Genomic DNA, 55,547 nt, shown 5'->3' with positions numbered 1-55,547 from the left:
AAGCTGCGTGTCTGATTGAATCGCCGGCTTAAGCCGGCGATTTTCTTTGTGCGTGGCTGCGAATGATTTGTCGCTGCGCTTATAAACTTGGGTTCCCGCCTTCGCGGGAATGACGTGTTGAAAGAGCTGGCGGAGACTTACTCCGTAGTCCGCTGCTTCAAAACCTCATTCCCGCGTAGGCGGGAATCCAGTTTCGTTTGCGCGCCCCCGCTCCACTCGGCACGCACCCCCGCTTGCCGTTACAATAGCAAGCATTTTTGTCATTCCCCCAACACCGGCAGCGACGACGGCCCCGACGCCGCGCATGCACGCCCCCGTATTCCAAGGAAGAACATGGTTGCACTCTCCAAAACGATCTTCAAGGCCTATGACATCCGCGGCGTCATCGGCAAGACGCTGGACGCCGGCATTGCGCGCCATATCGGCCGCGCATTCGGCGCCGCCGCCCTGGCGAAAGGAGAGCGCAAGGTCGTGATCGGCCGCGACGGCCGCCTGTCGGGCCCGGAGCTGACCGCCGCCCTGGCCGAAGGCCTGCGCGACGCGGGCGTGGACGTGGTGGACCTGGGCATGGTCGCCACCCCGATGGTCTACTTCGGCACCAACGTGCTCGACACCCGCTCGGGCATCATGGTCACCGGCAGCCATAATCCGCCGGACTACAATGGCTTCAAGATGGTCATGGCAGGCGAAGCGATCTACGGCGACGCCATCCTGGCCCTGCACGACAGCATCGCCGCCTATGATGGGAGCATCGCGGCGGAGCGCGGCGGCTACGCCACCCACGACATTCGCGCCGCCTACATTGAGCGCATCGTCGGCGACGTCAAGCTGGCGCGCCCGATCAAGATCGCGGTCGACTGCGGCAACGGCGTGGCCGGCGCCTTCGCGCCCGAACTGTTCCGCGCCATGGGCGCCGAGGTGGTCGAGCTGTTCTGCGAAGTGGACGGCCATTTCCCGAACCACCACCCGGATCCGGCGCACCCGGAAAACCTGCAGGACCTGATCCGCGCGCTGCAGGACACCGACGCCGAGATCGGCCTGGCCTTCGACGGCGACGGCGACCGCCTCGGCATCGTCACCAAGGATGGCCAGATCATCTTCCCGGACCGCCAGATGATGCTGTTCGCGGCCGAGGTCCTGTCGCGCAACCCGGGCGGCGAGATCCTGTACGACGTCAAGTGCACGCGCCACCTGGGCCCATGGATCGAGCAGCATGGCGGCCGCGCGCTGATGTGGAAGACCGGCCACTCGCTGGTCAAGGCCAAGCTGAAGGAAACCGGCGCCCCGCTGGGCGGCGAAATGAGCGGCCACATCTTCTTCAAGGACCGTTGGTACGGCTTCGACGACGGCCTGTACGCCGGCGCGCGCATGCTCGAGATCCTGACGCGCGAGCAGGACCCCTCGAAGCTGCTGAACGGCCTGCCGATGGCGAGCAGCACGCCGGAACTGCACCTGCACCTGCAGGAAGGCGAGAACTTCGTGCTGATCGACAGCCTGCGCCAGAACGCCACCTTCCCGGGTTCGGAACGCATCGTCGGCATCGACGGCCTGCGCGTCGAGTACCCGGACGGCTTCGGCCTGGCGCGCGGCTCCAACACCACCCCGGTCGTGGTGCTGCGCTTCGAAGCCGAGACGCCGGACGCCCTGGCCCGCATCCAGGCCGACTTCAAGCGCGTGATCCTGGCGGCCAAGCCGGACGCCGAGCTGCCGTTCTGAAGGAAGACGCTTGAAGATCCTGCTGGTGCGCGTGTCGTCCCTGGGCGACGTGCTGCACAACCTGCCGATGGTGGCCGACATCCTGCGCCGCCATCCCGGCGCCACCATCGACTGGGTGGTGGAGGAAGGCTACGTCAGCCTGGTGCGCCTCAACCCGCACGTGCGCAAGATCTTCCCCTGGGCGCTGCGCCGCTGGCGCAAGAGCCTGGGCAAGGCCGCGACGCGGGCCGAGATCAAGGCCTTCTTCCGCGACCTGCGCGAAGAGGAATACGACTACGTGTTCGACACCCAGGGCCTGCTCAAGACCGGCGTGATCATGGGCGCGGCGCGGGTACGCAAGGGCGGCAAGAAGGTGGGCCTGGCCAACGGCAGCGAAGGCTCGGGCTACGAAGGCGTCTCGCGCATCTTCCACACCGACAGCATCCCGCTCGACCCGCGCACCCATGCGGTGGCGCGCGGCCGCATGGTGGCCGGCGCGGCGCTCGGCTATGCGGTCGACAGCGCGCCGGACTTCGGCCTGCCGGCGCCGCAGGCGGAGCTGCGCCCGGCCTTTCTGCCGGCGGAAGACTACGCCGTGTTCTTCCACGGCACCGCGCGCGCCGCCAAGAAGTGGTCCGACGCCAACTGGATCGCCCTGGGCCACGCGCTGGCGCCGATGCCCGTGCTGCTGCCCTGGGGATCGGCCCAGGAGCACGAGGACGCCCAGGCGCTCGCCGCCCACATCCCGAACGCGCGCGTCCTGCCGAAGCTGTCGATGATGGACGCGGTGGCACTGGCCCAGCACGCGGCCCTGGCGGTCGGCGTCGATACCGGCCTGACCCACATCGCCGCCGCCTTCGTGCGGCCGACGGTGGAGATCTACTGCGATTCGCCGAAGTGGAAGACCGAAGGCAACTGGTCCGGGCGCATCGTGAACCTGGGCGACCTGGGCGCGCCGCCTTCCAGCGATGAAGTGATCGCGGCCGCGCGCCGCCTGCTGGAACGCCGTCCATGAGACGGCCGCTGTACTCGGCGCTGTGGTGGCTGGCGCTGCCGGCCGTGCTGGGACGCCTGTGGTGGCGCGGCCGCAAGGAGCCGGGCTACCGCGAACACTGGGGCGAACGCCTCGGCGTCGCCGGCCCCATCGGTCCCATCGCCAGCGAACGGATGACGATCATGGTGCACGCGGTGTCGGTCGGCGAGACCCGCGCCGCCGAACCCCTGGTCGAGGCCCTGCTGGCCGCATATCCGGATTGCCGCATCCTGCTGACCCACATGACCCCGACCGGACGCGCCACCGGCCGCACGCTGTTCGGCCACCACGGCGAGCGCGTGGTGCAATCCTACCTGCCCTACGACACCGGCTTCATGGTGGGACGCTTCCTGCGCCGCCACCGTCCGCGCGCCTGCATCCTGATGGAAACCGAGGTGTGGCCGAACCTGATCCATGGCTGCGCCGCGGCCGGGGTGCCGGTGGTGCTGGCGAACGCCCGCCTGTCGGAACGCTCGCTGCGCCGCGGCCGCAAGATGGGGCCCTTGATGCTGGAGGCCGCGCGCGCCATCACCCTGGTGGCGGCCCAGACCGAGCTCGACGCGCAGCGCATCCGCTCGCTCGGCGCCCCGAAGGTGGCGGTCACGGGCAGCATCAAGTTCGACGTGCTGCCGCCCGCCGCGGCGCTGGAGAAGGGCGCCTGGCTGCGCGAGCGGATCGGCCGGCGGCCGGTATTCCTGTGCGCCAGCACGCGCGAAGGCGAGGAAAGCCTGATCCTGGACGCCTGGACCCGCCATGCGGGCAAGCCGGAGGACGCGCTGCTGGTGATCGTGCCGCGCCATCCGCAGCGCTTCGACGAGGTGGCCAGGCTGGTGCAAGCCCAGGGCTTGACCCTGGTGCGCCGCAGCCAGCTGGAGCAGGCCGCCGGCGCGGCCGACGTCCTGCTGGGCGACTCGATGGGCGAGATGTTCGCCTATTACGCGGCCTGCGACTGCGCCTATATCGGCGGCAGCCTGCTGCCGCTGGGCGGGCAGAACCTGATCGAAGCCTGTGCGCTGGGCAAGCCGGTGCTGGTGGGCGAGCACACCTTCAATTTCGCCGACGCCACCGAGGACGCGGTGGCGGGCGGCGGCGCCCTGCGCGTCCCCGGCGCCGCGGCCCTGGTGGCGGAAGCGGCGCGCCTGCTGCGCGACGACCCGGCGCGGGCCGCGATGGGCCAGGCCGCCCTGGCCTTCGCCGGACGGCACCGGGGAGCGACCCTGCGCACTGTTGAACTCTTGCGACAGATTATCGGATAGGTTTTGTTACCATTCCGAACTGGGCTCGGTAAAACAAAAAGGGGATGCGCCATGTTGTCGTTTAATCACCCGAGACCGGTCAGCAGCGGCAAACCCGTCGCCGCGTTGTTGCACGATGAGGTTCAGCAACAACAGGCCGACGAGAAGGAAACGACCGTAACTGCTGGGCCGGACAAATTCTCGGTACCGCCTCTGGTGGCAGGGGCATTTCCTCTGGGCGAACTGCACTTCTTCGTGCGCTACACGCTGGGCGAGTACACCAGCTTCATGTGGCAGCACGGCGGCTACCTGATCCGCCGCCGCCGCATCCGCTGGCCGGCCAGCCTGTTCCTGCGCCTGAAAAGCACCCTGGGCGCAGCCGTCAATTTCCTCATGATGGGGCGCGGACGGCGCACCTACGAATTCACCATCGATGAACACGGCATCGTGCGCACCAGCGGGGGCGTGACCCTGATCGACTGGGACGACGTGAGCGCGGTGCGCACCTATTCGCGCGGCTTCATGATGGTGCTCAAGCGGGGAACCTTGCCGATTCCGTTCAGGTGCCTGTCGGAGGCGCAGGAGGCGGTGATGCGCCAGCTGGCGGCGGCGCGGCATGAGCTGAGTGTGCGGTGAACACTGGATTGCCCGGCTGATCACGCAAACTGGGGTTCCCGCCTTCGCGGGAATGACGTGCTAAGGGAGCGGGCCAGCGGAAATGTTCTTTGTCACTAGCTCGAAAACCGCGCGCAGGCGGGGACCCAAGTTGACGTTGAACTACCACCTCACTCCGCAAACAACACCGGCATCTCATGCGACTGCTTCCGCAGCGCCAGCCGCGCCCCGTCGTAATCCGGATAGATCTCCCCCACCGCCGCCCAGAACGCCGGGCTGTGGTTCATTTCGCGCAGGTGCGCCAGCTCGTGCGCCACGACGTAGTCGACCAGCGCCAGCGGATAATGAATCAGCCGCCAGTTCAGGCGGATCGCACCCTGCACCGTGCACGAACCCCAGCGCGAACCCGCCGAGGACAGGGTAAAGGCGCTGTAGTTCACGCCCAATAGCGGCGCATAGTGATCCAGCCGCTCCTTGAACAGGCGCTTGGCCTCGGCCTGGAACCACAGCTTGACCCTCTCCTTGAGCTGCCATTCCGACAGCCCCGGCACCACGCCGATCCACAGCTCCCGGTTCACGGCGTCGTATTGGCAATGGCTGCGCGCCGCTTCCTCCAGGCGCAGGGTGATCTCGCTTCCTAGAAAGGGCAGGCGCGCGCCGTCCTTCCATTCGACCGGCGGGCGCTGCTGGCGCTGTTCGCGCCGCTCGCCGCGTTCCAGCAGCTTGGCGAGGATCCAGCGCTGCTTGGCGCGGATCGCGTTGTCGATATCGGCCTGGGTCACCCGCCGCGGCGCGGTCACGCGCAGGCCGTCGTCGTCGATCATGAAGCCGATCGAACGGCGCGACGAGCGGCGCAAGGCATAGTCCACCGTATGGTGGCCCAGCACGATGCGCTTCAGGGGAGGATCAGAGGGGCCGAGGGGCGGCGAGGGAAGTGTGGCGCGGGGCGGCGCGGGCGGCGCCTTGAACAGCGGTTGACTGGGCGGCGCCGGCCTGTCGGAAGGCTTGAGCGCCGCGAAGAAGTCCTGTGCAAACAGTTCCAGCTGGTGCCCGTCGATCTTGGAAGAGGTCATGGTGTGCTGCGGTTTCGAATTCCTGATCTGGGCGCTGATGTCGCTTAGCCACCTTTGTAGACGTGGGGCGAAATGACGCGCATTTCTGATTCTATCCAATTTTCGACCTCTTGCATCAGGCTGTCTGGAGTGTGGTTTTCCGGCGATATCGGCTTGCCGATCGAGACCGTGATCAGGCCGGGGCGCTTGATGAAGGAGTTCTTGGGCCAGCATTCGCCGGAATTGTGCGCGATCGGTACGACCACGCTTTGGGTTTCCACAGCCAGGCGCGTGCCCCCGCTCTTGTACTTGCCCCTTTGTCCCACCGGGATGCGCGTCCCTTCCGGGAACATGATAATCCATTGGCCGTCCGCCAGGCGGCGGCGTCCATGCTTGACCACATGGGCGAAGGCGTTCTTGCCCTGCTTGCGGTCGATCGGGATCATGCGCAGCAGCGCCATGCCCCAGCCGAAGAAGGGGATGTACAGGATTTCCTTCTTGAAGACGAAGACCAGCGGACGGGTGAGGTTCGGCAGCAGGGCGATGGTCTCCCAGGCCGACTGGTGCTTCGAGAGGATGATCGCCGGGCTGTCCGGCAGGTTCTCGTAGCCCTTGAACTGGTAGCGGATGCCGCAGATGACGCGCGCGGCCCAGACGATGAAGACGTTCCAGCGCGAGGTGATCCAGAAACGCTTGTTGTAGGGCAGGGGCGCGGCCAGGAAGCAGACGCAGGCCCAGACGACGGTGGCCACCACCATCACGATCGTAAACAGCAGGGAACGCAGGAACAGGGTGAAGTGTCGCAAAGGGTCTCCGGACGGTTTCTTGTTATGGTTTTTAAGGATTCGACTTGAGCAGGGCGTCGACCATGGCGGCCAGGTCGGGGAAGACCTGGGTGCCCGGAGGCAGGCCGCCGGTGGCGTTGGTCTTCTCGCCCTTGCCGGTCAGGACCAGGTAGGGCAGGCAGCCCATGAGGAAGCCGGCCTGCAGGTCGCGCAGCGAGTCGCCGACCGTCGGCACGCCTTTCAGGCTCAGCTTGTAGCGCTTGGCGATCTCCTCGAACATGCCGGCCTTGGGCTTGCGGCAGTCGCAGTTGTCGATCGCCGCGTGCGGGCAGAAGAAGATGGCGTCGATGTCGGCGCCCACCAGCTGGGCGCTGGCATGCAGCTTCTGGTGGATCGCGTTCAGGGTCGTGATGTCGAACAGCTCGCGCGCGATGCCGGACTGGTTCGAGGCGATCACGACCCGGTAGCCCGCCTGGTTCAGGCGGGCGATCGCTTCCAGCGAACCGGGGATCGGCATCCACTCCGCCGGCGACTTGATGAAGTCGGGCGAATCGTGGTTGATGACCCCGTCCCGGTCGAGGATGATGAGTTTCATGGGACTGCCTTTACAAACTTACGCCGCGAGCTTCGAGATGTCGGCCACGCGGTTCATCATGCCGTGCAGCTGCGACAGCAGCGCCAGGCGGTTGTTGCGCAGGGCCGGGTCCTCGGCCATGACCATCACGTCGTTGAAGAAAGCGTCCACGTCGTCGCGCAGCTGGGCCAGGGTCTTCAGGGTGCCGGTGAAGTCGCCGCCCGCAAAGGCCGCGTCCACACTTGGGCGCACACGCCCGATCGCGGCCGCCAGGTTCTTCTCGGCCTGTTCCTGCAGCAAGGACTCCTGCACCTGCTTGAAATCGCCGTCGGTCTTCTTGAGGATGTTGGTGATGCGCTTGTTGGCGGCGGCCAGCGATTCGGCCTGCGGCAGGGCGGCGAAGGCCTGCACCGCTTCCAGACGCTGCACCACGTCGTCGACGCGGTCCGGGTTCTGGGCCAGCACGGCTTCCACTTCGTTCGGCGAGAAGCCGCGCTCGCGCAGCATGCTGCGCAGGCGGTCCAGCATGAACACCGTCACTTCGGCGCGCGGATCCCGCATTTCGCTTACCTTGGCTGCCTGGCCCTCGAACACCGCCACGGCATCGGCCAGCAGGGCCGAGATCGACAGCGGCAGGCGCTTCTCGACCAGCATGCGCATCACGCCCAGGGCATGGCGGCGCAGCGCGAACGGGTCCTTCTCGCCGGTCGGCTGCAGGCCGATGGCCCAGATGCCGACCAGGGTTTCCAGCTTGTCGGCCAGCGCGGCGGTGAGGCCGGTGTTGGTCGAGGGCAGGGCGTCGCCCGCGAAGCGCGGCTGGTAGTGCTCGGAGGCGGCCAGGGCCACTTCCTCGTGCTCGCCGTCGTGGCGCGCGTAATAGGTGCCCATGATGCCCTGCAGCTCGGGGAACTCGCCCACCATGTCGGTCAGCAGGTCGGCCTTGGCCAGGCGCGCGCCGCGTTCGGCCAGCGGCACGTCGTAGCCGAGGCGGCGGGCGATGCTGCTGGCCAGGATGGTGACGCGTTCGGTACGTTCGGCCTGGGTGCCCAGCTTGTTGTGGTAGACCACGCTGGCGAGCTGCGGCAGGCGCGACTCCAGGGTCTTCTTCTTGTCTTGCTCGAAGAAGAACTTGGCGTCCGACAGGCGCGGGCGCACCACGCGCTCGTTGCCGCCGACGATGGCGCTCGGGTCGCTTGTCTCCAGGTTCGAGACGATCAGGAAGCGCGAGCGCAGCTTGCCGTTGGCGTCGGTCAGCGCGAAGTATTTCTGGTTGGTCTGCATGGTCAGGATCAGGCATTCCTGCGGCACGGCCAGGAATTCCTCCTCGAAGCGGCACTCGTACACGACCGGCCATTCGACCAGCGCGGCGACTTCGTCGAGGAGCGACTCGGGCATCAGGACCTGGTCGGCGCCGGCTTTTTCCAGCAGCTGTTTGCGGATGCTTTCCTTGCGCGCTTCGGCACTGGACAGCACCTTGCCTTCGTTTTCCAGCACGCTCGCGTAGTGGTCGGCATGCGGGATGGCGATCTGGCCGCCGTGCGACAGGAAGCGGTGGCCCATGGTGTGGCGGCCGGCCTCGAGGCCGAGCAGCGACAAGGGCAGCACCTGTTCGCCGTGCAGGGCCAGCAGCAGGTGCACCGGGCGCACGAAGTGCACGGTGTCGCCGCTTGGGCGCTGGTAACTCATGACCTTCGGGATCGGCAGCTTGGCGACGGTATCGAGCAGCACGTCCTGGAGGGCGCCTGCCAGTGCGCTGCCGGCGGCGGTGTAGGTGTAGAAGAAGGATTCGGCCTTGCCATCCTGGGCGCGTTCGAGGTCGTTCACGCTCAGGTCGGGGAAGCCCAGCGCGGCCAGCTTCTTGCCAAGGGGAGCGCTCGGGTTGCCGTCCTTGTCCAGGGCCACGCTCACGGGCAGGACTTTTTCACGGATCTGCTTGTCGGGCGAGGTGCCGCGGACATGGGTGATCGTGACCGCCAGGCGGCGCGGGGTGGCGTGGGGCGTGACGACGCTGTCGGTGTCGAGGAAGTCGCGCGCCTTCAGGCCGTTGGCGATGCCGTTGGCGAAGGCGGCGCCCAGCTTGACGAGCGCTTTCGGCGGCAGTTCTTCGGTCTGGATTTCGACGAGGAGAGTTTGATTCATGGTCTGTTCTTGTCTGGTTCAGGCGGCGGCCCTGGCGGCGGGCAGCATGGGGAAGCCGAGCTTCTCGCGCGAGTCGTAGTAGGCCTGGGCGACCAGGCGCGACAGGGTGCGCACGCGGCCGATGTAGGCGGCGCGCTCGGTCACCGAGATGGCGCCGCGGGCGTCCAGCATGTTGAAGCTGTGCGAGGCCTTCATGATCTGCTCGTAGGCCGGCAGGGTCAGCGCCAATTCGACCAGGCGCTTGGCCTCGGCTTCGTGGTTGGCGAAGGCCTGGAACAGCAGCTCAGTGTTCGCGTGTTCGAAGTTATAGGTCGACTGCTCGACTTCGTTCTGGTGGAACACGTCGCCGTAGGACAGCGTTTTATTGACGCCGTTCTCTTCCCACTCGGTCCAGACCAGGTCGTAGACGTTTTCCACGCCCTGCAGGTACATGGCCAGGCGCTCGATGCCGTAGGTGATCTCGCCCAGCACCGGCTTGCAATCCAGGCCGCCGACTTGCTGAAAGTAGGTGAACTGGGTGACTTCCATGCCGTTCAGCCAGACTTCCCAGCCCAGGCCCCAGGCGCCGAGGGTCGGGCTTTCCCAGTCGTCCTCGACGAAGCGCACATCGTTCTTCTTCAGGTCCAGGCCCAGGGCTTCGAGCGAACCGAGGTAGAGGTCCAGGATGTTTTCAGGGGCGGGCTTGAGCACCACCTGGTACTGGTAGTAGTGCTGCAGGCGGTTCGGGTTTTCGCCGTAGCGGCCGTCCTTGGGGCGGCGCGAAGGCTGCACGTAGGCCGCGCGCCACGGCTCCGGGCCGATCGCGCGCAGGAAGGTGCCGGTGTGGAAGGTGCCCGCGCCGACTTCCATGTCGTAGGGCTGGAGCAGTGCGCAGCCCTGCTTGTCCCAGTAGGTTTGCAGGGTCAGGATGATTTGTTGGAATGTGAGCATCTCGGATGGGCGACGCGGGAAGGGTGCCGCGCACGGGGTAAGTTTGCCAAATGACCAATTGTACTGAATTTTTCCACGCCTCTCGGGGTGATTTAACTCGGCAATTCGAATTGGGTGGGGATCGTGGCGACGGCGCCGGGTAGGGTGGGCGGGTTAGGCCGCGTTCTTATTCCTGTACCGGCGTCCGGCGAACCAGGCCCCGGCCAGCGCGAACGCGCCCAGCCCCAGGAAACCCGCATTGCCGACGCGGACATAGGGCGTGAACCCGCTGGTCCCGCGTACGGTCGCCGACAGCATGCCGCCTTCATAGAAGGGCAGCAGGTGGGTGATCGTGCCCCGGTGGTCGATGATCGCCGTCGCTCCGTCGTTGGTCGAGCGCAGCATCGGGCGCCCGGACTCGAGGGTGCGCATGCGCGAGATCTGCAAATGCTGCGGGATCGCCACCGACTGGCCGTACCAGGACAGGTTGGACACGTTCAGCAGCAGGGTCGCCGGGCGTGGCGCGTTGCGCAGCTGGTAGGCGATCTCCTCGCCGAACACGTCCTCGTAGCAGATGTTGGGCAGCACCAGCTGGTCCTTCACCGCGAAGGGCGCCTGCAGCGCCTTGCCGCGGGTGGCGTCGTTCAGCGGCAGGTTCAGCATGTCGGTGAACCAGCGGAAGCCCGGCGGGATGAATTCGCCGAAGGGCACCAGGTGCGCCTTGTCGTAGCGGTAGGGCTGCGGCTGGGGCGAGAGCGCGATCACGCTGTTGGCGTACTGCTGCGGGCCGTCGAGCAGGGGCATGCCCAGGGCCAGGGTGCTGCCGGTGGCCGTCGCATACTGCTGCAGGCCGTCCAGGTAGCCGTCGGGCAGCTGCTGCGGGAAGACGGGCAGGGCCGTTTCCGGCGTGGCGATCAGGTCGGCCGGCGCCTGGGTGATCATGGCGCGGTAGCGTTCCAGGATGCTGTTCAGGAAGGCCAGGTCGAACTTGCGGTCTTGCGGGATGTTCCCCTGCAGCAGGCGCACCGTGATCGGCTGGCCGCTTTCCTCGGTCCAGGCGACGGTGCGCAGGCCGGCGCCCGCGGCCAGCACGGCGGCCAGCAGGCCGACGGCCGGCCAGCGCGCGCGCTGGGTGAGCATCACGATGCAGGCGGCGCACAGCGCCACCAGCACGCCGATACCGTACACGCCGACCAGGGGCGCATAGCCGGCCAGGGGGGCGGTGTCGTGGGCATAGCCCGACGCCGCCCAGGGGAAGCCGGTGAACACCCAGCCGCGCAGCCATTCGGACAGGCCCCAGGTCACGGGCAGCACCAGCAGCAGGAAGGCGCTCACCGGCAGCGACCAGCGCTTGCGCAGCCAGGCCGCCACGCCCGTGGCGAAGGCGCCGTACAGTCCCATGTAGAGGCCGAGCAGGATCACCCCCACCGTCGCCAGGGCGATCGGCAGGTGGGCGAAACGGGTCATGAACACGTACAGCCAGTGCATGCCCGCCACCGACCAGCCGAAGCCGAAGGCCCAGCCGAGCAGGGCGGCGCGGCGCGGCGAGCTGCCCATGCCCACCTGGTAGAACAGCCAGGCCAGGGCCAGGAACTGCACCGGCCACCAGCCGTAGGGCTCGAAGGAGAGCAGGGAACTCAGGCCGGCGAGGGTGGCGACGGCCAGGACGAGGGCGGAAGGGCGGTTGCCGCGCGTGGCAGACGGTGGAGTGGACCCCGGCGCAACCGCGGGCTTGGTACGGCGGCGCAGCATCAGTCGTGATCGTCTGCAGGGAGCGGAAGCTTTTCGACCAGCAGCACGTGGATCTGGCGGGCGTCGGCGCGCAGCACCTCGAAACGCAGGTTGTCCAGGTCGAACACCTCGCCCTTGTGGGGCATGCGCCCGAGGTGGCTGGCGACCAGGCCGCCGATGGTGTCGACGTCGTCCTCGGGCAGGTCGGCGCCGACTTCTTCGTTGAACTGTTCGATCTCGGTCAGCGCCTTGACGCGCCAGCGCGGGCCCAGCTGGCCCTCCTTGATCGACAGGATGTTGTCTTCTTCCTCGTCGAAGTCGTACTCGTCCTCGATGTCGCCGACGATCTGCTCGAGCACGTCCTCGATGGTGATCAGGCCGGCCACGCCGGAGTATTCGTCGACCACGATGGCCATGTGGTTGTGGTTGGCGCGGAAATCGCGCAGCAGCACGTTCAGGCGCTTCGATTCGGGGATGAAGATGGCCGGGCGCAGCATGTCGCGCACGTCGAATGATTCTTCAGCGTAATAACGCAGCAGGTCCTTGGCCAGCAGGATGCCGACCACCTTGTCGCGCTCGCCTTCGATGGCGGGGAAGCGCGAGTGGGCCGTTTCCAGCACGGTGGGCAGCCATTCCTCGATCGGTTTGGTGATGTCGACCACGTCCATCTGGGAACGGGGCACCATGATGTCGCGCACGGACAGGTCGGACACCTGGAACACGCCCTCGATCATGGACAGCGCATCGGCGTCGATCAGGTTGCGTTCGTGGGCTTCGTGCAGGACTTCCAGCAGTTCTGCGCGATTTTCTGGCTCGGGGGAGATGAGTGCGGTCAGCCGTTCGAACAGCGACCGGTGGGGTTTGGCGTCCGATCGGACGTCACTGGGATACTCGGGCATAGTTGGCGTGAAGCCGTTGTTACGATGGGCATAGGATACACCAAAAGACCGGATGCCTGATTTTGATGCAGGCGGGATAGGTACAAGATGCGGTACCAATAAGCCGGTCCGGCGCACCATGCACGAGTGCGCCGCGCGGCCTGGGCTTGGCCTATAGTCGTCCCATCCCCCGGAAGGAGCCAGCCATGCCAGTGCTCAATATCAACGGCGCCACGACCACCCTGAATGTTCCCGACGACATGCCCCTGCTGTGGGCGCTGCGCGACGTGGCCGGCCTGACCGGCACCAAGTTCGGCTGCGGGGTCGCCCTGTGCGGGGCCTGCACCGTGCACGTCGACGGCCAGGCGGTGCGCTCCTGCGTTACCCCGGTCGCCGGCGTGGCGGGCAAGAAGATCGTCACCATCGAGGCGATCGGCAAGGATCCGGTCGGCGCCAAGGTCCAGGCCGCCTGGCAGGAAGTGGACGTGGTCCAGTGCGGCTACTGCCAGTCCGGCCAGATCATGGCCGCGACCGCGCTGTTGAAAACCACGCCGAAGCCGGGCGACGCCGATATCGACAATGCGATGTCGGGCAACATCTGCCGCTGCGGCACCTATAACCGGATCCGCAAGGCGATCAAAATCGCCGCGGCGGGCTGAGGGGGCGCCATGGAAGGACTCAAGCAGGCGATGACGGCGCTCGCGCAGCCGCCCGGCATGCCGGATTCCGAAGCAAGGCGGCGCTTCATGCGCCTCGGCGCCGCCTCGGGCGGGGGACTGCTGTTCGGTTTTTCGCTGTTCGGCTGCAAACGCCAGGACGAGAACCGGCAGGAGAAGCCGTCCGAGAGTGCGGTGGGCCAGGCCACCGACCGTGCCTCGGCCCAGCCGGCCGGGCTGGCCCAGGACGCCTTCATCCGCATCGGGCGCGACGGCATCGTCACCCTGATCGTGCACAAGGTCGAGATGGGACAGGGCACCTTCACCGCCATGCCCATGCTGCTGGCCGAGGAGCTGGGCGCCGACCTGTCCAAGGTGAAACTGGAACAGGCGCCCGCCAACAACAAGCTGTACGCCGACCCGCTGCTGGGCGGCCAGGTGACGGGCGGCTCGACCTCGGTGCGCGCCGCCTGGCACCCGCTGCGCGAGGCCGGCGCCATGGTGCGCAGCGTGCTGGTCGCGGCCGCGGCCAAGCAGTGGAACGTGGACGCGGGCGAATGCGCGGTGGTGGCCGGCACGGTCACCCACGACGCCTCGGGACGCAGCGCCCACTTCGGCCAGCTGGTGGACGCGGCGGCCAAGATGGAGCTGCCGAAGAACCCGGCGCTCAAGGATGCTTCCCAGTTCACCCTGATCGGCAAGCCGCACAAGCGCCTGGATTCGCCCTCGAAGTGCGACGGCACGGCCCTGTTCGGGATCGATGCGCGCCTGCCCGGCATGCTGGTCGCGGCGGTCGCCGCCTCGCCCGTGGTGGGCGGCAAGCTGGCCATGGTCGACGAGGACAAGGCGCTGGCCGTGCCCGGAGTGCGCGAGATCCTGAGGATCGACAACGCGGTGGCGGTGGTCGGCGACCACATGTGGGCCGCGCGCAAGGGCCTGGAAGCGGCGGCGCCGACCTGGAACGACGGTCCGAACGGCAATGTGAGCACGGCCTCCATCGTGGCCGACATGATGAAGGTTTCGGACAAGGAAGGCGTGGTGGCGCGCGACGAAGGCGGGGCGCTGCGCAAGCTCGACGGGCAAGGCGGAGGGGGGCGGCGGATCGACGCCATCTACGAGGCGCCCTTCCTGGCCCACGCGACCATGGAGCCCATGAACTGCACGGTCGACCTGAAGAACGACGGCTGCGATATCTGGTGCGGCACCCAGGTGCCGGTCCTGGCCCAGGCCGCCGCCGCCAGGCTCACCGGCCTGGGCGAAGGGCAGGTGCGGGTGCATAACTTCTACCTCGGCGGCGGCTTCGGGCGCCGGCTCGAGGTCGACTACGTGGCCCAGGCCGTGGCCCTGGCCAAAACCGCCAGGAGCGGCAAGCCGCTCAAGTTCGTGTGGACCCGCGAGGAAGACATCCAGCACGACATGTTCCGCCCCTATTACGTGGACCGGCTGTCGGCGCGCCTGGACGACAAGGGCCGGCCGCAAGCCTGGTTCCACCGGGTGACGGGTTCGTCGATCATGGCGCGCTTCGCGCCGCCGGCGGTCAAGGACGGCATCGACCCGGACGCGGTCGAAGGCGCGCGCGACCTGCCGTATGCGATTCCCGGCCTGCGGGTGGAATACGTGCGCCATGAGCCGCCGGTTCCCACCGCCTTCTGGCGCGGCGTGGGGCCAACCCACAACATCTTCGTGGTCGAGAGCTTCATCGACGAACTGGCGCACGCGGCGAAACAGGATCCTGTCGCCTATCGCCGCTCGCTGCTGGAAAAGTCGCCGCGCACCCTGGGGGTGCTGAACCTGGCGGCGCAGAAGGCCGGGTGGGGACGGCCCCTGAAGCCCATCGCGGGGCGGCGCGTGGGACGCGGTATCTCCTGCCAGTTCGCCTTCGGCACCTACATGGCCCAGGTCTGCGAGGTATCGGTGGGTCCGGACGGCGACGTGAAGGTGCACCGCGTGGTGTGCGCGGTGGACTGCGGGCAGGCGGTGAACCCGGACACCATCGCTGCGCAGATGGAGGGCGGCGTCGTATTCGGCCTGAGCGCGGCGCTGTGGGGCGAGATCACCCTGGACAAGGGCAGGGTGCAGCAGTCGAACTTCGGCGACTACCGGGTGATGCGGATGAACGAGTCGCCCTCGGTGGAGGTGCACATCGTGAGCAGCCGCGACGACCCGGGCGGGATCGGCGAACCGGGAACGGCGGCGATCGCGCCGGCGTTGACGAACGCGGTGTTCGCGGCGACCGGGCAGCGGATCAGGAAGTTGCCGATCGGCGGGCAGTTGAAGAAGGCGTAGGGTTGGCGGCTCCGCCGCCGACGCGTTCAATGGGCGTTTACAATGCCCGCAACGCCCACACTACAGCAGCAGCCGGTGCTTAGTCGGAATACGGATCCGGATACCCCAGCGCTTCCATGATGTCGCGCTCGAGCTGCTCCATCTCTTCGGCTTCCTCGTCGTGCTCGTGGTCGAAGCCCTGCGCGTGCAGCACCCCGTGCACCACCAGGTGCGCCACGTGTTCCTCGACGGTCTTCTTCTGCTCGTCCGCCTCGCGCCGCAGCACATCGGTGCACAGCACGATGTCGGCCTGCACCGGCTCCTCGTCGCCCAGCTCCTCGCCCTCGTTGTAGGCGAAGGTCAGCACGTTGGTGGCGTAGTCCTTGCCGCGGTATTCGCGGTTCAGGGCCTGGCCTTCCTCGGCATCGACGAAGCGGATGGTCAGCTCGGCCGGTCCGAGCAGCGAGAGCTCGACCCAGCGCCGCAGGTCGGCTTCGCCGATCTCGCTCTCCAGGCGCGGGTCGGCGAACTGGACTTCGAGCTCAAGATGATGTTTTTTTTCTTGCATGTTTCACCGGGGCGGGTTTGGGAAGGGCGGCCAGTTCCTGGACCGAGGCGCTTGTTTCGTACGCATCGATAATACGCGCAACCAGCGGATGGCGCACCACGTCGGCGCTCGAAAAATGGGTGAAGGCGATTCCGCGTACGTCCTTCAGCACGTGCATGGCGTCGACCAGGCCCGAACGCTGGGTCTTGTGCAGGTCGACCTGGGTCACGTCGCCCGTCACCACGGCCTTGCTGCCGAAGCCGATACGGGTCAGGAACATCTTCATCTGTTCGACCGTCGTGTTCTGGGCCTCGTCCAGGATCACGAAGGCGTGGTTCAGGGTGCGGCCGCGCATGTAGGCCAGCGGGGCGATCTCGATCACCTGTTTCTCGAACAGCTTCTGGGTGCGGTCGAAGCCGAGCAGGTCGTACAGCGCGTCGTACAGCGGGCGCAGGTAGGGATCGACCTTCTGGGTCAGGTCGCCGGGCAGGAAGCCGAGGCGCTCGCCCGCTTCCACCGCGGGGCGGGTCAGGATGATGCGCTTGACCGCGTCGCGCTCGAGGGCGTCGACGGCGCAGGCCACCGCCAGGTAGGTCTTGCCGGTGCCGGCCGGGCCGACGCCGAAGCTGATGTCGTGCTCGAGCACCGCGCGCAGGTACTGGATCTGGTGCGGCGTGCGGCCGCGCAGGTCGCTGCGGCGGGTCTTGAGGGTGGGGCTGGTGGTCTCGGGTGCTTCCTCGGCCTCGCCGTCCGCCGCCTCGGCGTCGGCCGGCGCCGTGGTCCGGTCCGCCGGCGCGCCCTCGATCTTGGGCTTCAGGCCGGCGCGCTGTTCCACCAGCGCCAGCTGCACTTCCTCGATCGGCACGACCTTGTTGGCGACGGCGTAGAAGCGCTCGAGCAGTTCGACCGCGCGCTCGGCATTGCTGCCGCTGACGATGAATTTCTCGCCGCGCCGGAAGACGGTCACGTCCAGGGCGGCCGAGATCTGGCGCAGGTTCTCGTCAAGCGGGCCGCACAGGTGGGCAAGCCGCGTGTTGTCGAGCGGCTCGGGGATGAAGTACGAGGGCTGGGTGGCTTGTGTTTTCAACTGGCTTTGGCAATCGTTTGGAGGTTAGCGACGAGTTCGCCGCGCAGGTAATAGTCATGGCTCGCCGCGATGCGCACGTCGACCAGCTGGCCGACCAGGGACAATCCGGCCGCGCCCGGTTCGAAGTTGACCAGGCGGTTGCATTCGGTGCGTCCGGCCAGCTGCCCCGGGTCTTTCTTGGCCGGACCTTCGACCAGGACGCGCTGCACGCTGCCGACCAGGGCCGCGCTGTACTTGCGGGTGTTGGCGTCGATCAGGGCCTGCAGGCGCTGCAGGCGCGCCAGCTTGACCTCGTGCGGGGTATCGTCCTCGAGGTTGGCGGCCGGGGTGCCCGGGCGTTTGCTGAAGATGAAGCTGAAGCTGTTGTCGAAGCCGACGTCCTGTACCAGCTTCATCATGGCTTCGAAATCGGCGTCGCTTTCGCCGGGGAAGCCGACGATGAAGTCCGACGAGATCGCGATAGTCGGACGCACCGCGCGGATACGGCGGATGATCGATTTGTATTCGAGCGCCGTGTAGCCGCGCTTCATGGCGCCGAGGATGCGGTCCGAGCCATGCTGCACCGGCAAGTAAAGATAGTTCACCAGCTGCGGGATTTTCGCGTAGGCGTCGATCAGGCGCTGGGTGAATTCCTTCGGGTGGCTGGTGACGAAGCGCAGGCGCTCGATGCCGGGAAGCTCGGCGATGTACTCGAGCAGCAGGGCGAAATCGGCGACCTCGCCGTTCTCCATGACGCCGCGGTAGGCGTTCACGTTCTGGCCCAGCAACATGATTTCCTTGACGCCCTGGGCGGCCAGGCCGGCGGCCTCGGTCAGCACGTCCTCGAAGCGGCGCGAGACTTCCTCGCCGCGGGTATAGGGCACGACGCAGTAGCTGCAGTACTTGCTGCAGCCTTCCATGATCGAGACATAGGCGACCGGGCCGTCGACCTTGGCCGGCGGCAGGTGGTCGAACTTCTCGATCTCGGGGAAGGAGATGTCGACCTGGGCGGCGCCCGACTGGCGCCGGTTCTGGATCAGCTGGGGCAGGCGGTGCAGGGTCTGCGGGCCGAACACCACATCGACGTGGGGCGCGCGCTTGACGATGGCTTCGCCTTCCTGCGAGGCCACGCAGCCGCCCACGCCGATGACGAGGTCGGGTTTGTCGCGCTTGAGCTGCTTGAGGCGGCCCAGGTCCGAGAACACTTTTTCCTGCGCCTTTTCACGAATCGAGCAGGTATTGAACAGGATCACGTCGGCGTCCTCGACCGTGTCCGTGCGCACGAGGCCATCGGACGAGCCGAGCACATCTGCCATCTTGTCCGAGTCGTACTCGTTCATCTGGCAACCGAAGGTCTTGATAAATACTTTTTTCTGCATGGAATACTGTCGTGAAAGAAGAGCTGCCGCTTTGGCAAGGCCTGGTCCCATTGTAAGTTAAATCGCCCGGGAGCCCGGAAAGCGGCGCGTGCGCCTCCGCTTTTCATGCCGCTAAGAATGAATAATTTCTTAACTTTAAGTTATTGCAAAGCTGCTCAGATTGTTAAATGTGGGGTGCCGAACAATGTGCACGTGCAACGCCAAGTAAAATTTGTTTCTAGATATTTCTTTTTGTAAATCAATGGCTTCCGAGCGAGTTCTCATTTACAAAATATGTGAAGGAAATCTCTTGCGTGCGCCACACTTTGTCCCCATGTGCTGAAATGCCTATGTGACAAGCTTTCCGCACGATAGCTTGATTTCTGACAATGACTCACATGCGCCGGGTCGTCACCTGACCGACGTGCAACACTGATAATTTGTTTGAAAGACAAGTACGCATGTGGAAAGCGGACGCGGGAGCGCATGCATTCCGGATCGTTTCACGAGGGATTTTCCTTAAGGGGAACTCAGACTTGCGCTGGCTTCCTTGAAACATTTCCGGGAACTTATGTTGATAAAAGCTAGTCTTTAACAAAAGTTCGCAAGGGAACTATTTTAACCAAACTCGTGAGGTAAACATCATGGCACAACAGCATCATGCTCTGTCTTCGCAGGAAAGTTACAACCCGAACCACCTGCTCGACATCCTGCTCGGGAAAATGCAGCTGAAAAACGACGCCGCGCTGTCGCGCATGCTCGAGGTTGCACCTCCGGTCATCAGCAAGATCCGCCACCACCGTCTCCCGGTCGGCGCCTCGCTCCTGATCCGCATGCACGAAGTAACCGGCATGAGCATCCGCGACCTGCGCGACCTGATGGGCGATCGCCGCACCAAGTATCGCCTGTCGGATGCCCAAGGCCGTCCGAAGCCTGAAGAAAAAGCAGCGCAGGCAGCCGCCGCGGCAGCCGCACAGCAGCAGGGCCAGCAGCAAGGTCAAACCAACGAAGCCACGTCGTCAAGCGGCACCTCGTCGACCGGCAATTATGCGCACTGATGCCGGGGGCATGACAGCCGCGACTGTCATGCCTTCGGTGGCGCCAGGCTGCGGCGCTCCTGCCTGACAGGGCGCGCCGCACCGTTTTTCTTTCCCGTCCTGGGGCGTCACGCCATCAGGATCGCGGCCATTTCTTCGAACTGCAGTTCCGTTTCATGGAACACATGCAGCCAGGCTTCTTCCGATAATCCAAGCGCCGTCCAGGCCACGCTGGACACGGCCGGCGCCAGTTCGTCCGTTTCGCCCGCCAGGTCGAGGGCATGCGCCACCGCGTTGGCCACGTGCACGATGGTGGCCAGGAAACCGGCGCCCGCCTGTTCCGGCGCGTGGTGCCATTCGATGGCATGGCGCATGGTGTCCGAAAAATTCCAGTGCTCCGCCAGCGCCACCCCGGCGGCCACGTGGTCGATGCCGATCACGGCCTGTTCGGCCGCCAGCAGTTCGCCGTCGTCCTCGGCGCGGCGCTCCAGCACGGCCCGGTAGCGCTCCGGATAGCGCGTCACCAGCACCAGGCGCCCGATATCGTGCAGCAGCCCCGCGGTGAAGGCATAGTCCTGGTTGAAGCGCATGCGCCGCGCCAGCACCCGCGCGCAGGCGGCCGTGGCCACCGAATGGCGCCAGAACGCCTTGTCGCTGAAGCCGGGGCAGCGTCCTGCCGGGAAGCAGCCGGTCACGGCGGCCGCCGTGATCAGGTTGCGCGTGGTCTGGAAGCCCAGGAAGGTCATCGCCTGCTGGATGGTCGTGACCTTGACCTGCAGGCCGAAGGTCGAGGAATTCGCCAGGCGCAGGGTCTTGGCGGTCAGCGCCTGGTCCAGGGCCACTTTCTTCGCCAGCACGGAAATATCGATGTCTTCCTGCTCGATGGCGCCCAGCAGTTCCATCACCACCGCGGGCAGCGAGGGCAGGTCGTCCAGGCCGCGCGCCAGGTCGTCGATCGCCAGCATGCTCATGGGGCAAGCTCGCGTCCGAGGCGGTAATCCTCGACGTAGCGGCGCAGCAGGCCGGTGGCCCAGTCGCCGCTGTCGTCGCGGTCGTTGTTGCGGAAGACGTGGTCGAGGCGGGCCAGCACGGCTTGCGGATCGGGCGCCTCGGCGGCTTCCTGGGCGCGCCCCACCGGCACCGCTTCGATGCCGTGGCGCGCGAGCGAAGCGATGATGGCTTCGGTCAGGACCGCGCCCTTGGCCAGCAGCACCTGTCCGTTCAGGTCGATCAATTCGTGCGACAAGACCATTCCCGGGGTCGCCTCGCCCAAGGCGAGAAGTTGATAGGCGTCGCTCATTCTTTCCTCCAGTTAATGCTGGTCGATCTTACCACCGGCATCGTCTTTAACGTCCGGCCATCGCAAGGACTGTCGTGTTCTTGCAGCACTTAAGGAAGCACTGATTTATTCATGGCGGCGGCCTCGGCCACGAGAAAATGCGCCCAGCGGCGTTGCAAATCCTCGCGATACCACGAGGTATCGCTCCGGTTTGCGCCTTGCCGGGCACATTTTTCGTGACCGATCCTGCTCGCCAGAATAAATCAGTGCTTCCTTAGGTCGCTCGACCTACTCTTTTGGAAATGTTGTACTCTTTACCACCGGCCTGAGCGCTTCAGGCCGAACCAACAGCATAGGAGACATATGAAACTGTATTTCGCCCCGGGCGCCTGCTCGCTCGCGCCTCACCTCGTCCTGCTGCAGCTGGGCCTGCCGTTCGGCACGGAGCGCGTCAGCCTGCGCACCAAGCTGACCAAGGACGGCGTCGACTACCGCAGCGTGAATCCGAAGGGCCAACTGCCGGCCCTGGTGCTGGACGACGGCACCGTCCTGACCGAGAACGCCGCCGTGCTGCAGTACATCGCCGACCAGGCGCCGGAAAGCGGCCTGGCGCCTGCCGCCGGCAGTTTCGCGCGCTACCGGCTGATGGAGTGGCTGAGCTACCTGTCGACCGAGGTGCACAAGCGCTTCTCGCCGATGTTCTCGCCCGGCTGTACCGACGAGATCCGCGAAGCCGCATGGCAAACCCTGGCCGCGCCTTTGACCTACCTGGCGGGCAAGGTCGATGGCGAGCGCTATCTGATGGGGGAACAGTTCACCGTGGCCGACGCCTACCTGTTCGCGATTCTGAACTGGATCGGCTTTGCCAAGTTCACGATGAGCGATTGGCCGGCCCTGCAGGCCTACCACGCCCGCGTCGCGGCCCTGCCGGCGGTGCAGGAAGCGATGCGCCGCGAAGGGCTGGCATGATGGCGCGTGCCGCCTTGGTGCGCCGCTCCCTGGCGGCACGCGCTACCATGCGCGCATGAATCGCTATATTGCTTTGCTGCGCGGCATTAACGTCGGCCGCGCGAAGCGCATCGCCATGGCCGACCTGTGCCACATGTTCAGCGAGCTCGGCTATACCAGCGTGAAGAGCGTGCTCAACAGCGGTAACGTGGTCTTCGATGCCGGCGGCGTCAGCGCCACGGACGCCGCCGGCGCGATCGAGGAAGCGCTGGTGCTGCGCCTGGGTGTCGGCGCCAAGGTCTTCGTGCTCGACAGCCAGGAGCTGGCCGGCATCGTCGCCGACAATCCCCTGGGGCCGTTGGCCACCGATCCGGCGCGGCTGTATGCCTTCCTGCTGTCCGGTGAGGCCCAGCGGGCCATGGCGGAGGAATTGTGCGCGCGCGAATGGGGTGCGGAATCGCTGGCCCTGGGGCGGCGCGCGGCCTATGTATGGTGTCCGGAGGGAATGCTCGACAGCGCCGCCGCGACGGCGCTGGGCAAGGGGCTGGGTGACGGGACGACGTCCCGCAACTGGAATACGATCATGCGCCTGCACAAGCTGTGCGGCGACGGCGCCTGCCTTTCCTAGGCCAAGAACCTACCCAATAGACTGGAGTCGCTGCTGGCGCGCCTGGCAAGCGGGTTCTGCGTTGCTCGTCCTTGCATGGCTTGCCATGCGGCGTCCTCGCGCTTTGCGCGCGCTAGCCAGTCATCGCCAACGCGCATGTCGCCGTCAGCTTCTTCCGCCTACTGGGACAGGTTCCAAGCGCCCCTAGGACGCACGCGCGGGCGTCTTGGTTTTCGTGCGGATCAAGGGTCTTGTTTCGCTGCTGTTCTCCCGGTCACTTGAACTTTTCGCTGCTGTCCCGGCTTGCCCGGTAGCCGATCAGGACCAGCCCCAGCAGCATCATGGCGAATACCTCGGGTTCCGGCAGTTCCGACATGTGAGCCGGCGGCGTGACGATGTCGCTGCGGCTGGTGACGGACAGGTTGCGTACGGGCTGGGCGGTACGCATGGTATGGGCCGATTGGCCCGTACTACTGGAAACAAGATCGATGGCGGCAGCGTGCGCGGTACTGCCCAGGCTGAGCGCAATTGCTGCGGCTAGCACATATCTTTTCATAAGCATTCCTTTTCCTGACTGAATACTGTGGACCGCGTATCGCGTCCTGCGATGGCGGGCCCCGAATTCCAAGGTCAGGATATCAAATTCGCAGTAATGGCTGCGCTCAATTGAACTGATGAGTTGCAGAAAGAAGTCATCAGTTTCGTGCGAGATGACGGCGTGTTGCTGATTTTGATGCGTCTATATCGCGCAACAAAAATTGCATATGAGATTGATGAAAAGAATATAAGAGTTAACCGGTTTTACAATGATATTTATGCAATAAATCGTCAATTATTTGGCAAACTCATCATATGCGGTAACAGTTGGATAAGATTTTCCATTGTCGAAGTTGCCACAATCGCAGCCATAGGATTTTTTTTCGCCACACGGTATACACCTCGGTTTTTTTTGGGGGTATAGTCTCCATATCCCTATTGCCTTCGGGCATCAAAAGAATACCAAACGTATATGTTTGGAGCAGGCGCCGCCGCGCATTCTGGCGATCAGCATGTCGCGATCGCAACGGTGGCCAGCCTAGGCCATTGCCGCTTCCCACGGAGCGGACCGTATCAGCACCGACGCACCCACACTTGCAGAGTACCTAGATGCCCAATTTTTCCCGACTTCAGATTGCCTTCAAGAACGTCTACGTCCGTATCGGCGCTGCCATGCTGCTGGGCCTGGCCGTGGCGCTGGCAATCTATAAAGCGGATGTGCCGCAGGACACCAGCCCGGTGATCCATTCGCAGAACATCGCCGAGATCACCCAGCTGGCCGAGCAGAAAGCCCGCCTGGACTATCTCCTGATCGCCAAGCCGCTGTCGGATTCGCCGCGCTACGTCTATAAGTTCAAGGACGCAGCAAGCCTGCACGTGGTCAAGGTGCCGAGCACCTCGCACCTGTCGCTCGAGCGTGAAGTGCTGCTCAAGAACGCGATTCCGTATTCGATCGCCAAGGACGACTTCCTGGCCAGCCACAAGGCCGTCATGGACGAGGGCGAGACCGCGCTCGAGAAGACCGGCAGCTTCCTCAAGCGCCACGCCTTCGATATCGCCGTGATCGTGCTGGTCCTGTACCTGCTCAAGTTCGGCATCCCGGGCATGGGCATGAGCGCCTCGGTCATCACCCCGGACAAGCTCAAGGGGAGCATGGACGACCTGATCGGCATGGACGACATCAAGCAGGAAGTCCTGCACCTGGAAGACATGATCCGCAACCGCGACGAATACCAGTCGCACAACATCGACAAGCCGTTCAATGTCATGCTGACCGGCCCCGCGGGCACCGGCAAGACCAAGCTGGTCGGCTACCTGGCCAAGCGCCTGGACATGCCGATGATCTCGGCCTCGGGCTCGGCGCTGGAGTCGGGCTATGTCGGCGGTGGTTCCAAGGCCCTGAACGCCCTGTACCGCAAGGCTTGCGCCAAGGGCAAGTGCATCATCTTCCTGGACGAGGCGCAGAGCCTGTTCATGCCGCGCGGCCGCAGCGAGAAGAAATGGGAAGACGACACCGCCAACACCATGCTGGGCCTGCTGGACGGCGTGAAGAGCGACAAGGGCGCCAACGTGATCTGGGTGGTCGCCTCCAACTTCGACGATTCCTCGACCGAAATGGACGAAGCGATGCTGCGCCGCTTCTCGGTGAAGATCAATTTCCGCCTGCCGAACAAGCTCGAGCGCAAGGAACTGCTGCGCAGCTTCCTGGCGCGCAAGAAAGAAGGCCTGGTCGACTGGAGCGACCTCGACCTGGACCAGGTGGCCGAGATCACCCAGAACCTGAGCCCGGCACTGCTGGAAACCGTGGTCGAGCGCGCCAGCATGATCTCGATCCAGGAAAAGGCGATCATCAACACCGACCTGCTGTTCCGTGCGTATGAGCGCGCCACCATCGGCCTGACCGACCGCGCCACCACCGCCGAGAAGACCCTGCAGCGCGAGCGTATCGCCCTGCACGAACTGGGCCACTTCTTCATGCAGATCGACCCCTACCTGCGCCAAGGCATGAGCCTGGCCGAAGTGAAGGAAAAGTCGCATCTGCTGAAGATCAGCACCGAAGCCGTATCGAAGATCGGCGCCCTGGGCTACGTCCTGCAGTCGGGCGAGGACATGTCGCTGCGCACCCTGGAAGAGCTGGAGCGCGATGTGGTCGGCCTGTATGGCGGCGTCGCGGCCGAGGAGCTGTTCTACGGCGCCCGCGGCATCTCGGTGGGCAGCCAGAACGACATCGAGAAGATCACCAAGATGCTGAACCTGATGGTCAACCGCTTGTCGATGTACTCGCGCTCGAAGATCGACTACAGCCAGCTGGCCAAGGAAACCAGCGGCGAGCAGAGCCTGCGCCTGATGGAAGAAAAGGCCGACGAGCTGTACAGCTATACCCTGAACGCGATCCGCGACTACAAGCAGGTGATGGAAACGCTCAAGGGCACCCTGATGGAGCAATACGTGCTGTCGAAGGACGCCGTCTTCGCCCTGCTCGAAGAGCACAGCGAGCTGTTCATGGCCCCGCTGCACGGCCAGCGCCACGCCAACCTCAAGCTGTGCGCCGAGGAAGCGGCGGCCTGATACCGATTACCTTTTGCGCGTTTCCGCGACCCGCCCTGTGCAAGCAGGGCGGGTTTTTTTCACTGGGCGGGCAGGGTCGGCTCCTGCCGCCGGCGCGGTGATCGTCGGCGGAAAATTCATCCGGCCGGTGCCAGCACAGCAGCGCCTACAATCCCACCTTCAGCCCGACGCCCCACTGCCTGTTCTCGGCGCCGTAGCGCTTTTCCTTGCCGTAGTGCTCGAATTCGAGCGTCAACGCCACGTTCTCGGTCAGCCTGGCCTCGGCGGCCAGCGCCGCGTATACACTGTTGTCGCTTTCCTTGCCGTGCCAGCCCATGGAGCCGGTGAGCTTGCGCTGGCTGTGCGCCAGGCCAAGCTTGCCATGGGCGGCGAAGCGCTCGCCGATCGGCAGGCTGTACTTGGCGCCGACATAGGAGCCGAAGCCCTTGGTGCGGTAGGACTCGCTCTGGCCGTCCGGCCAGGCGAAATAGCGATAATCCCTGCCGCCGTGGCGGCTGAAACCCGCCTCGACGCCCCAGTTCCGGTTGAACTCGTAGCCGCCGAAGAGCTTGAGGTCGCACTTGTTGCTGCCCTCGAAGTGGTCGGCCAGGATCAGGCTGGCGCCCGCATAGACCCGGGCGACGGGGGGCAGGGGACGCTTCTTGCGCCTGGGCCGGTCCGAGGATCGCCAGGCCGGTGCCCAGCGTGCAGATCAGTCTTTTCATGCTTGTCCTTGAGTGTGTTTATCGCGATTCGCCCGAATCGCGGTGCAAGGACGATAAGCGCATGTCACATATGACAAAATTTACTGATGTGCAATTACTTTAACGAGCTGTGAGATCGGGGAGCATTCTCCCGGACTGTAGTCATGCGAGCCTTCGTCTTCCAGCTCCTCGACCGCAAACGCGCGGACGGCGTGGAACTTCTGCCTGAGGAGCAGGCCCTCGCTGCCCAGCCTGGCGATGCGGCCCGCCAGGTCTTCCGTCTGCTTTCTCGGCACCAGGCGGCGCAGGCATAGCGCCAGGGCGCCCGGCACCGCCAAGGTGGCAAGAAGGGGAAAGAGCGATTGATTCGAGGCGCCGATGCCGAATCGCTCAGTGCGCGGCCTGGGTGCGCAGGGTATCGACCACATGCCGGATCATGCTGCCGGCCAGTTCCTCCTCGCCCACGAAGACCTTGCCGCCCGTATCCTCGCGCAGCAGCTCGGCCTCGCGCTCGTTATGGGTGCGCACCACGCACTGCACCGAGGGATTGAGCGCCTTGGCGATCTCGACCATCTTGCGCACGTGGAAGGTGTCCGGGGTGGCGATCACCAGCATGGCGGCGCGCGCGATGTGGGCCTGGATCAGCACCGCCGGTTCGGCCGCATTGCCGACCACCGACGGGATGCCGCGCGCGCGCAGCTGCTCGACGATCTCGCGGTTCTGTTCGGCCACCACGAAGTGCACGCCGCGCGCCACCAGGTCGTCGGCGATGCGGCGGCCGACGCGCCCGAAGCCGACCAGCACCACCTGGCCGCTGAGTTTTTCGTGCGCCGTTTCCATCGGCAGCTCCGCCAGCGGGTCGGTGGAGCGTTCCAGCTTGCGCGCCAGGCTCGAGCTGTCGCGCAGCCACTTGTCCAGCGGCGCCACGGCCTTGAACAGCAGCGGATTGACGGCGATCGAAATGATGGCGCCGGCCAGGATCAGGTTCTGGCCCAGTTCGGGCAGCAGGCCGAGCGACATGCCCAGCGCGGCCAGGATGAAGGAGAACTCGCCGATCTGGGCCAGGCTGGCCGAGACCGTGATCGCGGTATTCAGGGGGTAGCGCAGCGCCAGCACCAGGATGAAGGCGGCCAGCGACTTGCCGAACAGGACGATGGCGACCACGGCCAGCACGTGCAGCGGGTACTCGACCAGCACCATCGGGTCGAACAGCATGCCGACCGAGACGAAGAACAGTACCGAGAACGCGTCGCGCAGCGGGAGCGATTCCTCGGCCGCGCGGTGGCTCAGCTCGGACTCGCGCAGCACCATGCCGGCGAAGAAGGCGCCCAGCGCGAAGGACACGCCGAACAGGTGCGAGGACGCGTAGGCGATGCCGACCGCGGCCGCGATCACGGCCAGGGTGAACAGCTCGCGCGAATTGGTCTTGGCCACGCGCCACAGGAACCAGGGGAAGAGCTTGCGCCCGACGATCAGCATGAAGGCGACGAAGGCGCCCACCTGCAGCAGGGTCTTGCCCAGCGCCGGCCACAGCTCGGCGCCGGCTTCGCCCTTGCCGCCCAGGGGGCCGGCCAGGGCCGGCAGCATCACCAGGACCAGCACCGTCACCAGGTCTTCGACCACCAGCCAGCCGACGGCGATGCGGCCGTTGAGCGAATCCAGGATGCCGCGCGACTCCAGTGCGCGCAGCAGCACCACGGTGCTGGCCACCGACAGCGCCAGGCCGAACACCAGGCCCGCGCCCAGGCTCCAGCCCCACCAGTGGGCCAGGCCGATGCCCATGGCCGTGGCGACCGCGATCTGCAGCAGGGCGCCGGGCAGGGCGATGCCTTTCACTTCGAGCAGGTCGCGCATCGAGAAGTGCAGGCCGACTCCGAACATCAGCAGCATCACACCAATTTCGGCAAGCTGGGAGGCGAGGGCGACGTCGGCGACGAAGCCCGGCGTGGCCGGGCCGATCAATACGCCGGCGGCAAGATAGCCGACCAGGGCCGGAAGCTTGAGGCGCACGGCCAGCATGCCAAAGAGCAAGCCGAAGCCGAGTGCGGCGGCGATGGTGGTGATCAGGCTGAGTTCATGGTGCATCCGAGGGGGCTCCTTATCGGGTTGAGAACCCTTGGAGTATAAGCGACTGACCTGGACGTGCTGTTTTTTAGATCATTTCGGGCTTGCCGGCAGGCGTAGAAACTTGGGTTCCGGCCGTCGCCGGAACGACGGCGCAAAGGTAAGCGGCAAGCTCAAATCCGTCGTACGCGCCACTGGCGCCTACGACTTCCGCCGCAGGCCGGAACCTCGGTTCGCGGCATCGAGTCGGCTCGCTAAGGCACCGTCGCCAGCGCCAACACCACCTTGCGCACCGCACCGCGCACCGCCTCGTACTGCTCCGGCCGCCCCCTGCGATCGAGCCGGAACAGCATCAGCCCCTCGATCTGCGCCACCATCAGGATCGCGCGCTGCATGTACTCCTCGTCGGAGATGTCCGGATGCAGCCCCCGGATCAGCCCGTAGATCGCCTTGCGTTCGCGCCCCAGCATCTTGCCCATCAAATCCGACGCGAACGGGTGACGCGAGGCCAGCGCCCAGATCTCGAAGAACACGGCATGGGTCACGGGGTCGGTGATCTCTTCCAGGAACATGTCGACCGTGGTCAGGAAGCGCTCCACCTGCGGCCGGCCGATCATGCCGAGGGCGATCGAATCCATCTTGGCCTGGAACACATCCATGATGTAGAGCAGCAGCGCCTCGACCAGCACGTCCTTGCTGCCATAGTAGTGCTGCACGTTCGACAGGCTCATGCCCACTTCCTGGGCCACGCGCCGCATCGACAAGCCGGCATAGCCTTCGCTGGCCAGCAGCTCTCTCGCCGCGTGCAGGATGTCCTGGGCGCGCCCCATGCCTTTCTCCGTGGTGCCGGAAGGCTTGGCGCGCAGGGCGCCGTCGAGTGTCAGAGTCATAATGGGCATTATCGCATGCGGGATACAAAAAATAGTACGGTTGACCTATAATCAGGGAATTATAGGTCGAGCGACCTAATCCAAGGAGACCAGGATGAGCCGGAAGGTATATGTGACGGGCGTGGGCATGATCCCCTTCGCCAAGCCGGGCGCCAGCAGCCCCTACCATGAGATGGGCGCGCAAGCCGCGCGCGCCGCGCTGGACGACGCCGGGCTGGCCTACGACCAGGTCGAGCAGGCCTATGCCGGCTACGTGTACGGCGATTCGACCAGCGGCCAGAAGGCCTTGTACCAGCTGGGCATGACCGGCATCCCCATCATCAACGTCAACAACAACTGCTCGACCGGCTCGACCGCGCTGTACCTGGCGCGCCAGGCCATCGAGAGCGGCGCCGCCGAGTGCGTGCTGGCGCTGGGCTTCGAGCAGATGAACCCGGGCGCCCTGGGCTCGGTCTTCACCGACCGCCCGACGCCTTTCGACGCCTTCGACGAAGTCACCGACCGCCTGGTCGGCAAGCCCGAGATCCCGCTGGCGCTGCGCTACTTCGGCGGCGCCGGCCTGGCCCACATGGACAAATACGGCACCCCGCTGGAAGCCTTCGCGCGCATTCGCGCCAAGGCCAGCCGCCATGCCGCCAACAACCCGCTGGCCCTGTTCCGCAAGGAAGTCAGCACCCAGGACGTGCTGGACGCGCCCGCGATCTGGCCCGGCGTGATGACCCGCCTGATGGCCTGCCCGCCCACCTGCGGCGCGGCCGCCGCGCTGCTGGTGTCGGAAGACTTCGCGCGCCGCCACAAGCTGCGCGCCGATGTCCACATCGCCGGCCAGGCCATGACCACCGACCGTCCCGGCACCTTCGACGCCAACGACATGATGCGCGTGGTCGGCTACGACATGAGCCGCGCCGCGGCGCACAAGGTCTACGAGCAGGCCGGCATCGCGCCCGAGGACCTCGACGTGGTCGAGCTGCACGACTGCTTCGCGCACAACGAACTGATCACCTACGAAGCCCTGGGCCTGTGCCCGGAAGGCGGCGCCGACAAGTTCATCCGCGAAGGCGGCAACACCTACGGCGGCCAGGTGGTCACCAATCCGTCCGGCGGCCTGCTGTCCAAGGGCCATCCGCTCGGCGCCACCGGCCTGGCCCAGTGCTTCGAGCTGACCCACCAGCTGCGCGGCAGCGCCGGCGCGCGCCAGGTCGAGGGCGCGCGCGTGGCCCTGCAGCACAACCTGGGCCTGGGCGGCGCCTGCGTCGTCACCCTTTACCGCAACTGAAAGAACGCGCATGGAAACCACGTCCCCATGGATGAATGAAGAACTGCAGGCCTTCCGCGACGCCGTGCGCCGTTTCGTGGACGGCGAGATCGTGCCGCACCAGGAGGCCTGGCGCAAGCAGCAGCACGTCGACCGCGGCCTGTGGCGCAAGGCCGGCGAACTGGGCCTGCTGGGCGCGGATATTCCCGAGGAATACGGCGGCGCGGGCGGCAGCTTCACCCACATGGCGGTGGTGTTCGAAGAGCTGTCCTACGGCGGCGACACCGCCTTCGGCATCCACGTGCACGCCATCGTCGAGCATTACCTGCTGAACCAGGGCACCGAGGAACAGAAGCGCACCTACCTGCCGCGGCTGGCGAGCGGCGAGATGATCGCGGCCATCGCCATGTCCGAGCCGGGCGCCGGCTCCGACCTGAAAGGCATCCGCAGCACCGCGCGCAAGACGCCCGAGGGCTACAGGCTGAGCGGCTCCAAGACCTTCATCTCGAACGGCTACCTGGCCGACCTGATCCTGGTGGTGGCCAAGACCGATCCGGCGCTTGGGGCCAAGGGCGTGTCGCTGATGCTGCTCGAGACGAAGGACAATCCGGGCTTCCGCGTCGGCCGCATCCTCGAGAAGGTGGGGCAGAAGGGCCAGGATACCTGCGAGCTGTTCTTCGACGAGGCCCATGTCCCGCTCGAGAACGTGCTGGGTGGCGAGGAGGGACGCGGCTTCGCCCAGCTGATGACCGAGCTGCCCTACGAGCGCACCATCCTGGGAGTCTGCGGCGTGGCCGCCATCGAAAGGGCGCTGCGCCTGACGCTCGAGCACACGCGCGAGCGCAAGGCCTTCGGCCAGGCCCTGATCGAGATGCAGAACACCCGCTTCGTGCTGGCCGAGATCAAGACCGAGGCGACCATCGCGCGCGTCTTCATCGACCGCTGCATCGAGGACATGCTGGCCGGACGCATGGACACGGTCCAGGCCTCGATGGCCAAGTGGTGGATCTCGGACCTGCAGTGCAAGGTGGTCGACCAGTGCGTGCAGCTGTTCGGCGGCTATGGCTACATGCTGGAGTATCCGATCGCGCAGATGTACGTGGACGCGCGCGTGCAGCGCATCTATGGCGGCGCGAACGAGATCATGAAAGAGATCATCGCCCGTTCGCTGTAAGGGCAGGAAGGCTGACATGGCGGGACCACTACAGGGCGTCAAGGTCATCGAGATGGTCGGGATCGGGCCTTGCCCCTTCGCCGCCATGATGCTGGCCGACATGGGGGCGGATGTCATCCGCATCGACCGCAAGAGCGCGCCAGGGGAAGAGAATCCCTATCCGACCCTGGGCACCAAGTACGACGTCATGGCGCGCGGCCGGCGTACCCTGGCGCTGGACCTGAAGCAGGCCGCCGGGCGCGAAGCCCTGCTGCAGATGGCCGAGCGGGCCGACGTGCTGCTGGAGGGTTACCGCCCCGGCGTGATGGAGCGCCTGGGACTGGGGCCGGACATCCTGCAGGCGCGCAATCCGAACATCGTGATGGGCCGCGTCACCGGCTGGGGCCAGGACGGCCCGCTGGCCTATGCGGCGGGGCACGACATCAACTACGTGGCGCTGTCCGGCATGCTGCATGCGATGGGGCGCAAGGACGGTCCGCCGGCGCCGCCCCTGAACCTGGTCGGCGACTTCGGCGGCGGCGGCATGCTGCTGGCCTTCGGCGTGCTGTGCGCGGTGCTGGAGGCGCGCCAGTCCGGCAAGGGGCAGGTGGTGGACGCCGCCATGACGGATGGCGCGGCCCTGCTGGGCGCGATGATGTACGGCCTGCGCGCCCACGGCATGTGGGGCGACCGGCGCGAGACCAACATGCTGGACGGCGGCGCGCCCTTCTACGACACCTATGCCTGCCTGGACGGCAAGTTCGTCGCGGTCGGCGCCATCGAGCCGCAGTTCTACGCGCGCCTGCTGGAGCTGGCGGGCGCCGACGATCCCGATTTCAGGAAGCAGTGGCGCCAGGACCGCTGGCCCGAACTCAAGGGCAAGTTCGCCGCGCTGTTCGCGACCCGCACGCGCGACGCCTGGTGCCGCCTGCTGGAAGGCAGCGATGCCTGCTTCGCACCGGTGCTCGACATGGCCGAGGCGCCGCGCCATCCGCACAATGCGGCGCGCGCCACCTTCGTCGAAGTCGAGGGCGTGACCCAGCCGGCGCCGGCGCCGCGCTTCAGCCGCACCCCGGCCGCCGTGCCCGCGGCGGTGGTCCCGGCCGGCGAGGGCGCCGCCATCCTGGCCGACTGGGGCCTGGAACGCGCGGCAATCGAAGCGCTGCGCGAGGGGCAAGTCATATAGCATAGGCGGCGTGAGCTCTGCAACGAGACGCCTTGATGCGAACGCCCCCTATGCAAGGAAACAGTAAAGCAAGCAGCAAGCTGGACGAACTGCGCCAGTCGAAGATGCTCGCCCTCGGCTTCTTCGTCGGCGCGGCCGCGCTGTTCGTATCGACCCTGTTCCTGCCACCCACCTGGTGGACCGGCCTGCTGCGCGCCTTTTCCGAGGCGGCCATGGTCGGCGCCCTGGCCGACTGGTTCGCCGTGGTGGCCCTGTTCAGGCGGGTGCCGATTCCCTTCGTGTCGCGCCATACGGCCATCATCCCCAGCAACAAGGCGCGCATCGCCGACAACCTGGCGCTGTTCGTGCGCGAGAAGTTCCTCGACACCGATTCCATCGTCGGCCTGATCCAGCGCCACGATCCGGTGCAGAAGGTGGCCGAATGGCTCGCCAAGCCGGCCAATACGGAACTGATGGGCGGCTACCTGGTGCGCGCCGCCACCTGGATGCTCGACTTCATCGAAGACGCGGCGGTGCAGGGTTTCATCAGCCGCGCCGTGCACGCGATGGTGCGCAGTGTCGACCTGTCGCAGTCCGCCGGCGCCATCCTGGAAAGCCTGACCCGCGGGCGGCGCCACCAGGAACTGCTGGACGAAGGCATCCGCCAGCTGGCGCGCCTGCTCGACAACCCGGACACGCAAGCCACCATCGCCGACGGCATCGTCGACTGGCTCAAGGAGGAATACGCCTTCATCGAGCGCATGCTGCCCTCGGAGCTGATCGGCCGCAAGGGCGCCGATATCGCGGTGCGGCTCGCGGCCGGCATCCTGGGCAAGGTGGCGGCCGACCCGCAGCACCCGCTGCGCCAGCGCTTCGACGACTACGCCCTCGCATTCATCGAGCGCCTCAAGGGCGATCCGGCGTTTCTGGAGAAAGCCGAGGAAATCAAGCGCTACCTGCTGGAAGACGATAAGCTCAACGGCTACCTGAAGGCGCTGTGGGACGACCTCAAGGCCTGGCTCAAGCGCGACCTGCACAGCGACGACTCCAGCCTGCGCCGCCGCATCGTGGCCATGGGCGCCTGGGTCGGCAAGGTGCTGGTCGAGGACCCGCAGCTGCGCCAGTCGCTGCACGAGAGCCTGGAATCGGCCGCGCGCGGCGCGGCGCCCGAATTCGCGGGCTTCCTGACCCGGCACATCGCCGACACGGTCAAGCACTGGGACGATACCGAGATGTCGGAACAGATCGAACTCAACATCGGCAAGGACCTGCAGTACATCCGCATCAACGGCACCATCGTGGGCGGCCTGATCGGCGTGACCCTCTACCTGCTGTCGCAACTCCCCGTGCTGTTGCGTTAAGGGCAGATCGCAAATGCAACGCGCAGCAGGTTTTTCGACGTGCCCTTAAGATGGGACCAACCCTCAGGAGTGCATCATGGAACAGTTAGCACTGAATGCCTGGCTCGCCGCCCATCCGGACGTCGAACAGATCCCCGGGCGCGACTTGTTCATCGTCGCGCGCTACCTGGTGCCGCTCGACGCCACCCTGGCCCAGGGCTGCCTGGTGGCGGCCGGGGTGCCCGCGGTGCTGGCCGACGCCCACCTGATGCAGACCGACCTGCTGCTGGCGCCCGCGCTGGGCGGGGTGCGCGTGCTGGCGCCGCTGGAATACCTGCCGCAGGCGCAGGCCGTGCTGGAAGGGCTGGCGCGCGGCGACTACGCCCTCGACGACGACCGCACCTACGGCTGAGTAGATCGTTCGTATAAGTGGGCTGGCGCACAAAAAACAGGCAATCGGGAGGCTAAGCTTCGCTCACCGTTCGTAGGAAAGGAGGACCATCATGCCTCAAGGTGATAAATCGTCGTATACCGACAAGCAGAAGCGCCAGGTCAAGCATATCGAGGAAGGCTACGAGAAGAAGGGCGTCGGCAAGAAGGAAGCCGAGCGCCGCGCCTGGGCCACCGAGAACAAGATCTCGGGCGGCGGCAAGAAACATTGAGCAAGCTTCGTAGGGTCGGCGGCTTCGCCGCCGACGCGTTCAAGCGGTTGATGCCGGCCCCGCCGCCAGCGGGCACACCAGCCTGATCCTCTCCAGCAGCCCCGTCTTCAAGTCCTGCAACGCCGCGATCCGCAGGTCGATCGCCTCCACCTTCTCCGCCAGCAGCCGCGCAATCGCCCGCTCCGGCTCCCGCGCCTCCCACAGCGCCGGCAGATTCTCCCCGATCTCCGCCAGGCTGAAGCCCAGCTTCTGCGCCATCCGGATATACCCGACCAGCTGCTCCGTCTCCGGCGCATAGCGGCGGTAGCCGTTCTCCGCCCGCACAGCCCGGATCAGCCCGCGCTTCTCGTAGAAGCGCAGCGTGTCGCAACTGACTCCGGTCGCCTCGGCAAGCTGCCCGATCTTCATGTCCCGTCCCTCCCAAAAGCGCTTGACCCTGGAGTGTACTCCAGGCTTTAGCCTGCGCTTTTCATCGAGAGGAGCACCCATGATTTCCCAGCCCCGCTACCTGCAGCTCGTCCGCCTGAGCGCCTGGTACGACCTGTTCGTGACCGCCGGTTTCGCCACGCCCTGGACCTTCGCCCTGATCCACGGAGCGCTGGCGGCGCTGGCCCATGGGTCCGGCCTCCCCGGCAGCCTGCCGTCCTTCGAACCCGCCCACGTGCTGATGGCCAACCTGCTCGGTTCGGTCGTGGTGGTGTGGTCCCTGCTGCGCCTGCACGCCACGCAAGCGCTGTACGGCCGCTACGACGCGCTGGCCCGCTTCCTGTTCGCCGCCTGGCAGCTGTACGCGGTCGCGCACGGCGCCACCTGGCTGATCCTGGGATTCACGGCGGCCGAGCTGGCCTTCGGCGTCGCCCAGCTGCTGCCGCTGCGGAACCAAAGCGGCGTTCCCCGGGTCGATCCCATACCGAACAAGTGCTAAGAAAGGGAGGGCATCATGACGGCAACAACGGAATCAGGCGGGCCGGCGGGTCCGGAAGGAGACGGGCGGCAGTTCTGTTCCCTGCACCCGGTACCGAAGCGGGTCTTCCAGGCCGGCGTCACGCCGATGCGCGAGCGGCTCATCAACCTCTTCGGCAACAAATGGGTCACCGGCACGGTCCTGCGCTACTACTTTTTCGACCGTGAATCCGACGGCGAGAACGTGCTGCTCGATAAGGGCCAAACCGCCTTCGTACCCTGGCGCGGGGCCGAAGGCGAGAAGCAGGTGGTGCGCAGCGCCTTCGAGGTCTGGGCCCAGCAGGGCATCGGCATCCGCTTCGAGGAAGTGAGCGAGCGCGAGGAGGCGGAGATCCGCATCGGTTTCATGCGCGGGGACGGCGCCTGGTCCTGGCTGGGGCGCGACATCCTGGACCACGCCAGCCCGAACGAGCGCACCATGAACTTCGGCTGGAACATCGCCGCGCCCGGCGAGCTCGATACGGCCATCCACGAGATCGGCCACACGCTGGGCTTCCCGCACGAGCACCAGAATCCCAAGTCCGGCATCGAATGGGACGAGGAAGCGGTCTACCAGGACCTGGCCAGGCCGCCCAACGAATGGGACCGCGACAAGACCTGGTGGAACATCATCCGCAAGCTCGATCCGGGCGAGGTCGAGGGCACGACCTGGGACCCGGACTCGGTCATGCACTATCCCTTCAAGCGCGGCCTGATCAGGAAGCCGGAAGCATTCTTTGTGAACGGCTTGCAGCCCGCCGGCGGGCTGTCGGAAAAGGACCGCAACTGGGTCCGGACCCTTTACCCGCCGACCGACGACGCTGCCGCGCCGCTGCTGCGGCCGGCGCAATCGGTGCTGGTCGAGCTGGCGCCCGGCCAGCAGCGCGATTTCCGCGTCGCGCCCCAGGAAACCCGCTTCTACGACTTCCGCACCTTCGGCGCTTCCGATGCGGTGATGGTGCTGTTCGAGAACGAGAATGGCCAGCTGCGCTACCGGACCGGCGACGACGACAGCGGCGAAGACCTGAACGCGAGCTTCCGCATCAAGCTGTTCAAGGGGCGCCAGTACGTGCTGCGGATCCGGATGGTTCACAGCGACCGCCGCGACCAGACCGCCGTCATGATGTGGTGAATGTGGGTGAAGGAGGCGGCAACAAAAAAGCCGCCGGTCCCTGGGGAGCGGCGGCTTCCTGTTGAAACTGGTGGTGATAGGTGGACTTGAACCACCGACCCCAGCATTATGAGTGCTGTGCTCTAACCAACTGAGCTATATCACCGGAAAACCGGGTGCGGCAAGAAGCAAAAATGGCTCGACTCGGGGAGTCAAGCCATTCGCTTGGAATTCTTGGTGGTGATAGGTGGACTTGAACCACCGACCCCAGCATTATGAGTGCTGTGCTCTAACCAGCTGAGCTATATCACCGCAACGGCAGGCATTATCACGGCTGCCTCGTCCCCTGTCAAGGTTCGATCTTGTGCCGTGGTGCAAAAAAGCGTCGCCTCAGGGCACGAAGAGAACCAGCATACCCGAAATTCAGGGAAGCAGGAGCTCGACTTCCAGGTCCGCGCTGCCCTTGCCGGCATAGCCGAGCCGCATCGCGGCCGCGTAGGACAGGTCGATGATACGGTCGTGCAGGAAGGGGCCGCGGTCGTTCAGGCGCACCACCACGCTCTTGCCGTTCTCCAGGTTGGTGACGCGGGCATAGGAGGGCAGCGGCAGGGTCGGGTGGGCGGCGGTCAGCTGCATCATGTCGTAGGGCTCGCCGATCGAGCCCTTCTTGCCGTGATAGCGGGTGCCGTACCAGGAGCCCCGGCCGCGCTGCTTGAACGGCGCCAGCTCGGTCATCGGCGTGAATTTCTTGCCGAGCACCTCGTACGGACGCTTCGCCCATTTGCTCAGGGGTTCGCGCTTCGGCACCGGCTCGGGAATGGCGTCGACCATCTCCTGGGTAATGCCCTTCATGGGGCCGTCGTTCAGGTAATACTTCGACGGAACGGTCGTGGAAGCGCCCTTGGTGGCGACGGTGGGCGTGCTCGAGCAGGCGGCAAGCAGGGCGGCGGTCGCTGCGAGGACGCCGTAGCGGAGGAAAGAAGTCGTCATGCGGAAGGCGGTGGCGCGCCACCGTGTTGCTGGTCAGCGCGAGATGCTAAAGGATTGATACACATTACCACAGGAAATTTACATTTAGAAAAACCTGTGGCGCGCATCCCACGCCCAGCCGCTTGATCGCTACGGCGGCGGATGCTACCTGGATAAGCTTGCCAAGTGCGCAAGCATGGCCGGCGCCGGGTCCGGTCCCAGGCAGTCGAGCACGATCCGTTGCGGCATCGCGCGCAGCCAGGTGAGCTGGCGCTTGGCCAGCTGGCGCGTGGCGACGATGCCGGTTTCGCGCAGCCCGGCGCGGTCGATCTGGCCGTCCAGGTATTCCCAGGCCTGGCGGTAGCCGACGCAGCGCATCGAGGGCAGGGCCGGGTGCAGGTCGCCGCGCGCGCGCAGGCGCTGCACTTCCGCCACCAGGCCGGTGTCGTCGCTGGCGCCCAGCATCTGGTCGAAGCGCAGCGCGATGCGCCCGTGCAGCACGCTGCGGTCCGAGGGTTCGAGCGCAAAGGACAGCAGCTCGAAAGGAAGCTCGGGCTTGGCGCGGCGCGCCAGCAGTTCCGACATCGGCTTGCCGCTCAGTTCGATGATCTCGAGGGCGCGGTTGATGCGCTGGGCGTCGTTCGGCGCCAGGCGCGCGGCCGTGACCGGGTCCAGCGCCGCCAGCCTGGCGTGCATGCCCGGCCAGCCGATGCGTGCGGCGTCTTCCTCGATCGCGGCGCGTACCTGCGCGTCGGCGGTCGGCAGGTCGTCCAGGCCGTCGGTCAGCCCCTTGAAGTACATCATGGTGCCGCCCACCAGCAGCGGCAGCCTGCCGCGCGCATGGATCTCGCCCACCAGGCGGATGGTGTCGGCGCTGAACTGGGCCACCGAATAGGACTCGAGCGGGTCGAGGATGTCGATCAGGTGGTGGGGCGCGCTGGCCAGTTCCTCGGCCGTGGGCTTGGCGGTGCCGATGTCCATCTCGCGGTAGACCAGGGCCGAGTCGACCGAGATGATCTCCACCGGATGCTCGCGTGCGATCGCCAGCGCGGCGGCGGTCTTGCCGGACGCGGTCGGGCCCATGATGGCCACCGCCATCGGTTTCTTCGGCGTCGCCATCATTGGCCGCGCAGGAAAAGCTTGTCGAGCGCGGCGATCTCGAGCTGGACCCAGGTCGGGCGGCCGTGGTTGCACTGGTCGGCGCGCTCGGTGCTTTCCATCTGGCGCAGCAAGGCGTTCATTTCCGGAGTGCTGAGGATGCGGTTGGCGCGCACCGCCGTGTGGCAGGCGAGGGTGCCCAGCAGTTCGTTGCGGCGCTCGACCAGCACCCGCGAGCCGCCGTATTCGCGCACATCGCGCAGCACGTCGCGCGCCAGGGTCTGGGCGTCGGCGTTCTTCAGCAGCGAGGGCACCGAGCGCACCGCCAGGGTAGTGGGCGACAACGCCGCGATGTCGAAGCCGAGCGCCTTGAGCGTGTCCCCGTGGTCCTGGGCGGTCGCCACTTCGACCGCGTCGGCATAGAAGGTGACGGGGATCAGCATCGCCTGCACCTGCATCTCTTCCTGGCCGTCAAGGCGCGCATCCAGCGCTTGCTTGAGCTGCTCGTAGAGGATGCGCTCGTGCGCCGCGTGCATGTCGACCAGCACCAGGCCCTTGGTGTTCTGGGCCAGGATGTAGATGCCGTGCAGCTGGGCCAGGGCGAAACCGAGCGGGAAGTCCTCGTTCGACAGCGGACGCTCGAGCGCCGACAGCGGCACGGACATCGGCGACTGCGCCTGCGGGGCCGGACGCGCGCTCTCGTTCGCGGCGAACAGCGCGCCATAGGCTTCGGTGCTTTGCGTCACGCCCGCGCGCGGCTCGTCCCAGCGGCTGCCGGGCGCGAAGGGCGAGGGCGAGAAGGTCGGCGCCAGCTGGGCGCCGAAGGAAGTCTGTTCATGTGGGCGCGCTTGCCAGACCGGCGTGCCGCTGGGCTTGATCTCGGCCGCGCTGATCGGCGCCGGCGCGCTGCCGTGGGCGGTGGCCGAGGTCTGGGCCAGGGTGCGCTGGACCGCGTGGAACACGAACTGGTGCACGGCGCGGCTGTCGCGGAAGCGCACCTCGATCTTGGACGGGTGCACGTTGACGTCGACCAGGGCCGGATCGAGCTCGAGCGCCAGCACATAGGACGGGAAGCGGTCGCCGTGCAGCACGTCCTGGTAGGCCGCGCGCACCGCGTGCACCAGCAGCTTGTCGCGCACGAAGCGCCCGTTCACGTAGAAGAACTGGCCGTCGGCGCGCGCCTTGGAGGCGGTCGGCAGGCCGACATAGCCGTGCAGGCGCAGCGGGCCGGCCGATTCGTCCAGCGCCAGGCGCGCCTCGGCGAAGTCGCCGCCCAGGATCTGGGCGCTGCGGCGCGCCGGCTCGCTCACGTTCCAGTGGTCGATGGTGCGGCCGTTGTGGGTCAGGCTGAAGGACACGTCCGGCCGCGCCAGCGCGATGCGGCGCACGACCTCGGCGCAGTGGGCGTACTCGGTCTGCTCCGACTTGAGGAACTTGCGCCGCGCCGGCGTGTTGAAGTACAGGTCCTGCACGTCGATGGTGGTGCCGAAGGCGCCCGACGAGGGCGAGACGGCGCCGTGGTGCGAGCCGACGATCTCGTAGGCATGCGGCGAACCGGCGGTGCGCGAGGTGACCCGCACCGAGGCCACCGCCGCGATCGAGGCCAGCGCCTCGCCGCGGAATCCCAGGGTGGACACGTTCTCGAGGTCGGTCAGCGAGGCGATCTTCGAGGTGGCATGGCGGGCCAGGGCCAGCGGCAATTCCTCGGGCGGAATGCCGCGCCCGTTGTCGGTGATGGCGATGCGCTTGACCCCGCCTTCTTCCAGGCGCACGGTGATCTGGGTCGACCCCGCGTCGAGCGCGTTTTCCAGCAATTCCTTGACCACGGCCGAAGGCCGCTCGACCACTTCGCCTGCGGCGATCTGGGAGATGAGCTGGTCGGGGAGTTGCTGGATGGGGCGGAAAGTCAGGGCGGGGGCGTTCATGCGGCGATTATATCGCGGCGTGCTTGATGCGGATCAGGCTCGGCGGTAAAAGGGCAATGGTGGGAATGGCGTTAGTGGCGCTTTTGCAAACTTAGGTTCCCGCCTTCGCGGGAATGACGGCTCATGCGCAAGTGGCATATTCAAGCCCGTCATTCCCGCGAAGGCGGGAACCCAAGCTTGTTCGCAATCCGTTAACGCTTACTTTTGCTCCCTCACCTGAATCGGCGCATTACACAAATCAATCCGCCCCGCCGCCACCTTGGTCCACGGCCCGCCGCGATTGCGCTGCGCCTCGATCACAGCCTGGAACGACGCGCTATCCGTCCGCATCACCTCGAGCTTGCTGCGCTCGTTCTCCGGCAGATCGGCCGCCATGCGCACCCTGGTAATCGGCGTGCGCTGCTCGGGCTTCTCGTAGAAGCCGGCCGCCCCGGTCCCGCGCGGCATCACGGTGAGCAGCGGCATGCCGTGCACGACCCGGCCCACCACCGTGATGTTGCGGTCCAGGTGGCGCGGTGCGTGGCCGATGACGGTGTACAGCTGGGAGCCGTTGCCGGTATCGGCGCCGTTGTCGCGCGCCACGCCCACCATGCCGTAGCAGTGCGGCAGCCAGGTCTCGCCGGTGGCCGGGTCGCGCGCCGCCGGGAAACCGTTGGCGTGGCCGACCTGGGGCGCGTACACGTCCGGTTCCTTCAGGCGGGTAAACGCGCCGGCGCCCTTGATCGGCACGGTGAACTCGGCCTTGACGGTCTTGGGCGCCTTGAAGGGTTTCGGATTCTCTTCGTCCGGGTCGCCCCACTGCACCACGAAGCCGTCCTGGGCGCGCATGACGAACAGGCCGTCGAAGTAGTTCTCGCGCACCAGGGCGCGGATGTTGGCGGCCGTGTTGGGGGCGAAGGCGGGGGCCAGTTCGACGATCACGCGACCGGCCGGCAGCTCGATAACCATCGTGTTCTCGGGGTCGAGCGGGCGCCATTCGGCGGGCTTGGAGGCCTTCACCACGTCCGCCACCGAGGGCTTGGGCGGCAGTTCCTTGGGCGCCTTGGCCGGGGCGGCGAACGCGCTCGCCGAAGCCAGCAGGGCCAGGGCAAGCGTGGAGCGGTGGGCGGTCGTCAATACCATGCTGGGGTCTCCTCGTCGCGGCCGATGCCGCTTGTTATCGGGTATCGCCGGATTGTAATCCGGAATGCTGACAAAGCAGCAAGTGCCGTGTGCGGGGAAATCAGGCCGGACCCCACCCCGGCCCCATTTTCGGCAAGCGACTGATGGTATGATGTAAGGCTACCCTTTAGGAAAATTATGGATCTGATGCAATTCTTCGACATGATCCTGCATGTCGATAAGACACTGGGCACCCTGCTGGCCCAGTACGGCACCTACGTCTACATCGTGCTGTTCGCCATCGTGTTCTGCGAGACGGGCCTGGTGGTCCTGTTCTTCTTCCCCGGGGATACCCTGCTGTTCATCGCCGGCGCCTTCTGCGCCACCGGCCAGATGAACTATCCGCTCCTGATGGCGCTGCTCATGATCGCGGCGATCACGGGCAATACCTTGAATTACTACATCGGCGAGGCCGTCGGCCACCGCATGTTCACGCACAACTACCGCTGGATCAACAAGGATGCGCTGACCCGCACCCACGAGTTCTTCGAGAAGCACGGCGGCAAGACCATCATCCTGGCCCGTTTCGTGCCGGTGGTGCGCACCTTCGCGCCTTTCGTGGCGGGCGTGTCGGACATGACGAGCGCACGCTTCCAGATGTACAACATTGCCGGCGCGGTCCTGTGGGTGGCCAGCCTGGTCACCGGCGGCTACTTCTTCGGCAACATCCCGATCATCCGCGACCACCTGACCGAGATCGTGCTGATCGGTGTGAGCGCGGCCGTGGTGCCGCTGGCGATCGGCGGGCTGTACAAGTTCAGCCGGCGCGTGCTCAGCCGCTGATTGGCAAGCTTGCTAGCATCCTGGACAAGGCCGCAGATTCTGCGGCTTTGTTGCTTCAGCGCACTCAAGTTTGCGGCCATTCGCGCCGATAAGGGTGGAGTAAGCCCACTCATCTGGAATCCCATGCGACACCTCATCGCCCTGTTCGCTCTCAGCCTGGTCATGGCGACGGCAAGCGCGAACGATCCCGCCCCGAAGGCGGCCAAACCTGAACTCGTCAAGGCGTCGATCAAGCCGGACCTGAAGGCGTCCGTGACGCCGGTGCCGGCGGCCGCCAAGAAGTCCGAGGAAGAGGCCGAAATCGACCTGTCGGTGCGCATCGCCGAGAAGCTGGCCGAGCTGCGCGCCAAGCAGGAAGCGCGCGCCCAGGCCGCCGCCCGCGCCCGCAAGGCCGCGGACGCCAAGCGCAAGCGGGAAGCCCTGGCCGCGGCCGCCGCGGCCGCCAAGGAGCATGCGCCCAAGAACGGCACCCACTGGAGCTACGACGGCGAATTCGGCCCGGCCAACTGGGCCAACATCAATTCGAGCTGGGCCAAGTGCTCGACCGGCAAGCGCCAGTCGCCGATCGACCTGCGCGACGGCATGAAGGTCGACCTCGAACACATCGCTTTCGACTACCACCCGAGCTCCTTCAACGAGATCGACAACGGCCACACCATCCAGGTGAACGTCGGCGGCGGCAACTTCCTCACGGTCGGCAACACGACCTACGAACTGCAGCAGTTCCACTTCCACCGCCCGTCGGAAGAGCGCATCAACGGCAAGGGCACCGAGATGGTGGTGCACCTGGTGCACAAGAGCTACGACGGCAAGCTGGCCGTGCTGGCGGTGCTGCTCGAACGGGGCAAGGCCAACCCGATGATCCAGACCGTGTGGAACAACCTGCCGCTGGAAAAGCAGACCACGGTGGCGCCGTCGATCGTGCTGGACGTGAACGAGATCCTGCCCGAGAAGCGCGAATACTTCACCTACATGGGTTCGCTGACCACGCCGCCTTGCACGGAGGACGTGCTGTGGCTGGTGATGAAGCACCCGATGACGGCCTCGCCGCAGCAGATGGCCTTGTTCTCGCGGCTGTATCCGCTCAATTCGCGGCCGGTGCAGGCGAGTAATGGGCGGATGATCAAGGAATCGATGTAAGAAGTGAAAAACCCGGCGCTGCCGGGTTTTTTATTTGATGAGCCAAGTTAAGACTATCGCAGCCCACAGCCGAAACACCGTCATTCCCGCCACTGGCGGCAGTGACGGTGTTTCGGCCGGCTGAACGACATTACTGCACCGTCACCGCCACATCATCGACCAGGAAGGTCGTCTGCAGCATCGACCCTTCCGTCCCGCTGAAGTGGATCTGCACCGTCTGCCCCTTGTAGGCCGACAGGTCGAAGCTCTTCTGCACGTAGCTGCTCCCCTTGTTCAGGTTCGAATAGGTCGCCAGCGTCGCCAGCACCGTGCCGCTGCTGTTGCGCACCTGCGCCTGGAGCTTGTCGTAGGCGGTCGTGGTGGTGGTTTCCGCCGACTGGACCTGCAGCCAGAACGACAGGCTGGCGCTGGCCGCGCCGGACGGAATCGTCACCTGCTGGGTGAGCGTATCCGTGCGCGCCGTGCCGTAGCCGTTCAGCTTGGCCTTGTAGCTGCCGCTGCGCGCCGGGGTGCCCGTGCTGTTGTTGATCACGCCGCTGGACGCGGTCCACGAGGCGGCGCCCGATTCGAAGCCCGGGTTGGCCAGCAGCTGGCTCGCGCTGGACGTGCCCTGCGTGACCCAGACCGGCGCCGACCACAGGATCTTGCCGTCGCTTTGCGTCACCTTGGCATAGTAGAAATGCTCGCCGTTGCTCGGCGTGACCGTGGTGCTGGCGCTGCTCGACAGCTGGGTGACGGTGCCGTTGCGTTTCGGGACGCCTTCGAAGATCGCCACCGAGGACACGGTCTTGCCCGCGCTGTTGGCGAAGTTGGCCACCAGGTTCAGCGGGCCGCTGTTGGTGAAGCGCTCGCCCATCACGCGGCCGTTCGCAGTCAACACCAGCTGCGACTGCTTGTCCATGGTCGCGAACACGCGGCGCGCCTTCAGCGCCTCGACGAAGCTGGCGTTGGTCAGCGCGGTGCCGGCCGGGATCAGGACGCCGGTGCGGTTGGTATAGGACGCGCCCCAGTTGGCGCAATGGTTGTCCTGGTTGGTGGCGAAGGCCACGTGGAAGCCCGCCTCGAGCGCCTTCTTGCAGGCGCTCTCGTAGGTGCTGCGGCCGGTTTCGGTCTCGCTGGTGTTGGACGAGAAGGCCGAGGTGTTCATCACTTCGCACAGCACCATCGCCTGGTCGCCGTCGGCCGTGTAACCGAGCGGCACGCCGTTGACGAGGAACTGGCCGCTGGTCTCGGGATGGTTGAACTGGCCGATCCAGCCGCGGTTCTTCATCAGGGTGTACAGGCCCGCGTAATCGTTCTTGGCGGTGAAGGTGTCGCCCAGCAGCTGGTTGCTGCTGTTGTATTCCCACTCCAGCAGCTCGGGGCTGTTGAGGATGTTCAGGTGGCCGCCGTTGCTGATCACGCCCCATTCCAGGCCATACACGGCCAGGAAGTTCGGGTTGGCCAGGTTGAAGTCGGAGGCCGCCTTCAGGCCGGCCTGGTAGAGCGCCTTGGCGGTGGCCGGACTGGCCGAGGTGTTGGTCGAGGACGAGCCGTCGTACATGTGGTTGTGCTCGGACGTCAGCAGGATGTCGAGGCCCTTGCCCTTGGCATAGGCGTAGGCGTCGGCCGGCCCGTAGGCGCCCGCCTGCGGGCTTTCCGAACTGCTGCAGGACGACACCGCCGCGCCGCCGTCGCTGTGGTTGGTCTGGCTGTGCAGGTTGGCGTAGTAGACGGTATAGGGCAGCGAGGCCGTGGCCGGGACCGAGGAGGGCGAGACCATGCCCGGCGCCGCCTTCTGCGCACCGGGGCCCGAGCCCGTAGGCAGGGCGCGGAAGGCCGGCATCGGCACCGCGCCCGGTTCGCCGACGGCGATGTCCCAGGCCTGTTCGACCCGGTGACCGTCCTCGCCCTCGAGCAGGACGTCGACGTCGTCGCCGGAGAGCTTGCGGGCGCGCGCACCCTCGGCATCCTTCGCCAGCGCCACCAGGCGCACCTGGTAGACGCCGTCGCGCAGGGCCGGGTCGCCGGCGCGGCCGCTCCAGTGGACCTTGGCCTCGACCGGCTTGTTCGTCAGCCGTTCCGTGCCGTGCCAGCGTGCGATGACGCGCTGCGCGCTGTCGACCAGTTCGAGGCGCCAGGCGACGTCCTGGGGCTGCTCGACAAAGGGATAGCTGAACTTCAGTGCGAAGGTTCGGCCCTCCTGCGCGGTGGCCGCCTTGAAAGGCGCGTGCAGGGTGGCTTCGAATTCGCGGTGGTCGGCTTCCGAAGCCAGGGCGGCATGGCCGAAGCCGAGCGCCAGGGCCAGCGGCAGCAGCTTGAATGAGTGATGCATGTGTCTCCCCTTCTTTAGTTATAGAAACTGCAAATTTGTCAGGTTGGCATGACATACATATGACAAACAAGGGCGATTCGTGGGAGAGTTGGTCACTGTTGTAAATACGGTAAATCAATGGAGGGCGTGCAAATGCAAAACGCCCGATGGGGGCATCGGGCGTTTTAGGGAGCGTGAAGCACTACAACTGATATGTTCACCACCATCTTCAGCACGTCATTCCGGCGAAGGCCTGAATCCAATTTTGCTTGCGCGCCCGCTACGTGTGAAGACAGTAATACGCGACGAACTTGGGTTCCGGCCTTCGCCCACTGCTGTCCGGGATAATTTCACCTAGCTGAAAATCGTCATCCCCGCGAAGGCGGGGACCCAAGTTTGCGTGAGTAGCCACAACAAACGCTAACAGCCTGCAACGAACTTGGGTTCCCGCCTTCGCGGGAAGTCGTAGGCGCCGGTGGCGCGTATGACGAGCTAACGGTTAAAATTTGCTCCTGGCAGCACAAATATTGCTAATTCTGCTACAAACCCTCTGCAAAGGCAGAGGTATCGCATATCCCGGACAGCAGTGGGCCTTCGCCGGAACGACGTGCTAAGGGTGGGGGCTGAAGTCAGGAGATGCGGTAGCGGCCTTCCCAAGATTGGCCAGGTGCCAGCGTATGCGGATCGAGCAGCGCCGGCTCGATGCACACGAAGCGCCGGTACTCCTCATCCTCCATGTCCGACAAGGCCGCCGCATCCGCCGCCCCCGGATTCCACACCACCGCATCCGTGAAGCCTTCCTGCTCCAGCTTCACGACGCGCTCGCCGGTCGACATGGTGATCGCCCCGGCAATGCGCTGGTACACCTCGTCCAGCTTGTCCTCGATCACCAGGGTCTGCGCCGCCACGCCATCGATGCGCACATCCTCCAGCTCCGGCACCAGGTGATAGGTATGCAGCGCCGCCGCGAACGGGAAGGGCGCTTCGCCGGTATTGCGCACCGTGAGCGCCATCGTGAGCTCGTTGCCCTGCACGCCGACCCGCAACGACAGGGCGAAGCGATGCGGCCATCCCGCCGCCAGTTTGTCGGACAGGTCGCCCTCGTTCAAGCCGAACACCGCCCAGCCCTCGCCGCTGTCTTCCAGCCGCCAGGTGCTGACGCGCGCAAAGCCGTGGCGCATTCCGGTACCGCGCTCCGCGAACTGCGGAAAGATCACCGGCACCCCGCCGCGGATCGCCTTGTTGCCGTCCAGCGCGGACCGCGTGCTGCAGAACATGCGCTCCCGGCCATCCGCCCCCTTCCACGACACCAGGTGCGCGCCATACAGGGTGACGATGGCTTCGGCCCCGTCGTTTGATGCGATGCGGATCGCGGGCAGCTGCCCGAAAACGGTGTGGTCCATGTCAGGTCTGGCGGCTCTTGGCCATAGGCGGGTTGTCGGCGAAATAGCGGCGGATGCCCTTGGTGATGGCATCCGCCAGCTTGTCCTGGTAGCCGTCGTCGTTCAGCTTCGCTTCCTCTTCCGGATTCGAGATGAAAGCCGTCTCGACCAGGATCGATGGGATGTCCGGGGCCTTCAGCACCGCGAAGCCGGCCTGTTCGACGGCCGCCTTGTGCAGGCGGTTGATGCCGCCGATCTCGCCCAGCACAGCCTTGCCGAGCTTGAGGCTGTCGTTGATCTGGGCCGTGGTCGAGAGGTCGAACAGCACGCTCGCGAGCTGCTTGTCGGCGGTCGCGTAGCTGGCGCCGCCGATCAGGTCGGCCTTGTTCTGGTCGTTCGCCAGCCAGCGCGCCGCGCTCGAGCTGGCGCCTTTTTCCGACAGCACGAAGACCGAGGAGCCGCGCGCCGTCGGCGAGATCCAGGCGTCGGCGTGGATCGAGACGAACAGGTCGGCGTCGACCTTGCGCGCCTTTTGCACGCGGGTCCCGAGCGGCACGAAGTAGTCGCCGTCGCGGGTCAGCATCACGCGCGTATTGGGTAGTTGTTCCAGCCTGGCCTTGAGGCGCTTGGCCACCGCCAGCACGATGTCCTTCTCGCGGCTGCCGCGCGCGCCGATCGCGCCCGGGTCTTCGCCGCCATGGCCCGGGTCGAGCGCGATGGTGACCATGCGCGTGACCTTCTGGGCCGGGGCCTTCGGCACGTTCTTCGCACTGGATGGCGGCGGTTGCACCGGCTGGACCGGCGGCGCGCCGTCGAGGCCCGACATCTCGGCTTCCATGCGCGCGATCGCGTCGGGCACGGGGCTCTGCTGGGCGGGCGGTGCAGTTGGCGCTGGAAGCGGCGCCGGGGTCGGGATCTGCACCGGCGGCGCACCGGCGACCGGTTCGCCCAGGGCCGGGTTGCCGGGCGCGCTGGGCGCCGGCACGGTGCTCCATTCGCCTTTTTCGATCATGGCGGCGATCGGGTCGACCGGCTTGAGCGGATACAGGTCGAAGATCAGGCGGTGCTGGTAGCCCGCCACCGGGGCCAGGGTCAGCACCTCGGGCTTGACGGCTTCCTTCAGGTCGAACACCAGGCGCACCACGTTCGGCCGGTTCTGGCCGACCCGCACCTGCTTGATGTAGGGGTCGTTCGACTCGATCTTGGCGACCAGGCTTTTCAGGGTGCTGTTCAGGCCCAGGCCCTCGATGTCGACCACCAGGCGCGGCGGATCGGGCACCAGGAAGTGCTCGGTCTTGAGATTGGTGTCGTTCTCCAGGGTCACCCGCGTGTAGTCGGGCGCGGGCCAGACGCGCACGGCCAGGATCTGCGCCGCGCTGGCGGGCAGCGGGGACATCACGGACAGCAGCAGCGTTCCCCCGGCCTTGAGCAGGGTGCGGCGGCGCGGCGATCCGGGGATTAGCGGGGAAGTGCGGGGGCGAGACGGTCGAGGCATAGCAGACCCAAATCGGACAACGGCTGCAATTCTACCTCACGGCCGAGTCCACTGACATTGAGCAATACCCTGACGTCGGGTGGCGGCAACACCGGCTCGCCTTTTTCCGGCCACTCGACGATGCAGATGTTGCGTCCGTCGAAGTCCTCGCGGAAGCCCGCGTCCAGGAATTCCTCGGGACTCGCCATCCGGTACAGGTCGTAATGGATAATGTTGGCGGCTTTGCCATCCAGGCTCACGCGGTAGGGTTCCGACAAGGTATAGGTCGGGCTCTTCACCGTGCCTTTGTGGCCGGCGGCCTGGATCAGCGCACGGGTGAGGGCGGTCTTGCCGGCGCCCAGGTCGCCGTGCAGGTAGATCACCAGTCCGGGCACGATGGCGCGGGCCAGCGCCGCGCCCAGGGCGGCCGTTGCCGATTCGTCGGCCAGGTAAGCTTTGTAAGGCTGCATCGAATAAAATAGCGTGCTTGATCTTGTGTATTCAGGCGGCGTTCACTAGAGCCGCAATGTTGTCCATCCCGCCATGCCGACCGTCCCTCTCGATCCGACCACCCTGCCAGAACTCGCGCGCACCATCAAGGGATGGGGCGCGGAGCTGGGCTTCGCCGACGTGCGCATCGCCGACGTCGACCTGGCGCACCTGGAAGCCGGCCTGCAAGCCTGGCTGGATGCGGGCTGCCATGGCGAGATGGATTATATGGCAAGCCATGGCATGAAGCGTGCGCGTCCCGCCGAACTGGTGCCGGGCACGGTGCGCGCCATCGTGGCGCGCATGGATTACCTGCCGCAAGCGCGCGGCGCGGAGTGGCGCGAACAGGAAAGCGCGCGCCAGCGCGATCCGGGGGCGGCCGTGGTGTCGGTGTATGCCCGTGGCCGCGATTACCACAAGGTGCTGCGCAACCGCCTGCAGCAGCTGGCCGAGCGCGTGAAGGCGGCGGTGGGCGAACTGGGCTACCGCGTATTCACCGATTCCGCTCCCGTGATGGAATTGCCGCTGGCCGAGAAGGCTGGCCTGGGCTGGCGCGGCAAGCACACCCTGCTGCTGTCGCGCGACGCCGGCTCGACCTTCTTCATCGGCGAGATCCTGGTCGACCTGCCGCTGCCGGTCGATCCGCCCACCGGCGCGCACTGCGGCGGGTGCCGGGCCTGCATCGACGTCTGCCCGACCCAGGCCATCCTGGGGCCGGGCCGGCTGGATGCGCGGCGCTGCATTTCCTACCTGACGATCGAACTCAAGGGCAGCATTCCCGAGGAGCTGCGGCCCCTGATCGGCAACCGCATCTACGGCTGCGACGATTGCCAGCTGGCCTGCCCCTGGAACAAGTTCGCGCAGCGGGCGCAGTTGCCGGACTTCGACGAGCGCAACGGCCTGGGCGAGGCAAGCATGGTGGAACTGTTCGGGTGGGAAGAAGAAGAATTCAACCGCCGCATGGAAGGCAGTCCGATCCGCCGCATCGGCCACGAGCGCTGGCTGCGCAACCTGGCGGTGGGGCTAGGCAATGCCGCCGGCGAGCGCCGCGGCGACCCCGGCATCGTGGCGGCCCTGCGCGCACGCGCCGCACACCCGTCCGAGCTGGTGCGCGAACATGTCGCCTGGGCGCTCGCCCGCCATGTTCGGTAAGTCGTCAATCACAGGCGGGCGTCTTCATACTTCGATGCGCTTGGAGCGCAGCGCCGACCAGTCGCCGTCGATCGAGATCATCGCCACGCCGGTGATGCCGTTTTCCTTGGCAAACTCATTGATCGAATCGCGGTTGATATCGGTGGCCTTGGACGCCGTCTGCTTGAGGTAGGCGATCCAGAGCGAGCCCTTGTCGCCCAGCTTTTCCTTCGCCAGCGGCAGATAGTGCTCGAGGTCCTTGCGGTGCATGCAGAACATCAGGATCACGTCGAAGGGGCCGTCGCCTTCCTTGACGAGCTCGGCGGGCATCTGCGACACCACGCCCGGATTGACCTGGCCGTTGAGGATGAGCATCGACTTTGCCGTCCTCAGGAACATCTTGTCCGCCACTGTCTTTTCGTTCATTTGGACTACCCCTAAAAGAAAGTGCTCGGGCGCGCAGCCGGACCGGTCCGCGCGCCACGTTCAGTTTCATTTTACAAGGCTTCCCCGAAATCCCGAGACGCTTGTTGTGCGGTAAGAATGCTTGGCTTATTTCAGCAGTCCGGCCAGCTCGACCGCGGTCTTGACCTGCATCTTGTCGAAGATATGGGCGCGGTGCACCTCGACCGTGCGCATGCTGATGCCGAGCTTGTCGGCCACGACCTTGTTCATCATGCCTGCCAGGATCAGGTCCAGCACCTCGCGCTCGCGCGCCGACAAGGTGGCCAGGCGCGCCTGCACGACGGCCGAGGCGGCGGCCTTGCGCGAGGCGCCCAGGGCTTCCTCGACCCGGTCCATCAGCATGTTGTCGTTGAAGGGTTTCTCGAAGAAATCGAAGGCGCCGCGCTTGAGCGAATCGACCGCCATCGGCACGTCGCCGTGGCCGGTCAGGAAGATCACCGGCAGGCGCGGCAGCAGGCCGCGCGTGACCAGCTGGTCGAACACGGCGATGCCGTTCATGCCCGGCATGCGCACGTCTAGCAGCACGCAATCGCCGCCCTCGTCGGGCTGGCGCAGCTGGTCGAGGAATTCCTGGCCGCCCGGGTAGCCGCGCGCTTCCAGGCCGCGCGATTGCGCCAGCCAGGCCAGGGCGTCCCGAACGACTTCTTCGTCATCGACGATGTGCAGCATGCTGTGCGTCTCCGTTGTTGCTCAGTTTGTTATTCCCGGATTTTAGCCCAGCGCCGGGGCCGCCGCTTGGGCCGGCAGTGCGAAGGTGAAGATGGTGCCGCCGGCCGGGTTGGGCGCGTGGGTCAGGGTGCCGCCATGGAACTCGATCGCGGTGCGGCAGATCGACAGGCCCATGCCCATGCCTTCCGCCTTGGTCGAGTGGAAGGGTGAGAACAGGCGCTCGGCGACCTCGGGGGCGATGCCATGGCCGCGGTCGATGACCGACACCGACACCTGGCTGCGCCCGCTCGCGGCCAGGATGCGCAGCACGCGCTGCTCTGGCGGCGTGTCCTGCATGGCCTCGATCGCGTTGCGGGTCAGGTTCAGCAGCACCTGCTCGAGCAGGATGCGGTCGGCCAGCACCGGCGGCAGGTCGGCCGGCAGTTCGACCCGCAGCGCCACGGCCGCCTGGCGCGCCTGCAGTTCGACCAGGGCGCGCACGCCCTCGACCACGCTGCGGATCGTGACCTCCTCGCGCAGCGGCTCGCGCTTCTTGACGAACTCGTGCACGCTGCGGATGATCTGGCCGGCGCGCTGGGCCTGCTGGCGCGCCTGCTCCAGTGCGCGCTTGAGCATGCCGGGCTGGACCTCGCCGCCGCCGGCACCGGCCCGTTCCAGCATGTTGAGGGCGCCCGCCGTATAGCTGGATATCGCCGCCAGCGGCTGGTTCAGTTCGTGCGCCAGCATCGAGGAGATTTCGCCCATGGTCGCCAGGCGCGCGCTGGCCTGCAGCTTTTCTTCCTGCTGGCGGTTGAGTTCCTCGACGCGCTTGCGGTCGGTGATGTCGAGGACCGAGCTCATCCAGCCGGTCTGCTTGCCGTAGACGTCCACCAGCGGCGCCTCGAACACCAGCACCGGCACCCGCACGCCGTCCGAACGCTGGAACACGGTCTCGAACTGGGGCGTGATGTTCCCGGATAAAACGCCGCGGAAGCGCTCCTCGTAGTCGGCCATGGCTTCCGGCGCCCAGTAGGGCATGGGTGGCTTCTTGCCCACCAGTTCTTCCTCGGGCAGGCCGACGATCTGGCAGAAGGCGCGGTTGACGTAGGTGACCCGGCCCTCGAGGTCGCGCGCGCGCAGGCCGGTGAGCAGCGAATTCTCCATCGCGGTGCGGAAGGCCATCTGCTGGCGCAGCGCGGCCTCGGCCGCCAGGGTGCGCGAGATGTGGCGCCACAGGGCGACCAGGCTCAGCACCAGGCCCAGGGCCAGCACGATCACCGAGCCCACCAGCAGGTTGGGCAGCAGCTGGGGCGCGCCCTTGACGCTGTCGGTCGACAGGGCCACGAGCGCACCCGGCAGGTCGAGGTCGCGCCGGTGGGTGTAGATCCCCCGTCCCGGGCCGCCGGCGGCGCGCTGTGCCACCACATGGTCCTGGCGGTCGAGCAGGGCCAGGGCGTTGTCTTGCGCGAACCACCAGGGCACGGTTTCGTTCAGCAGCACCTGCAGGCTGTGGGTGGCCACCAGGCTGCCCTGGTATTCGCCCTGGCGGTACAGGGGCAGGTAGAAGTCGATCAGGCCGTGGGTCGAGGGCGTGGCGCCATAGGGTTCGCTGTAGCGTCCGCGCCGGGTGGCGTGCGCCATCTCCGCGGCCTGGACGGTGGCCTCGGGCAGGCCGGCGGCCGGCAGGTCGGCGCCGTGGGAGGCCAGCGGCTTGCCCCTGGCGTCGAGCCAGACCACGCGCACCAGTTCGGGGCCGTTCTTGAACATCTGCGCCATGCGCGCCTTCAGCACGGCGGGGGCGGGCGGCGCGACCACCAGGTCGGCGCCCAGGGCGGCCAGGGCTTCCTCGCTGCGCGCCAGCTCGAAGCGCAGGGTCTGCTCCACCCACAGGGTGTCGGCGATCAGCTGTTCCTGGCGCTCGTTGCTTTCCATCTGGCGCGCCTGCCAGGGCAGCCAGATCAGCACCGCGAGGAACAGCAGCACCAGCAGCACCGGCACCAGCCAGCGCCAGGGGCGCGAGCGCTGCTCCGGAGACGGCTGCGCGAACGGATTTTTCATGCCTTGCCTTGTACTTGGTTACACTGTCGGGCTATTGTGGAAGTCCACGATGGCGAGGAGCAGGCCTGCCCTCCACACTGGCTCTACCGCCATATTAACGTTTCATCAGGAAGAACCGAACCGCCATGCAGATCAAAGCCCTGGTCGGGGCGCTGGCCGCGGCACTCAGTGTCAGTGCCCAGGCGCAGGGACCGATCGTCATCAAGTTCAGCCACGTGGTCGCGCCCGACACGCCCAAGGGACAAGCCGCCGAACGCTTCAAGCAGCTGGCCGAGCGGATGAGCAAGGGACGGGTGCGGGTCGAGGTCTATCCGAACAGCCAGCTCTACAAGGACCGCGAGGAACTCGAGGCCCTGCAGCTGGGCGCGGTGCAGATGCTGGCGCCGTCGCTGGCCAAGTTCTCGCCCCTGGGCGTGAAGGAATTCGAGGCCTTCGACCTGCCGTATATCTTCCCATCGAAGGCCGCGCTGTACGCGGTGACCGAAGGGCCGATCGGCAAGGACTTGCTGCGCAAGCTGGAGCCCAAGGGCATCACCGGCCTGGCGTACTGGGACAATGGTTTCAAGGTCATGTCGGCGAACAAGCCGCTGCTGGCGCCAAGCGACTTCCGCGGCCTGCGCATGCGCATCCAGGCCTCGAAGGTGCTCGACGCCCAGATGCGCGCGCTCGGTGCCCGGCCCCAGGTGCTGGCCTTTTCGGAAACCGCGCCCGCGCTGCGCGACGGCGTGGTGGAGGGCACCGAGAACACGCCGTCGAACATGTATACCCAGAAGATGCACGAGAGCCAGAAGCACCTGACCGTGTCCAACCACGGCTACCTGGGCTATGCGGTGATCGTCAACAAGAAGTTCTGGGACGGCTTGCCCTCGGATCTGCGTTCGACCCTCGAACGCGCCATGACGGAAGCCACCGCCTACGAAAAAACCATCGCCCAGCGCACCAACGACGCCGCGCTGGAAGCGATCCGCCGCGCCGGCACCACCACCATCCACACCCTGAGCCCGCAGCAGCAGGCCGAATGGCGGCGCGCCATGATGCCGGTGTACACCCAGATGGAAGCGCGCATCGGCAAGGACATCGTGCGCGCGATCAATCGTGACGTGGGCCGGTAGCTGTATTGACGTAGCACAAATTGCCTTATATGAATTCTTTATAAGTAAAATAAATTTTCTGACAGTGTGGACAAAAAGATACGCTTCCCTGAAACACTTGCGTTATGATGGGGACTTCTCGCACTGACATGGTGCGAAGGCAGCACAGAACACACTGGTTTGGGGAGCACATACAAAAGCACGGTAATTCATACCGGAGTAATTCGAGGAGACACCACGTTTGACAGAAGCTGTTAGCACCGCTAAACGGCCGGAACGTGACCCGAATTGAACGCACCGCATGGTGCGTTTTTTTTCGTCCGTACGTACGAGCGTTGCCGCGTTTTTCGCATAGCGATATCGGTTTCGTGGGGGAGGGTGGGGAGCCCGACTGCGCCTCTGGCCCACCCTATGGTGATCGTTGACGCTGGATACGCCGCGTCCATGCCGGCGATCGTCGAACGCGTGGACGGGAGACCCGACTGCGCGTGCCGGTCCACCCTATGGCTGACGGTGTCGCAGGGTCTGCGGGTCTCCCGCCGACGCGTTCAACCGGCGCCGGCGTCATCGCGGCATCCCCCGCGCCAAGCATCACCGCGGGGGGGGGAAAGAAACACACCCCCCCCCCCCCCCCCCCCCCCCCCCCCCCCCACAGCCACAA

At 66.0% G+C, this 55,547-nt stretch carries 52 protein-coding genes and 2 tRNA genes (1 of these 54 running past the window's edge); 23 read left to right on the top strand and 31 right to left on the bottom strand.

The features are described from left to right. The 5 genes from V7778_RS06150 to V7778_RS06130 form a co-directional block, all read left to right on the top strand. Window positions 1-15, top strand: the 3' end of a protein-coding gene (locus V7778_RS06150) for an H-NS histone family protein (RefSeq protein WP_211521789.1). 300 nt of this gene lie to the left of the window's left edge; the window shows 15 of its 315 coding nt (coding positions 301-315); the start codon falls outside the window, past its left edge; its stop codon occupies window positions 13-15. A 318-nt stretch (window positions 16-333) separates the two neighbouring features. After that, a complete protein-coding gene (locus V7778_RS06145; RefSeq protein WP_335552819.1) occupies window positions 334-1,716 on the top strand; it encodes a phosphomannomutase/phosphoglucomutase in 1,383 nt (460 codons plus the stop codon). A 10-nt stretch (window positions 1,717-1,726) separates the two neighbouring features. Beyond that, window positions 1,727-2,710, top strand: a complete 984-nt coding sequence (gene waaC, locus V7778_RS06140; RefSeq protein WP_335552817.1) for a lipopolysaccharide heptosyltransferase I — start codon at window positions 1,727-1,729, stop codon at window positions 2,708-2,710. Beyond that, window positions 2,707-3,984 carry a lipid IV(A) 3-deoxy-D-manno-octulosonic acid transferase gene (gene waaA / locus V7778_RS06135; protein ID WP_335552815.1) on the top strand — a complete coding sequence of 426 codons (1,278 nt, stop codon included), beginning with the start codon at window positions 2,707-2,709 and terminating at the stop codon, window positions 3,982-3,984. Before waaC ends, waaA begins: the two co-directional genes overlap by 4 nt. 195 nt (window positions 3,985-4,179) lie before the next feature. Next, window positions 4,180-4,599, top strand: coding sequence for a YcxB family protein (locus tag V7778_RS06130; protein ID WP_335552813.1), 420 nt, complete (start codon window positions 4,180-4,182; stop codon window positions 4,597-4,599). A gap of 149 nt (window positions 4,600-4,748) precedes the next feature. Here V7778_RS06130 and V7778_RS06125 read toward each other — a convergent pair whose 3' ends face one another. The 7 genes from V7778_RS06125 to V7778_RS06095 form a co-directional block, all read right to left on the bottom strand. Next, window positions 4,749-5,651, bottom strand: a complete 903-nt coding sequence (locus V7778_RS06125) for a M48 family metallopeptidase (protein ID WP_335552810.1) — start codon at window positions 5,649-5,651, stop codon at window positions 4,749-4,751. Between the two features lie 44 nt (window positions 5,652-5,695). Beyond that, window positions 5,696-6,436, bottom strand: a complete 741-nt coding sequence (locus V7778_RS06120; RefSeq protein WP_335552808.1) for a lysophospholipid acyltransferase family protein — start codon at window positions 6,434-6,436, stop codon at window positions 5,696-5,698. Between the two features lie 31 nt (window positions 6,437-6,467). Then, window positions 6,468-7,010 carry a D-glycero-beta-D-manno-heptose 1,7-bisphosphate 7-phosphatase gene (gene gmhB, locus V7778_RS06115; protein WP_335552805.1) on the bottom strand — a complete coding sequence of 181 codons (543 nt, stop codon included), beginning with the start codon at window positions 7,008-7,010 and terminating at the stop codon, window positions 6,468-6,470. An 18-nt stretch (window positions 7,011-7,028) separates the two neighbouring features. After that, window positions 7,029-9,128, bottom strand: a complete 2,100-nt coding sequence (gene glyS / locus V7778_RS06110) for a glycine--tRNA ligase subunit beta (protein ID WP_335552803.1) — start codon at window positions 9,126-9,128, stop codon at window positions 7,029-7,031. An 18-nt stretch (window positions 9,129-9,146) separates the two neighbouring features. Beyond that, entirely contained in the window at window positions 9,147-10,058 is a 912-nt protein-coding gene (gene glyQ, locus V7778_RS06105) for a glycine--tRNA ligase subunit alpha (RefSeq protein WP_335552801.1), read from the bottom strand. Between the two features lie 153 nt (window positions 10,059-10,211). Beyond that, on the bottom strand, window positions 10,212-11,789 hold the full coding sequence (lnt, locus tag V7778_RS06100) for an apolipoprotein N-acyltransferase (RefSeq protein WP_335552799.1): 1,578 nt from the start codon (window positions 11,787-11,789) through the stop codon (window positions 10,212-10,214). Continuing rightward, window positions 11,789-12,667, bottom strand: a complete 879-nt coding sequence (locus V7778_RS06095) for an HlyC/CorC family transporter (RefSeq protein WP_335552798.1) — start codon at window positions 12,665-12,667, stop codon at window positions 11,789-11,791. The genes lnt and V7778_RS06095 overlap by 1 nt, the downstream gene beginning before the upstream one ends. A gap of 185 nt (window positions 12,668-12,852) precedes the next feature. Between V7778_RS06095 and V7778_RS06090 the strand changes: the two genes are divergently transcribed. Further along, window positions 12,853-13,305, top strand: coding sequence for a (2Fe-2S)-binding protein (locus tag V7778_RS06090; protein WP_335552796.1), 453 nt, complete (start codon window positions 12,853-12,855; stop codon window positions 13,303-13,305). A 57-nt stretch (window positions 13,306-13,362) separates the two neighbouring features. Next, window positions 13,363-15,588 (top strand): molybdopterin cofactor-binding domain-containing protein, encoded by a 2,226-nt coding sequence (locus V7778_RS06085; protein WP_442920704.1) that lies wholly within the window; start codon window positions 13,363-13,365, stop codon window positions 15,586-15,588. A gap of 79 nt (window positions 15,589-15,667) precedes the next feature. Here V7778_RS06085 and ybeY read toward each other — a convergent pair whose 3' ends face one another. The 3 genes from ybeY to miaB are packed head-to-tail and all read right to left on the bottom strand — an operon-like array spanning window position 15,668 to window position 18,559. Then, on the bottom strand, window positions 15,668-16,135 hold the full coding sequence (gene ybeY, locus V7778_RS06080; RefSeq protein ID WP_335552792.1) for an rRNA maturation RNase YbeY: 468 nt from the start codon (window positions 16,133-16,135) through the stop codon (window positions 15,668-15,670). Next, window positions 16,110-17,201 carry a PhoH family protein gene (locus V7778_RS06075; RefSeq protein WP_335552790.1) on the bottom strand — a complete coding sequence of 364 codons (1,092 nt, stop codon included), beginning with the start codon at window positions 17,199-17,201 and terminating at the stop codon, window positions 16,110-16,112. Before V7778_RS06075 ends, ybeY begins: the two co-directional genes overlap by 26 nt. After that, window positions 17,198-18,559: a tRNA (N6-isopentenyl adenosine(37)-C2)-methylthiotransferase MiaB gene (miaB, locus tag V7778_RS06070; protein WP_335552788.1), complete on the bottom strand. Its 1,362-nt coding sequence runs from the start codon at window positions 18,557-18,559 to the stop codon at window positions 17,198-17,200. The genes V7778_RS06075 and miaB overlap by 4 nt, the downstream gene beginning before the upstream one ends. Before the next feature lie 623 nt (window positions 18,560-19,182). Between miaB and V7778_RS06065 the strand changes: the two genes are divergently transcribed. Further along, a complete protein-coding gene (locus tag V7778_RS06065; RefSeq protein WP_335552786.1) occupies window positions 19,183-19,596 on the top strand; it encodes a hypothetical protein in 414 nt (137 codons plus the stop codon). A 107-nt stretch (window positions 19,597-19,703) separates the two neighbouring features. On the opposite strand, the gene V7778_RS06060 is transcribed toward V7778_RS06065, so the two are convergent. Further along, window positions 19,704-20,546: an HDOD domain-containing protein gene (locus tag V7778_RS06060; RefSeq protein WP_335552784.1), complete on the bottom strand. Its 843-nt coding sequence runs from the start codon at window positions 20,544-20,546 to the stop codon at window positions 19,704-19,706. Next, window positions 20,543-20,875, bottom strand: coding sequence for a hypothetical protein (locus V7778_RS06055; protein WP_335552782.1), 333 nt, complete (start codon window positions 20,873-20,875; stop codon window positions 20,543-20,545). The genes V7778_RS06060 and V7778_RS06055 overlap by 4 nt, the downstream gene beginning before the upstream one ends. 342 nt (window positions 20,876-21,217) lie before the next feature. Between V7778_RS06055 and gstA the strand changes: the two genes are divergently transcribed. Beyond that, entirely contained in the window at window positions 21,218-21,823 is a 606-nt protein-coding gene (gene gstA, locus V7778_RS06050; protein ID WP_335552780.1) for a glutathione transferase GstA, read from the top strand. A 55-nt stretch (window positions 21,824-21,878) separates the two neighbouring features. Beyond that, on the top strand, window positions 21,879-22,430 hold the full coding sequence (locus V7778_RS06045; protein WP_335552778.1) for a DUF1697 domain-containing protein: 552 nt from the start codon (window positions 21,879-21,881) through the stop codon (window positions 22,428-22,430). A gap of 253 nt (window positions 22,431-22,683) precedes the next feature. Here V7778_RS06045 and V7778_RS06040 read toward each other — a convergent pair whose 3' ends face one another. Further along, complete coding sequence (locus V7778_RS06040; protein WP_335552776.1) at window positions 22,684-22,857, bottom strand: PEP-CTERM sorting domain-containing protein; 174 nt, start codon at window positions 22,855-22,857, stop codon at window positions 22,684-22,686. A 698-nt stretch (window positions 22,858-23,555) separates the two neighbouring features. Here V7778_RS06040 and V7778_RS06035 point away from each other — a divergent pair. Continuing rightward, a complete protein-coding gene (locus tag V7778_RS06035; RefSeq protein WP_335552774.1) occupies window positions 23,556-25,514 on the top strand; it encodes an AAA family ATPase in 1,959 nt (652 codons plus the stop codon). A gap of 145 nt (window positions 25,515-25,659) precedes the next feature. Here V7778_RS06035 and V7778_RS06030 read toward each other — a convergent pair whose 3' ends face one another. The 4 genes from V7778_RS06030 to V7778_RS06015 all read right to left on the bottom strand — a co-directional run bounded on the left by V7778_RS06030 (window position 25,660) and on the right by V7778_RS06015 (window position 29,160). Continuing rightward, complete coding sequence (locus V7778_RS06030; RefSeq protein WP_335552988.1) at window positions 25,660-26,145, bottom strand: porin family protein; 486 nt, start codon at window positions 26,143-26,145, stop codon at window positions 25,660-25,662. 153 nt (window positions 26,146-26,298) lie between these two features. After that, complete coding sequence (locus tag V7778_RS06025; RefSeq protein ID WP_335552772.1) at window positions 26,299-26,625, bottom strand: hypothetical protein; 327 nt, start codon at window positions 26,623-26,625, stop codon at window positions 26,299-26,301. Continuing rightward, window positions 26,588-28,282 (bottom strand): YbaL family putative K(+) efflux transporter, encoded by a 1,695-nt coding sequence (gene ybaL / locus V7778_RS06020; RefSeq protein WP_335552770.1) that lies wholly within the window; start codon window positions 28,280-28,282, stop codon window positions 26,588-26,590. Before ybaL ends, V7778_RS06025 begins: the two co-directional genes overlap by 38 nt. A 233-nt stretch (window positions 28,283-28,515) precedes the next feature. Next, the gene (locus V7778_RS06015; protein WP_335552767.1) at window positions 28,516-29,160 is read right to left on the bottom strand and encodes a TetR/AcrR family transcriptional regulator; all 645 of its coding nucleotides are present in this window, start codon (window positions 29,158-29,160) and stop codon (window positions 28,516-28,518) included. Window positions 29,161-29,245: 85 nt separating this feature from the next. Here V7778_RS06015 and V7778_RS06010 point away from each other — a divergent pair, with 85 nt between their 5' ends. The 6 genes from V7778_RS06010 to V7778_RS05985 all read left to right on the top strand — a co-directional run bounded on the left by V7778_RS06010 (window position 29,246) and on the right by V7778_RS05985 (window position 34,726). Next, on the top strand, window positions 29,246-30,427 hold the full coding sequence (locus V7778_RS06010; RefSeq protein ID WP_335552765.1) for a lipid-transfer protein: 1,182 nt from the start codon (window positions 29,246-29,248) through the stop codon (window positions 30,425-30,427). Between the two features lie 10 nt (window positions 30,428-30,437). Then, window positions 30,438-31,580 (top strand): acyl-CoA dehydrogenase family protein, encoded by a 1,143-nt coding sequence (locus tag V7778_RS06005; protein ID WP_335552763.1) that lies wholly within the window; start codon window positions 30,438-30,440, stop codon window positions 31,578-31,580. A gap of 16 nt (window positions 31,581-31,596) precedes the next feature. Next, window positions 31,597-32,745: a CaiB/BaiF CoA transferase family protein gene (locus V7778_RS06000; protein WP_335552761.1), complete on the top strand. Its 1,149-nt coding sequence runs from the start codon at window positions 31,597-31,599 to the stop codon at window positions 32,743-32,745. 35 nt (window positions 32,746-32,780) lie between these two features. Continuing rightward, window positions 32,781-34,085, top strand: coding sequence for a DUF445 domain-containing protein (locus tag V7778_RS05995; protein ID WP_335552759.1), 1,305 nt, complete (start codon window positions 32,781-32,783; stop codon window positions 34,083-34,085). 76 nt (window positions 34,086-34,161) lie between these two features. After that, window positions 34,162-34,476, top strand: coding sequence for a hypothetical protein (locus tag V7778_RS05990; protein ID WP_335552757.1), 315 nt, complete (start codon window positions 34,162-34,164; stop codon window positions 34,474-34,476). A gap of 91 nt (window positions 34,477-34,567) precedes the next feature. Continuing rightward, complete coding sequence (locus tag V7778_RS05985; protein ID WP_036215215.1) at window positions 34,568-34,726, top strand: hypothetical protein; 159 nt, start codon at window positions 34,568-34,570, stop codon at window positions 34,724-34,726. Between the two features lie 39 nt (window positions 34,727-34,765). Here the strand turns inward: V7778_RS05985 and V7778_RS05980 are convergent, their stop codons facing one another. Continuing rightward, a complete protein-coding gene (locus V7778_RS05980) occupies window positions 34,766-35,134 on the bottom strand; it encodes a MerR family transcriptional regulator (protein WP_335552754.1) in 369 nt (122 codons plus the stop codon). A gap of 79 nt (window positions 35,135-35,213) precedes the next feature. Here V7778_RS05980 and V7778_RS05975 point away from each other — a divergent pair, with 79 nt between their 5' ends. Both V7778_RS05975 and V7778_RS05970 read left to right on the top strand, forming a co-directional pair. Continuing rightward, entirely contained in the window at window positions 35,214-35,651 is a 438-nt protein-coding gene (locus V7778_RS05975) for a hypothetical protein (RefSeq protein ID WP_335552752.1), read from the top strand. Between the two features lie 15 nt (window positions 35,652-35,666). Further along, the gene (locus V7778_RS05970; protein WP_335552750.1) at window positions 35,667-36,800 is read left to right on the top strand and encodes a M12 family metallopeptidase; all 1,134 of its coding nucleotides are present in this window, start codon (window positions 35,667-35,669) and stop codon (window positions 36,798-36,800) included. A gap of 68 nt (window positions 36,801-36,868) precedes the next feature. Here the strand turns inward: V7778_RS05970 and V7778_RS05965 are convergent. The 6 genes from V7778_RS05965 to V7778_RS05940 form a co-directional block, all read right to left on the bottom strand. Continuing rightward, window positions 36,869-36,945: transfer RNA gene (locus V7778_RS05965), tRNA-Met, on the bottom strand. A 69-nt stretch (window positions 36,946-37,014) separates the two neighbouring features. Continuing rightward, window positions 37,015-37,091 (bottom strand) — tRNA-Met (locus V7778_RS05960). 111 nt (window positions 37,092-37,202) lie between these two features. Then, window positions 37,203-37,769: a septal ring lytic transglycosylase RlpA family protein gene (locus V7778_RS05955; RefSeq protein WP_335552748.1), complete on the bottom strand. Its 567-nt coding sequence runs from the start codon at window positions 37,767-37,769 to the stop codon at window positions 37,203-37,205. A 144-nt stretch (window positions 37,770-37,913) separates the two neighbouring features. Next, window positions 37,914-38,870: a tRNA (adenosine(37)-N6)-dimethylallyltransferase MiaA gene (gene miaA / locus V7778_RS05950; protein ID WP_442920698.1), complete on the bottom strand. Its 957-nt coding sequence runs from the start codon at window positions 38,868-38,870 to the stop codon at window positions 37,914-37,916. Further along, entirely contained in the window at window positions 38,867-40,771 is a 1,905-nt protein-coding gene (gene mutL / locus V7778_RS05945) for a DNA mismatch repair endonuclease MutL (RefSeq protein WP_335552746.1), read from the bottom strand. The genes miaA and mutL overlap by 4 nt, the downstream gene beginning before the upstream one ends. Window positions 40,772-40,969: 198 nt before the next feature. Next, window positions 40,970-41,893 (bottom strand): peptidylprolyl isomerase, encoded by a 924-nt coding sequence (locus tag V7778_RS05940; protein ID WP_335552744.1) that lies wholly within the window; start codon window positions 41,891-41,893, stop codon window positions 40,970-40,972. 177 nt (window positions 41,894-42,070) lie between these two features. On the opposite strand from V7778_RS05940, the gene V7778_RS05935 reads away from it, so the two are divergent. After that, a complete protein-coding gene (locus V7778_RS05935; RefSeq protein WP_335552742.1) occupies window positions 42,071-42,715 on the top strand; it encodes a VTT domain-containing protein in 645 nt (214 codons plus the stop codon). 123 nt (window positions 42,716-42,838) lie between these two features. Beyond that, window positions 42,839-43,855, top strand: coding sequence for a carbonic anhydrase (locus V7778_RS05930; RefSeq protein ID WP_335552740.1), 1,017 nt, complete (start codon window positions 42,839-42,841; stop codon window positions 43,853-43,855). Between the two features lie 130 nt (window positions 43,856-43,985). Here V7778_RS05930 and V7778_RS05925 read toward each other — a convergent pair whose 3' ends face one another. The 4 genes from V7778_RS05925 to tsaE form a co-directional block, all read right to left on the bottom strand. After that, on the bottom strand, window positions 43,986-46,169 hold the full coding sequence (locus V7778_RS05925) for a CehA/McbA family metallohydrolase (protein WP_335552738.1): 2,184 nt from the start codon (window positions 46,167-46,169) through the stop codon (window positions 43,986-43,988). 608 nt (window positions 46,170-46,777) lie between these two features. Beyond that, window positions 46,778-47,551, bottom strand: a complete 774-nt coding sequence (locus V7778_RS05920) for a D-hexose-6-phosphate mutarotase (protein WP_335552736.1) — start codon at window positions 47,549-47,551, stop codon at window positions 46,778-46,780. A 1-nt stretch (window position 47,552) separates the two neighbouring features. Beyond that, entirely contained in the window at window positions 47,553-49,025 is a 1,473-nt protein-coding gene (locus tag V7778_RS05915; protein WP_335552734.1) for an N-acetylmuramoyl-L-alanine amidase, read from the bottom strand. Further along, complete coding sequence (tsaE, locus tag V7778_RS05910) at window positions 48,989-49,474, bottom strand: tRNA (adenosine(37)-N6)-threonylcarbamoyltransferase complex ATPase subunit type 1 TsaE (RefSeq protein WP_335552731.1); 486 nt, start codon at window positions 49,472-49,474, stop codon at window positions 48,989-48,991. The genes V7778_RS05915 and tsaE overlap by 37 nt, the downstream gene beginning before the upstream one ends. 73 nt (window positions 49,475-49,547) lie before the next feature. On the opposite strand from tsaE, the gene queG reads away from it, so the two are divergent. Continuing rightward, window positions 49,548-50,645, top strand: a complete 1,098-nt coding sequence (gene queG, locus V7778_RS05905; protein ID WP_335552729.1) for a tRNA epoxyqueuosine(34) reductase QueG — start codon at window positions 49,548-49,550, stop codon at window positions 50,643-50,645. 24 nt (window positions 50,646-50,669) lie between these two features. Here queG and V7778_RS05900 read toward each other — a convergent pair whose 3' ends face one another. The 3 genes from V7778_RS05900 to V7778_RS05890 all read right to left on the bottom strand — a co-directional run bounded on the left by V7778_RS05900 (window position 50,670) and on the right by V7778_RS05890 (window position 53,795). Then, window positions 50,670-51,050 (bottom strand): DUF3052 family protein, encoded by a 381-nt coding sequence (locus V7778_RS05900; RefSeq protein ID WP_335552727.1) that lies wholly within the window; start codon window positions 51,048-51,050, stop codon window positions 50,670-50,672. A 126-nt stretch (window positions 51,051-51,176) separates the two neighbouring features. Next, entirely contained in the window at window positions 51,177-51,758 is a 582-nt protein-coding gene (locus V7778_RS05895) for a response regulator transcription factor (RefSeq protein WP_211521169.1), read from the bottom strand. Window positions 51,759-51,800: 42 nt separating this feature from the next. After that, entirely contained in the window at window positions 51,801-53,795 is a 1,995-nt protein-coding gene (locus V7778_RS05890) for a sensor histidine kinase (RefSeq protein ID WP_335552724.1), read from the bottom strand. A gap of 125 nt (window positions 53,796-53,920) precedes the next feature. Between V7778_RS05890 and V7778_RS05885 the strand changes: the two genes are divergently transcribed. Then, entirely contained in the window at window positions 53,921-54,907 is a 987-nt protein-coding gene (locus V7778_RS05885; RefSeq protein ID WP_335552722.1) for a TRAP transporter substrate-binding protein, read from the top strand. Window positions 54,908-55,547: the final 640 nt, after the last annotated feature.

Origin of the sequence: Massilia sp. DD77 (assembly GCF_036961685.1) — a bacterium.
GTDB lineage: Bacteria > Pseudomonadota > Gammaproteobacteria > Burkholderiales > Burkholderiaceae_D > Telluria.
The sequence above is the reverse complement of the archived record's forward strand: the minus strand, read 5'-3'. Positions and strand labels throughout refer to the sequence as shown.

Bases quoted from the DNA above. Each gene is read 5' to 3' on its own strand.
- V7778_RS06145 (WP_335552819.1), top strand. From the start codon at position 334: ATGGTTGCACTCTCCAAAACGATCTTCAAGGCCTATGACATCCGCGGC.
- waaA (WP_335552815.1), top strand. From the start codon at position 2,707: ATGAGACGGCCGCTGTACTCGGCGCTGTGGTGGCTGGCGCTGCCGGCC.
- V7778_RS06125 (WP_335552810.1), bottom strand. From the start codon at position 5,651: ATGACCTCTTCCAAGATCGACGGGCACCAGCTGGAACTGTTTGCACAG.
- gmhB (WP_335552805.1), bottom strand. From the start codon at position 7,010: ATGAAACTCATCATCCTCGACCGGGACGGGGTCATCAACCACGATTCG.
- glyS (WP_335552803.1), bottom strand. From the start codon at position 9,128: ATGAATCAAACTCTCCTCGTCGAAATCCAGACCGAAGAACTGCCGCCG.
- glyQ (WP_335552801.1), bottom strand. From the start codon at position 10,058: ATGCTCACATTCCAACAAATCATCCTGACCCTGCAAACCTACTGGGAC.
- lnt (WP_335552799.1), bottom strand. From the start codon at position 11,789: ATGCTGCGCCGCCGTACCAAGCCCGCGGTTGCGCCGGGGTCCACTCCA.
- V7778_RS06095 (WP_335552798.1), bottom strand. From the start codon at position 12,667: ATGCCCGAGTATCCCAGTGACGTCCGATCGGACGCCAAACCCCACCGG.
- V7778_RS06090 (WP_335552796.1), top strand. From the start codon at position 12,853: ATGCCAGTGCTCAATATCAACGGCGCCACGACCACCCTGAATGTTCCC.
- V7778_RS06085 (WP_442920704.1), top strand. From the start codon at position 13,363: ATGCCGGATTCCGAAGCAAGGCGGCGCTTCATGCGCCTCGGCGCCGCC.
- ybeY (WP_335552792.1), bottom strand. From the start codon at position 16,135: ATGCAAGAAAAAAAACATCATCTTGAGCTCGAAGTCCAGTTCGCCGAC.
- miaB (WP_335552788.1), bottom strand. From the start codon at position 18,559: ATGCAGAAAAAAGTATTTATCAAGACCTTCGGTTGCCAGATGAACGAG.
- V7778_RS06065 (WP_335552786.1), top strand. From the start codon at position 19,183: ATGGCACAACAGCATCATGCTCTGTCTTCGCAGGAAAGTTACAACCCG.
- V7778_RS06060 (WP_335552784.1), bottom strand. From the start codon at position 20,546: ATGAGCATGCTGGCGATCGACGACCTGGCGCGCGGCCTGGACGACCTG.
- V7778_RS06055 (WP_335552782.1), bottom strand. From the start codon at position 20,875: ATGAGCGACGCCTATCAACTTCTCGCCTTGGGCGAGGCGACCCCGGGA.
- gstA (WP_335552780.1), top strand. From the start codon at position 21,218: ATGAAACTGTATTTCGCCCCGGGCGCCTGCTCGCTCGCGCCTCACCTC.
- V7778_RS06045 (WP_335552778.1), top strand. From the start codon at position 21,879: ATGAATCGCTATATTGCTTTGCTGCGCGGCATTAACGTCGGCCGCGCG.
- V7778_RS06040 (WP_335552776.1), bottom strand. From the start codon at position 22,857: ATGCGTACCGCCCAGCCCGTACGCAACCTGTCCGTCACCAGCCGCAGC.
- V7778_RS06035 (WP_335552774.1), top strand. From the start codon at position 23,556: ATGCCCAATTTTTCCCGACTTCAGATTGCCTTCAAGAACGTCTACGTC.
- V7778_RS06025 (WP_335552772.1), bottom strand. From the start codon at position 26,625: ATGTGGTCGATACCCTGCGCACCCAGGCCGCGCACTGAGCGATTCGGC.
- ybaL (WP_335552770.1), bottom strand. From the start codon at position 28,282: ATGCACCATGAACTCAGCCTGATCACCACCATCGCCGCCGCACTCGGC.
- V7778_RS06015 (WP_335552767.1), bottom strand. From the start codon at position 29,160: ATGCCCATTATGACTCTGACACTCGACGGCGCCCTGCGCGCCAAGCCT.
- V7778_RS06010 (WP_335552765.1), top strand. From the start codon at position 29,246: ATGAGCCGGAAGGTATATGTGACGGGCGTGGGCATGATCCCCTTCGCC.
- V7778_RS06005 (WP_335552763.1), top strand. From the start codon at position 30,438: ATGGAAACCACGTCCCCATGGATGAATGAAGAACTGCAGGCCTTCCGC.
- V7778_RS06000 (WP_335552761.1), top strand. From the start codon at position 31,597: ATGGCGGGACCACTACAGGGCGTCAAGGTCATCGAGATGGTCGGGATC.
- V7778_RS05995 (WP_335552759.1), top strand. From the start codon at position 32,781: ATGCGAACGCCCCCTATGCAAGGAAACAGTAAAGCAAGCAGCAAGCTG.
- V7778_RS05990 (WP_335552757.1), top strand. From the start codon at position 34,162: ATGGAACAGTTAGCACTGAATGCCTGGCTCGCCGCCCATCCGGACGTC.
- V7778_RS05985 (WP_036215215.1), top strand. From the start codon at position 34,568: ATGCCTCAAGGTGATAAATCGTCGTATACCGACAAGCAGAAGCGCCAG.
- V7778_RS05980 (WP_335552754.1), bottom strand. From the start codon at position 35,134: ATGAAGATCGGGCAGCTTGCCGAGGCGACCGGAGTCAGTTGCGACACG.
- V7778_RS05975 (WP_335552752.1), top strand. From the start codon at position 35,214: ATGATTTCCCAGCCCCGCTACCTGCAGCTCGTCCGCCTGAGCGCCTGG.
- V7778_RS05970 (WP_335552750.1), top strand. From the start codon at position 35,667: ATGACGGCAACAACGGAATCAGGCGGGCCGGCGGGTCCGGAAGGAGAC.
- V7778_RS05955 (WP_335552748.1), bottom strand. From the start codon at position 37,769: ATGACGACTTCTTTCCTCCGCTACGGCGTCCTCGCAGCGACCGCCGCC.
- miaA (WP_442920698.1), bottom strand. From the start codon at position 38,870: ATGATGGCGACGCCGAAGAAACCGATGGCGGTGGCCATCATGGGCCCG.
- mutL (WP_335552746.1), bottom strand. From the start codon at position 40,771: ATGAACGCCCCCGCCCTGACTTTCCGCCCCATCCAGCAACTCCCCGAC.
- V7778_RS05940 (WP_335552744.1), bottom strand. From the start codon at position 41,893: ATGGTATTGACGACCGCCCACCGCTCCACGCTTGCCCTGGCCCTGCTG.
- V7778_RS05935 (WP_335552742.1), top strand. From the start codon at position 42,071: ATGGATCTGATGCAATTCTTCGACATGATCCTGCATGTCGATAAGACA.
- V7778_RS05930 (WP_335552740.1), top strand. From the start codon at position 42,839: ATGCGACACCTCATCGCCCTGTTCGCTCTCAGCCTGGTCATGGCGACG.
- V7778_RS05925 (WP_335552738.1), bottom strand. From the start codon at position 46,169: ATGCATCACTCATTCAAGCTGCTGCCGCTGGCCCTGGCGCTCGGCTTC.
- V7778_RS05920 (WP_335552736.1), bottom strand. From the start codon at position 47,551: ATGGACCACACCGTTTTCGGGCAGCTGCCCGCGATCCGCATCGCATCA.
- V7778_RS05915 (WP_335552734.1), bottom strand. From the start codon at position 49,025: ATGCCTCGACCGTCTCGCCCCCGCACTTCCCCGCTAATCCCCGGATCG.
- tsaE (WP_335552731.1), bottom strand. From the start codon at position 49,474: ATGCAGCCTTACAAAGCTTACCTGGCCGACGAATCGGCAACGGCCGCC.
- queG (WP_335552729.1), top strand. From the start codon at position 49,548: ATGCCGACCGTCCCTCTCGATCCGACCACCCTGCCAGAACTCGCGCGC.
- V7778_RS05900 (WP_335552727.1), bottom strand. From the start codon at position 51,050: ATGAACGAAAAGACAGTGGCGGACAAGATGTTCCTGAGGACGGCAAAG.
- V7778_RS05895 (WP_211521169.1), bottom strand. From the start codon at position 51,758: ATGCTGCACATCGTCGATGACGAAGAAGTCGTTCGGGACGCCCTGGCC.
- V7778_RS05890 (WP_335552724.1), bottom strand. From the start codon at position 53,795: ATGAAAAATCCGTTCGCGCAGCCGTCTCCGGAGCAGCGCTCGCGCCCC.
- V7778_RS05885 (WP_335552722.1), top strand. From the start codon at position 53,921: ATGCAGATCAAAGCCCTGGTCGGGGCGCTGGCCGCGGCACTCAGTGTC.